The organism is Pseudoalteromonas sp. SG44-5 (assembly GCF_014164175.1).
Taxonomy (GTDB): Bacteria; Pseudomonadota; Gammaproteobacteria; order Enterobacterales; family Alteromonadaceae; genus Pseudoalteromonas; species Pseudoalteromonas nigrifaciens.
Window position 1 is genome coordinate 1 of sequence record NZ_JACJES010000007.1, and the last position, 57,671, is coordinate 57,671.

The window sequence follows — 57,671 nt, forward strand, 5'->3', positions numbered from 1 at the left end:
ATAGGCCAGCTATTGACGCGTAAATTCGCCTTGTTTTCACTGAAAACCTCTGGCTAGAGAAAATAAAATTAAATATAACGATGATTCAATATGTTAGTAAATCTCTTAACCAGAGTTCAGGTTAACTATTATGATTTACATACGTCGGCAACTGCATTTGCAAAGTATTCAATATTTGCATCACTCACGCCCGCTACGTTTACACGACTTGAGCCAACAATATAAATGCCGTACTCTTTTTGTAGGCGAGTAATTTGCTCTTTATTAATTCCTAAGAAAGAAAACATACCGTGCTGACGCTCAATAAACGAGAAGTCTTGCGCTATGTCTTTAGTCGCTAGTGTTTCTTTAATTTGTGTACGTAAACCATTTATACGGCTACGCATTTCATCAAGCTCTTGATGCCACATTTGCGTAAGCTCAGTGCTGCTTAAAATTGTATTTACAATGTCAGCACCATGCGCTGGCGGCATTGAATAAATACTACGTACAACACTAAGTAATACTGAGTTTGAAATATCAGCAGTTGCGCTGTCTTTTGCAATTAGTGAACACGCACCAATACGTTCGCGGTAAAGACCAAAGTTTTTAGAACATGAAGAACAAATAATTAACTCTTCAACTGCGTCAGCTAAAATACGTAAACCACGTGCATCTTCTTCTAGTGAAGAGCCAAAACCTTGGTATGCAATATCAACAAGCGGCGTAAAGCCCACTTCTTTTGCAAGCTCAGCAACTACCTTCCACTGTGCTTCGTTTAAATCCATACCACTTGGGTTATGACAACACGCATGTAGTAAAACCACATCGCCTTTAGGCACTTGCTTAAGTGTGTTGATCATCTCATCAAATAATAAGTCTTTATTTTCGTAATCGTAATAAGGGTATTCTTTTACTGTTAAGCCCGCTGCTTCAAATAAGCTAATATGATTAGCCCATGTTGGCGTAGTTACCCACACTGTTGCTTTTGGATTACAACGCATAATAAATTCAGCAGCAACACGTAATGCCCCAGTACCACCTGGCGCTTGCGCCGTACGTACACGGTTAGCTAGTAATGTTTTGTGCTCACCTAATAGTAAGCTTTCCATTTTTTGACAGTAATCTAAATTACCCGCTAAACCAATATAAGATTTGCTGGTTTCATTTTCTAAACGAAACGCTTCTGCTTTTTTTACCGCTTTAAGTACCGGTGTATTGCCTAGCTCATCTTTATAGACACCCACACCTAAATCAATTTTATTAGGGTTAGTATCTTGCTTATAGGCCGCCATAAGGCCAAGAATAGGATCTGTGGGTAATGGTTTTAATACTGAGAACATTGACTATCTCTTATCATTATTTAGGGGGTTGGTGTGAGCTTAAGCTTATCATAAAAACACGCTAGGTTGACTAGTGTTATTGGTACAAAAAAGTGAGGAATTTTAATACAGCATGCCATTAATACAGTTAATACCTTGTGCATGCAAAAAATCATTATTAAAAACCTCAACATAGTCTATTTTTGTTATTTAAACTAAAAATTGAGGAATTTTAATACAGCATGCAATTAGGACTGCGAGTACTTTTTCATCAAAAAAATCATTATGAAACGCCTCAGCATCAATAATTCCTACGCATTCACCACTCCTATTAAATAAAGGTAAGCACACCTCAGACTTAACCTTTGGGTCGCAAGTATAATACTCCCCTCCTTGGCTTAAGTATTGCTCAACATTATTAATAATACGGCCCGTTTTAGAGAGCGCAACTTGCACGTTGTTACTGCCCGCGGCAAAATCGGCTGTAAGCGGAAAAAGCGGCCTACTTGGCGCGCCATGATAAGCTAACTTTAAAAGCTGTTTACCCTGTGCAGTATCGTGAGTTTGATAAATACCATACCAATCAACCCCAGTTTGCTGCTGTATGTAGTTTACAATAGCCTGTAAGTTAGCAAGCTTAGTGTGCGTTTGCTCATTGTTAGTTACGTAAGCAGTTAACTTAAACGGTTCATCTTGCAGATAACCAAATAAACTACATGCTCCGCCCTCACCTAACTGTGGAATTTGATAATGCCAGCGAACTTCAGGCAAGCTAGTGCTTACAAGTGCTTGCTCAAGCGCTGTTAGCTCTGCTGAAATTAAACGGGTGTCTGCACTGAGTTGTGCTTGTTGTAAATAGGAATTAATCATTTGGCCATCCATACTTCTATAGTGTGCAAATATTAGCATGGATTTTTTTACAGTGCTAGCTCAACTTATAACACATTTCAACTTGGTTCCCACTGCTGTTATAAGTCACTCTCTGTGCTATTTCGTCAAGCAGTGACAGCCCGCGACCAAACTCAGCTGCGTCATTAAATAGGGTATCTTGCTGGTGAGTGTACCCGCAGCCGCTGTCGCAAATAATAAAGTATAAGTTCAAGCTATCAGGGCAGTAACTTACCTCTATAGAGAGTTTTGCATTACTAAGTTCTGCAAGTTTTTTTGCGCGCAATTCATAATATTTAAAAAAGCCATCATCTTGAGTTTTTAATTGTGAGTCTAATTTAAGTACACCATGATCAAGCGCATTATTGTATGCCTCCGATAGGAGTAAAAATATATTCGCTCTATGTGCTTTTAAGCCACTAATACTGCTGAGCATATTTACTAAATCATAAACCGGATCGGTGTTTTTTATTTGCTTCGAATCTAAACTCAATGACATATTAAACGCTAATTTAGAAAATGCCTCTCTGGGTTCCGGCTTTACACTTAGTGGTAAACAATTGAGTAACACTATGCTTATATCGTCTTGTTGTTTAGTACCATCAGCAAACTGACTTACGCTATTAACGATGTTTTCGCTGCTGATCATCGGGTTCATTTTTAAGGTTTCGATAAAGCGTTGTTCACTAAAAAAAACACCTTGTTTATTCGGTGTTTCAATTATGCCATCGGTTGCAAGTACAAGCCGTGTTTGCTCATTTACTTCAAAGTGAATAACCTCATGTTCAAACTCTTGATTGTTTAATATACCCAATGCCATATGTTGCGATTCTAGCGTTTTTTTAAGGTTACCTTGCTTATCTATTAAGTAAGTATCGGGAAGCCCGCCTAGCCATGCCGATATACTTTTACCAGATACACTTAGCTCTATAATAGTTGCAGCGCAAAACATATGTCCGGGCAGTAAATTGTATAATAATAAGTTTAATTCGCGGGCAATGTCGTGTAACGCCATACCTTTTTTAACCATAGTGTAAAACACACGCGATGCTGGTAAAGCGCCTATTGCCGCCGCTAAACCATGACCGGTAAAATCACCCAACATGCAATATAAATTACCTATAGGACTTTGCGCGACTAAAAACATATCGCCGTTAAACATGGTGGCAGGCGATAAATTAAAATCGAGGTGGGTTTTAAATTGATCTTGATTTTCGAGGGAGTTATTAAAAATATGCTCAATAATTTCATACTCTCGCTCACGCTGATTTTGATGCTCCTCAAGTAATATTTTTTGCTGGTTAGCCTTTTTACTTAATTCACGGGTCCTGCAGTGGGCTTTAATTTTGGCGTGTAAAATTACTTTTTCGAACGGCTTTTGAATAAAGTCATCACCGCCAACCGCTAAACAACGCTCAAAGCTGGCGTGATCATCCAGTGCCGTAATAAAAATAATAGGTAAATGAATATCGTTAAAGCGTTGTTTTATTATTTTTGCCGTTTCAAAGCCATCCATAATAGGCATTACTACATCAAGTAGCACAATATCAATTGGGGTTTGCGCGAGTATCTTTAGAGCGGCAACACCATTATACGCCAAAGAAACTGTATAGCCTTCTTGTGTTAATAGCCTTTGCAGTAATATTCGGTTAAGGGCTTGATCATCAACAACTAAAATATGCATCATTAGTTAATATCAAACTTCTTATCAAACCGAGATATTTGTAATATTTTTTTTAATTGTGGTTGGCAGTTGCTGATCTCAAATTTATTGACCTGTGTATCTATGCTTTTTTGCATATTTAGCAGCATACCTAATGCTGAGCTGTCCATGTAATCGGTTTCCCTTAGGTCGATAATTACTTTAGTAATGCTTTTGTCTATTTGCGCATACGCTTGGCGAAAAGATTGCACTAAATTAAAGTCAAACTTACCCTTTATATGTATTGTTAACGTAGCTGCATCGGCCGATATACTTTTAGTTAAACTCATATTATGTCCTATTAATATTCTTTGAATCAAATATAACTGTTTAAAACTAATTAGCAAAAATAAAAACATCAATACACAAATTTGCTATTATTTACGCCATTGTTTGATTCAATTTTTGTATAGGGTAATGATGAGCGATAGTCACTTAGTATATTCAACACAAACGGGGCGAATAGAGCAACCAAAACCAGAGAAAGAAGTTGCAGGTAAACTATTTAAAGACGGGTTTGTGCGTATTGAGCGCCAAACAAAAGGACGCAAAGGCAAAGGCGTTATGCTGGTAGTTGGAGTCGATCCTAAAGAGCATGATTTAAAAAAATTAGCTAAAACACTTAAAAGTAAAATGGGCCAAGGCGGCGCAGTAAAAGACGGTCTTATTGAAGTACAAGGTGATGATCGCGATAAACTAAAAGCTATTTTAGAAAGCTTAACCTTTAAAGTAAAAATTGCGGGTGGTTAAACCCGCAATTTAATTTTATTTTTCGTCCTTCGCCATTTGCTCCAATCGTTCAAAAAGCATGGGTAAATCGCGCTCTGCAATTGGCGGGCTAAAGTAATACCCTTGCACTATAAAGCAATTGTTATTTTTCAAAAACTCTACTTGCTCAACGGTTTCTACCCCTTCGGCAACCACATCGAGTTTTAGCTTTTGCGCCATGGCTATAATTGCCGCTGTTATTGCCATATCATTATTATCATCTGGAATATCTTTTATAAATGAGCGATCAATTTTAAGAATATCCACCGGAAAACGTTTCAAGTAACTTAATGAAGAGTAACCAGTACCAAAGTCATCTATAGAAATAGAAACCCCGAGTCCCTTTAATTCATGTAGTTGTGCTATAGCAGCTTCTACATTGCCCATCAGCATACTTTCGGTTAATTCTAAATGTAGGCTTTTAGCCGACACCTGTGTACTGGCTATTATTTTTTTCAGTGTAGGTAATAAGCTGGCATCTTTAAACTGTCTGGCCGATAAGTTAATCGCAATATTACTCGCTCTACCTTGGCGCTCTAACTTAACTGCAAAATTACATGCTTGGTGTAATACCCACTCTCCCAGTTCAACAATTAAACCGGTAGCTTCTGCAATAGGTATAAATTTAGTGGGTGCAATCGCCCCTTCTGTTGGATGAAACCAGCGTAACAATGCTTCGTAACCCACTATAAGCTGAGTGCGGCTATCAATCTGCGGCTGATAATAAACCGTGAGTTGTTTATCTTTTATCGCTTGGCGTAGCTCGTTTTCAATAAACAAGCGTTCATTTGCAGCAGTATTGAGCTCTTGGCTATAAAAATGAAAGGTGTTACGCCCTTTTGCTTTTGCTTCATACATGGCTAAGTCGGCATGCTTTAACAGTTGGTCTTCTTCTTGGCTGTCGTATGGGGCCATAGTAATGCCTATACTGGCACTAATAATAACTTCGTTACTGCCAAGTTGAATAGGCTCATTAAGGGTTTTTTGAATCGTATTTGCCACTTGAGTTGCATGCTCTTGATGCTCAATGCCACTGAGTAATATAGCAAACTCATCACCGCCTAAACGCGCAATAGTATCCTCTGCTCTTAGGCGTTGCTTTAATCTATTTGCAACTTCAACGAGTAATTGATCGCCTGAATTATGGCCTAAGGTATCGTTAATACGTTTAAATTCATCTAAATCAAAATAAAACAATGCAAAGGCATAATGCCCGCGTTCAGCGAGCGCCATCGATTTACGCAGCTGCATTCTAAAAAATGTTCGATTAGCAAGTCCTGTTAAAGTATCAAAATAAGCAAGCTGTTCCATTTTACGCTGGCTTTCTTTAACAAACGAAATATCCTGCGCAGAGGCTACGTAACTGGTAATTGTTCCGTCATCTTCGCGAATAGGTGAAATACTTAAAGAAACCCAAATAGGCGCTTTATTATTGCTTTCAATTAAGGTGTCGCCACGCCAACAATTACGACTGCGTAAATCAACATCTATATCATCAATTAATATAGCCATTTCGCTTGCAATAATGCTTAATAAAGGCGCTCGATTAAAATGTTCCTCTGAAAAGCTGGTCATTTCAAGCATTTTAGGGTTTACGTATTCAATGACAAAGTTTTTATCGGTGATCACCACACCAGTACCAGAAAACGCCACGGCTTTGGATAGTCGCCTGGCTGCTTTTTCTGCAATTTCTTTTTCAATAATACGCTGGTTAAGCCCATCTATTAGCTTTCTAATTTCAATGGTCATGTCTTTAAATGAGCCGTTGAGAGTGCCTATTTCATCTTTGTTTTCTTTTGGAAATTCTATTTGTAACTGGCCTTGACCAAAGTTTGTAACGGCATAAACCAAAGAATGTATACGCCTAAGTACTAGCTGATAAAGTGCTTGATGTAAGAGTAAGGCGACTAAAATGGCATAGAGTATAAATAGCCCAAAAAACTTCATCTTTAAATCTGCTAATGCTGAGAATGTTGAAGAACGTTTTTTATATACCCCTACATACCAATCTAAGCCATCTATTTTATGAATATTAATAATATGCGCTTCATTATTTAATTTGAATGAGTCGGCATATTCAGACCGTTGCATTTTAATCGCATCATCTACAATTACTTGTAATGTGGGATCAATAAAGTCCTCAGGGAGTAGTTTTTTACCTGCTTTACCATATTGTGCATAACTTGATTGGGTTAAATTGGGGTGCGCTAATAACTGCCCTTGGCTGTCAAATACCACTAACTGTTTTTCTTTTCCGCCAATTGGCAATTGCGATATTAATGTTTTTAGCGCGATGTCACTGCCAGTAACACCTAAAAACTCACCCTCTTTATAAATAGGAACCGTTAAGCTAATAGCCCATTTATGCCATATAGTATCGTAATAAACTTTAGACCAAACAGGCCTATGTTGAGGATTAGTAAGCGCCTTAGCGTAATTAAAGCGCGTACTTTGTGTAAATGTATAATTAGCTGGCGCATTTAAAGCCTCGTTAGGCGGCGCTATGCGAATAAAGTTATCTTTAGTAATAAGGTAAAAATTAAAAAAATCTTGAGTTAGTGGTGGCGATATAATTTTCCAGAGCGTTTCAGAGTCTGATATTAATTGTTTATAAAAAGGTGTATAGCTAGTTTGTGGGATAAATGCAGCCGAAAGCCCATCAGTAGAGGCACTGCGTATCGTACCGTCATTATTTAATTGCAGTGTATTTACTTTATTACTTATTAACGATGACTGATCACTAAATAGCTGCTCACCCACAACTATATTTGCTTGCTGAGCAACTTTAATTTTAGTGTTTAGTAAGTTTTTGAATTGTTTTATAAGTAATTCGTTAGATTCTTTTAATACTTCATGCTCTTCAAAAACCAGTTGTTTTTCTTCAGATTTGAGCATTAACGCGGCCGCACACACTCCAGCAATTAAACATATTGCAGAAATCAACAATGACAACTTGACGCTAAGTGAGTTTATCCCGAAACGAGATGGGGGGCGTCGATACACCACAGGCTAACCTTTTTATTATTAATAATTATTATTATTTGAACCAGTAATTGAAATATACCAGATCCAAGATCATATTTATAAATTATTTGTAAACTATATAAAAAAAACAAAGGGAACAAGACAAATTTATGCAACAATCACGGCCTATTACAAGTAAATCCAACACAGTTAACCTTGAAAATAGCCACTAGTGATAGATTTATTTTTCAGAGCTTAAGTTATTTAACAAAAGCGCTGTTGACATTAACAGTAACTCTCCATACATTATCATCATGAACATTACTTACGCAGTTACTTTTTTTTCGTTTTTTAGCTTCTTTATATAGAAGAGGCTGAACTGTTTGTGAGATAAAATCAATCGAATAGCAAAGCCTCCCAACCGGGAGGCTTTTTTGTTTTTGCTGTATGAACAGCATACTTTTGGAATGAGGAAAGCCAAATGAGCAATGATGTACTAAATACACTTCGACACGATATAAATGAGATAGATTCTGATTTACTGGTTTTACTAGCCAAACGACGTCGTATTAGCCATGGTGTGGTGGAATATAAAATAGCGAACAATAAACCGATTCGTGATGAAGCCCGTGAATTAGCACTTCTAGAAAAGCTGATAGGTTATGGGAAATCGTTAGGGTTAGACGCCTATTACGTAAATAATGTTTTTCAAACTATTTTAGAAGACTCTGTATTGCATCAACAAGCTATGCTGCAAAAAAACCTTAACCCAGATGCGTTAAGCGAAACCCATCGTGTTACGTATTTAGGTGGGCAAGGCTCATACAGCCAGTTGGCCTGTCATAAATACTTTAGCCGTCGCCCAGGTAAGTTAGTTGAAATAGGCTGTAGCTCGTTTGACGAAATTACCGGTAAAGTAGAAAACGGCCAAGCCGATTTTGGTTTGCTGCCTATTGAAAACACCAGTTCAGGCAGTATCAACGAAGTATTTGATTTACTACAACATGCACAAGTGTCTATTGTTGGTGAAGTAACGCACAGTGTTGAACATTGTTTACTTGCCAACCCAGATACTGAGCTTAGCCAACTTACAAAAATATTTGCTCACCCGCAACCGTTTGCTCAATGTAGCCGCTTTTTACAAGGCCTTGGTGAGCTGCAACACGAAACCTGCGACTCAACTTCAAGTGCCCTGCAATCAGCACTAAATACGCCAAATAGTGCCGCTATTGGCTCTGCCCAAGCAGGTAAAAATGTAGGCCTAGAAGTGATTAAATCTAACTTAGCAAACCAAAGCGAAAACCACAGCCGCTTTATTGTTGTAGCGCGTAAGCCATTACAGGTATCAAAGCAAATACCCACTAAAACCAGTTTAATTATGGCCACTAAACAGCAGGCTGGTTCACTTGCCGATGCATTAATGATTTTTAAACAACATAAAATTAATTTGGTTAAGTTAGAGTCTCGCCCTATGCCGGGTAACCCATGGGAAGAAGTATTTTACGTCGACTTAGAAGCGAACCTTGCCGACAGCCAAGTAAAAAATGCATTAGAGGAGCTAAAAGAATACACTCAGTATGTACGTATTTTAGGCTGCTATCAAAGCGAAACGCTCCAAGCTGTGAGTGTAAATACGCAATAACGCGCAGCTTATAATGTAAAAAGGGCTTAATTAAGCCCTTTTTTGTTTTTCTGTTTTAATCTAGCACTTTTGCGTCATTCGCTTTATTTAACAGGCTGCGACTTTGGGTTAAAAAGTGCGCTGTCGAATCTGAAAAATAAGCTTTTGCATCAGCAAAGGCATCAATAAGCGCGGGCTTATCTCCTGCTTTTAACTTTTTAAGTGTGTCTGCAAAAGTCTGTTGATACTGCGCCAGTAAGCTCTCTACGTTATCAAATTGCGCTAACATAATATCTGAATATAACTCTGGCGATTGCGCAAATAAGCGCCCAACCATCATTAACTCTAATTGATAGATAGGTGATGAACAGCTACGTAACTCCGCTAATGTATGGCTTTGTTTTGCTAAAAACTGCCCATATACAAAGGTGGTTAAATGGCGCATTACCTGAATTATTTGCATTGCTTCGTCATGTTTTTTCGCATCAAGTTCAACTAGCTGGCAACCCCACACTTGCAACTGTGCTAACAAGCCCTGTGCAACATCGTGGTCACGCCCTTCACACACCACCACTGTTTGCTTAACCCAGTGCGAAATATCTGGGCCAAACATAGGATGCAGCCCTACAACTGGGCCGCTATGCGCTGCTTTTAGTGCTTTAATTGGCGCTTGCTTAACCGATGTTATATCTACCAATAAACAGCCTTCATCTAACTTAGGTAGTTCAGCAACTACAGTTTCTAACGCATTAATAGGTACGCTTAATAGTACTAATTTAGCGCCTTTTAAAATTGCTGCAGCGTTTACTTGATCTTGCTTATCAAGGGTTTTCACTTCGTAACCAGAGCGCTGAAATTGCTTAGCAAATAATTGCCCCATAGCACCTTGCCCACCCACAATAACAATGGGTGATAAATGCGGTGCAGCACATGCAAGTTTGGCTTGCTGATTCTGATACGCTTCGCGCATCATACGCCTAAGAATATCTTCAACTAACTCTGGGCTTACTCCCTGATTAATTGCTTCTTGGCGCCTTGCAGCTAATAAATCAGCTTCACGATCGGGTGCATGAAGTGGCGCACCAGTTTGCTGCTTTATTGCGCCAATTTTTTGAGTAAGCGAATTACGCCTTGCCAGCAGTGCCACCAACTGTGTATCACACTCATCAATACCCACTCTTAACTGGGCTAAATCATTTATATCCGCCACTTGCATACCACCTTAAAAAGCAAAAACGCCAACTTAAGTTTACATTAAAGTAAACTAATCAATACGATAAATACTAACAGGATCAATAGCCTGATAAAAGACTAAATAAGTAAAAGGTTAAATTGAAAAACAATACTTTGAGAAGCAACGAATACCTTTAAAGTAAATATTAATTATTTACCCTAAAAGCCGCAGTCAATAAAAGTAAATTAGCAAGCTAAAAAGCCTGCATTTGTTGCATAGTAGAGTTATCACGTTTATTCTTATATTATTCATATAGTAATTAAAATAAACAGGATCCATAAAATGGAAGAAGTTTTAGGAACAGATGTAGACGCTTCACAATTAATAGACCAAGCCATATCACTCGTTATGACTTACGCACCAAAATTTGTGCTCGCTATTATTACTTTACTGGTTGGCCTATGGCTGATCAACCGCTTTGTTAAGGTTTTAGATAACCGACTAGGCAAAAAAGATCCAACACTAAACAAGTTTTTATGTGGCTTAATTAGCGCTGTAGTGAAAATTATGCTGCTTATTTCGGTGGCCTCTATGGTAGGTATCGAAACCACCTCATTCATCGCGGTGATTGGTGCTGCAGGCCTGGCAATAGGTCTTGCACTGCAAGGCAGTCTAGCTAATTTTGCTGGCGGTGTGCTGTTGCTAATTTTTAAACCGTTCAAGGTTGGCGATACTATCGAAGCACAGGGCTTTATGGGCGCAGTCGTCGAAATTCAAATTTTATACACGGTAGTAGATACCTTCGATAACCGCCGCATTGTTATTCCAAACGGTAGCCTATCGAATGCGACACTAGTGAACGTAAGTATTTATGACAAACGCCGCTGTGATATGACCTTTGGAATTTCGTATAACGACGACATAGATACGGCAAAAGCTATCTTAAAACGCCTGTTTGAAGAAGACGAGCGCTCTTTAACAGATCCGGCACCACGTATTTGTGTTGCCAGCCTTGGCGATAACTCAGTTAATTTAATGTTTCGCGCTTGGGTTGCAACAGGTGACTTATGGCCTTACTACTGGGATATGCAAGAAAAAGTGAAAAAAGCGTTTGATAAAGAAGGTATTTCTATTCCTTTCCCACAACGCGATGTACATGTTCATAACGTTAAGTAATTTGTATTGTGCATAGGTTCAACTAGCCTAATAACTTAGTCGCGGTAAGGTCGTATAAAGCGCCCTTACCGCAATCCTTACTGCCCATCCAATACCCCTTCAAGTTATACCTAGTTACACATGGCTCCACTTTTTGAGCTATTTTCATCACCCTACTTCCTTAAATAACCTGAGCTCCGGATAATAAACTTATCTCAAGCAGCTATTTTCAGCGCTAACTGCGTTGAATTTTCTTGCAAGAGGCCAGCTATTGACGCGTAAATTCGCCTTGTTTTCACTGAAAACCTCTGGCTAGAGAAAATAAAATTAAATATAACTATGATTCAATACGTTAGTAAATCTCTTAACCAGAGTTCAAGGTTAAATACTATAATTCATCTGCCAAATTTTTATTTTCTGTGCTTTATTTGGCTTAGGTATATTTAGCTTAAGTTTTGCTTGAGCAAAGTTATGCTCATACTGGCGTTAATTGGGTTATTACGTATTCTGCGGGTAAGTTGAAAAGGTGTTTAAAACACATATTGATAAAAATTTATCGAGGTGCACTTTGTGTTTAGCAATAAAGGAAGCCTAACTATACTGGTGAATATTACGACAGTGAGACTCCTAGTCCGACAGCTGTGGTTTAAGCTTTAGTATTTAGCCTGAAATTTTATGTTATAGAAACCAAAACGGGTTGCAACCCGAAGGATGCAACCCGTTTTTTTGCGTTGATAAACAGCGCGTATTAGTTAAGTTTTTCTCTAATACGTGCAGATTTACCAGAACGCTCACGTAGATAGTAAAGCTTAGCACGACGAACTGCACCGCGACGCTTAACTGTTACGCTATCAATAAGAGGGCTGTGCGTTTGGAATACACGCTCAACGCCTTCACCGTTCGAAATTTTACGAACTGTGAATGCTGAGTGAAGACCACGATTACGCTTAGCGATTACAACACCTTCAAAGGCCTGTAGACGCTCTTTAGCACCTTCTTTTACTTTTACCTGTACAACTACTGTATCACCAGCGCCGAATGCAGGTACGTCTGTTTTAAGCTGCTCATCTTCAAGCGCTTTAATAATATTTTGGTTTACTTTTGCCATTATGTTTCTCACTTTCCTAGGTGTAACTGTCTTCTAGCCACAAGCTTTTTGGTACTCTTGCTGAAATTTCGCGAGTAATACCGCTTGCTCCTCAGTCAGAGCTAGGTTATGCAACAAGTCAGGACGGCGTAGCCAAGTTCTGCCTAATGACTGCATAAGCCGCCATTTTGCTATCTCTTGGTGGTTTCCGCTGAGCAATACAGCAGGCACCTGTTTGTCGTCCAATGTTTCTGGCCGTGTATAGTGAGGACAATCTAACAAGCCATCCGAAAATGAGTCTTGTTCTGCTGATTGGTTATGACCTAATACGCCAGGCACTAATCGCGCTACTGCGTCAATTAATGTCATGGCTGGTAATTCACCACCACTCAAAATAAAATCACCAATTGACCATTCTTCGTCAACGTATGACTCTATTATTCTCTCATCTATACCTTCATAGCGACCGGCAATCAAAATCAGTTTTTTAGAGCTTGCGAGTTCGCTAGCTCCTTGCTGATCTAGTTTGCGCCCTTGTGGGGACATATAAATTACTTTAGCACCATCACCTGCAGCTTTTTTAGCCTCGGCAATCGCTTTTTTTAATGGCTCAACCATCATTAACATACCTGGTCCGCCCCCGTAAGGACGATCGTCCACGGTTCTATGCTTATCTAAAGCGTAGTCTCGCGGATTCCAGCAGTTAAAATCAATTAAGCCACTTTTTACTGCGCGACCGGTAACACCCTGGTCTGTAATAGCGTCAAACATGTCAGGAAAAAGGCTTATCACCCCTACCCATAATGAACTCGTTTGCGTCATTAAAACCCTGGATCCCAGTCTACGGTAATTTCTCTTGCGTCGTGTTTAACTTCGATAATAACTGTATCAGTTAAAAACGGAATTAAACGCTCTGCTTGACCAAATGCGTCTTTACTGTTTGCTTTAACAACCAGTACGTCATTTGACCCTGTCTCCATTAGGTCATCAACAATGCCTAAATCGTAACCTTTATCAGTTACAACCGACATGCCAATGAGATCTCGCCAATAGAACTCACCTTGCGGGAGTTCTGGTAATTGCGCTGAATCCATTGAGATTTCTGCGTGGGTATAAGCCACTGCTTCGTCTCGATCGTTTACTTGCGCAAATTTAGCGATAAAGCCTTTGTTGTGGCGACGCCAGTCGACCACTTCTAAGGTCTGCCATTTACCTTGCTGCCCTATCAACCACGGGCTGAAATCGAAGATCCCTGCGGGATCATCAGTAAATGAATGTACCTTAAGCCAGCCCTTTATACCATACGGGGCACCGAGCTTTCCTACGACAATTATTGATGAGGTGTTCTCTTGACTCATGGTTACACTTACGCCTATTAAGCCGCTTTACGAGCGTCTTTTACTAACTTAGCTACGCGATCTGAAAGAGACGCGCCCTGACCTACCCAGTGTTCAACACGTGGTAAATCTAAACGAATTTTTTCTTCTTGACCTGCAGCAATTGGGTTAAAAAAGCCTACTTTCTCGATGAAGCGACCGTCACGCGAGAAACGGCTATCCGCAACCACAATTTGATAGAAAGGGCGTTTTTTAGCGCCACCACGTTGCAAACGAATAGTTACCATACCGTCCTCTATAAAGATTGACTGTTTTCATTAATAAGATTTACTCCCCAGAATGGGGAGCTGGGGAATTGTACGAGTTTTTAGCAACAATGCAAGTAAGAAGTGATGCTAAAAGCCAGATTAGTAGGTTAAAGCGTGATCCCAACTTTAAATTAGCGTTAATAACGTTTAGCACGCATAATTTATTCAACAAAAAAGGAGCTATTTGCTCCTTTTTATATATTTTACATCGTTACGTTTAAGCTAACGCTAAACTCAACTTTAAAATTTAGGGCCACCGCCACCCATCATTCCCGGCGGTAACATACCTTTCATGCCGCGCATCATTTTGGTCATGCCGCCTTTGCCTTTCATTTTTTTCATCATTTTTTGCATTTGGGTAAACTGTTTTAGCAGTTTATTAATTTCTTGTACTTGCGTACCAGAACCTGCTGCAATGCGTTTTTTACGTGACCCTTTAATGATTTCTGGGCGGGCGCGCTCTTTTTTTGTCATTGAGCTAATAATGGCTTCCATTTGAATGAAGGTTTTATCGCCCATTTGGCCTTTAACAGCATCGGGTAAGTTAGACATACCTGGCAATTTATCTAGCATCGACATCATGCCGCCCATGTTTTTCATTTGCTTAAGTTGATCCGCAAAGTCATCAAGGGTAAAACCAGCGCCTTTAAATACTTTTTCAGCGACTCTGGCAGCTTGCTCTTTATCTACTTTCATTTCGACTTCTTCGATCAATGAAAGTACATCACCCATGCCTAGAATACGTGACGCTATGCGGTCAGGGTGGAAAGGCTCAAGTGCATCAATGCGCTCACCCACACCCATAAATTTAATTGGCTTGCCAGTGATGTGACGAATAGATAAAGCAGCACCACCACGCGCATCACCATCGGTTTTTGTTAATATAACACCGGTAAGTGGCAGGGCTTCGTCAAATGCTTTAGCTGTATTTGCCGCATCTTGACCTGTCATTGCATCTACAACAAACAAGGTTTCGATTGGGTTAATTGCTTTGTGAAGATTTTTAATCTCATCCATCATGTCGCTATCAACATGCAGTCGACCTGCAGTATCGACTAATACCACATCAATAAATTTCTTTTTCGCATGAGAAATAGCTGCGGTTGCTATATCAACCGGCTTTTGCGAAATATCACTTGGGAAAAAATCAACACCAACTTCAGCAGCGAGCGTTTCTAGTTGCTTAATTGCTGCAGGACGGTATACATCGGCACTTACTACAAGTACTGATTTTTTCTTGCGCTCTTTTAAAAACTTAGCCAGTTTAGCAACACTGGTGGTTTTACCAGCACCTTGCAAACCCGCCATCATAACAACAGCAGGGGGTTGTGCATTTAGGCTTAGCTCTTCGTTGGCTTCACCCATGGCTTTTTCGAGTTCTTCACGTACTATTTTTACAAATACTTGGCCTGGGCTTAAGCTTTTTGTAACTTCAACACCTACCGCACGCTCTTTAACTTGTTTTACAAAATCGCGAACAACGGGCAACGCCACATCGGCTTCTAAAAATGCCATGCGCACTTCACGAAGAGTGTCTTTAATATTCTCTTCTGTTAGGCGGCCACGGCCACTAATGTTTTTTAAGGTTTTACCTAATCGTTCTTGGAGATTCTCAAACATATTACGGTTCCGATAAGACGTTTATACCAACCCAATTAAAGCGCCTTTAACTCTGTGCGCTGTATTAATAGAATTAATATTATTAAATTTCAATTAAAAGCAGTATACCGTAAATGGTGTCTTACAATACAGTGTTCAAGTGCAGCTTGTTGAGTTTCTTTTTTTAAGGTCTATGCATTTGCTTTGCTATAAAATACAATGGCTATATAACAATCATTAATTATTTGACTCAAATTAAGTGGCCCAAGCACAATGCTGATTATTAGCTTAACTATTATTGCCAGTTTATTTTATGTGTTAGCAACGTCTTACGTGCTCTCACGGTTGTTTCATCAACAAGGCCCTAGCCAAAAGCTAACTATTATATTGAGTACTGTGGCTATTTTGGCGCACATGCTGTTGTTAGTAAATTCGGTTTTTAGAGCAGACGGACAAGATTTAAGTATTGTCAATGTGGCGCTTTTAACCTGCTGGGTTATTGTGATTTCTGTCACTACGGTATCGTTAAAGTTTCCGGCGACCTTATTATTGCCGGTCGTGTACGGCTTTGCTGCACTACTAACTATGGCAAGCTTGTTTATACCACACCATATTTTACTGCAAAGTATTGATGTTGATGTGGGCTTAGTAACCCATATTTCGTTATCATTACTCGCTTACTGTATTTTAATTATTGCTACTTTATATGGCGTACAATTTTACTTTATTGATAAGCGCTTAAAGCGTAAAGATTTAGCTATTGTACACAGCCATTTACCACCACTAATGGTGGTTGAACGCCAACTGTATCAATTGGTTAACTTAGGTACTATATTACTCACTTTGGCACTATTGTCGGGATTTGTATTTCTCGATGGTATGTTCGCTACTCAATTTATCCATAAAACGATATTATCGCTTGTTGCATGGTGTATTTTTGCTGTGATTGCGCTTGGCCATATGAAAAAAGGCTGGCGTGGTAAACCTGTGGTTATTGCTATTATGGTTGCTGCTTTTATTCTTACACTGGCTTATTTTGGCAGTCGTTTTATACAAGAAGTTATTCTAAATAAATTTTAACTTGACTCTACTAACTCACTCTAGCCTAATACACGCTAGTTTATAATAAAAGGATCCATCGTTGGACGCCATATCGACCAGTACCTTGTTTATCATTTTAGGTTTTTTGGTACTTTTTTCTGCTTATTTTTCTGGCTCAGAAACCGGAATTATGTCAATCAATCGTATACGCCTGCGACATCTCACCAAAGAGAATCATCGCGCTGCTAAACGTGTCAGTAAATTACTTAGTCGTCCGGATAGGCTCATTGGTTTAATTTTAATCGGCAATAATTTAGTTAATATTGCCGCTGCACAAGTTGCTACTATTATTGGTATTCGTTTATACGGTGATTTAGGTATTGCTGTGGCAACAGGTGCGTTAACCTTAGTAGTGCTTATTTTTGCAGAAATAACCCCAAAAACACTTGCTGCTCTCTACCCTGAAAAAGTTGCCTTCCCAAGTTCTGTTGTGCTTAAAGGATTACTAAAAATCCTTTTCCCATTTGTCGTTGTTATTAACTGGCTAACCAACGGCATATTGCGGTTATTTGGTATTAGTGCGGCACAAATAGATGAGCACAGCATGAGTAAAGAAGAGCTAAAATCAGTACTTAATGAGTCTGGTGCACTTATTCCTGCGCGTCACCAAAGCATGTTGACCTCAATTTTAGATTTAGAACAAGTAACCGTTGAAGATATTATGATCCCACGTAACGAAATTGTGGCCATAGATATTAACGATGAATGGAAACTTATTAGCCGCCAACTGACTCATGCACAACATACGCGTGTATTGTTATATAGAGATAACATAGATGACGCGGTGGGGTTTATTCATTCGCGTGATGCGCTTAGGTTACTTACAAAAGAGCAATTTGATAAACCATCGTTGCTACGCGCTGTACGTGAAATTTATTTCATACCTGAAGGCACATCACTAAATACGCAGCTATTAAAGTTTCAGCAATCTAAAGAGCGTATTGGCTTGGTGGTAGATGAGTATGGCGACATTCAAGGTTTAGTTACCCTAGAGGATATACTTGAGGAAGTGGTAGGCGATTTTACCACCACCCAAACTCGTACGCCAAGCGAAGAAGTAACCACACAAACCGATGGCTCGTGCATTGTAGATGGCGGTGCTAACGTGCGCGACTTAAATAAAGAAATGGGCTGGGAGTTTCCACTCGACGGGCCTAAAACACTCAGCGGCTTAATAGTTGAGTATTTAGAAAACATTCCTGATGCCAATTTAAGTTTGCGTATTGCCGGCTACCCTATTGAAGTACTTGAAGTAAAAGAAAACATGATAAAGCTGGTTAAAATACAGCCGAAAAAACGTAAAAAATAAACTAAAAAAGGAGCCAATTGGCTCCTTTTTTGTAGGCTAAATAAATACAACAGATGTTATTAGCCAAAAAACAAACGCTCTAACCACCCTTTATTTAAATCTGCTTCACAACGCTTTAACTGCGCACCATAACGGCTCGCACGGTGTTTTACTTTATTAGCCACACCCATTAACCATTTTTTCTTTTTGTAAGTACCGCGTTTGTAACCGCCCCACCCTTCGTGATAATTAAGATACTGACCGTAGGCATCCCATTTAGATACGCCGTTTATTTTATGGGTTTTATAAGCAAACCAGCCCATAAAGTCGATAGCATCATCAAAGTCGTCTCTATCGGCGCCACTATTCTTACTTTCACGAATATAATCAGACCAGGTCATCGTTTTTGCTTGTGAGTAGCCATAAGCAGAGCTTGCTCTACCGGTAGGAATAATCCATAAGAAATACTGCATTGGTGGAGCTGCGTCATGTTTAAACGAGCTTTCTTGGTACATCATGCTCATAAGTACGTGCTTGGGAGCGCCCCATTTTTCTTGAGCATCTTTGGCACCAAAGTACCAACTTCTTTTTTCTTCAAAAATTTTACAAATATCATCAGGCTGCTTTGGTGGAGCGGTGGCACAACCGGCTAAACTAAACGCTAATGATAAAACAACTACATTTTTTTTCATTTGGTTTATCTCGCTGAACTTTTGCAAAAATCAGTAGTCTGATTTTAACAATGCAGCAGAGCAGCATTGTTTCTTCCCTAAAATAATTACGCAGCTACCTTGAGCTGCGTTTTTTTTGCTTAAAACTAACTATTTATTTAGGATCAAAATAAGCATTTAAAAATGCGGTAAATGATACTGAGTCACTTTGCTCAATAGCACGCTGAGCGTCGTTAGAGCGTGTAACTTGCTCCTCTAACCATTGCTTTGAAAACACTTGATAGTCTGCAGTTTGATGGCTTTGCTTATACTTTTCAGCAATTGCTAGCGCATAATGGCCGTTATCTAGCCCTGAAGCTTCTAACTCAGCTACATAACGCCCAGAATATGTAAGTCCTGGGTTATTAATCCAAGTTGCCATGCGCTCAATAGTACTTGAATAATAACTAACGCCGTAGGCAGTATCCATGTATTTTGCCACTTCACTTAATTGCGAAAATATATCTTCACCCCAAGATTGAAGGGTACGCGGTTGATTAAAGTAATTAAGTTCAAGGCCTTTTTCTCGCCCTTTATTTACTACTGTATCAAGATTTTCTGTGCTGCGTGTTTGCTCTTCCCAATCCATTGCCGGTGAGCTTTTTAATAAACAATACGTTAAAAACACATCTAAAAAGTGGAACTGCTCTATATCTATGCCCACTTCACTAAATGGATTAACATCTAATGCGCGAATTTCGACATATTCAATACCGGCTCTAAGTAGTGCATCTGTTGGTGTTTCACCGTTTTTAGCATTACGTTTAGGGCGAATTGGCGAATAAAATTCGTTTTCTATTTGCAGAATATTCTTATTTAACTGTTTTGGATTTTCGCTGGTGTAATCGTCAAGGTTGCCGTAAATATCTGAAGGTGTGTTAATTGATTTTTTCAAACCAGCTACATATTCATCTAACGAGTTATACATTACACGCAGTGATGATTGTGCGCTATTGGTGTAACCTAAGTTACCTAAGCGCAGCGCAGTGCCTACTTCTAAATACAGGGTGCCTTTACCTAGCTTTTTAAATGGTAAATCGGTTTTTCTACCCTGTAAAAACGAACTACATAACGCAGGTGATGCACCAAATAAATAACTGATCAGCCATAATTCACGTTTAAAATTACGAATAAGCGCTAAGTAACCATCAGATATAAAATTCTCTAAACTAAGGTCGCTATTTTTTAGCGTATGTAATGACTGCCACAATGAATCTGGAAACGAAATATTAAAATGCACACCAGCAATAGCTTGCATCATACTGCCGTAACGGTTTTTTAACCCTTCACGGTAAAGCGTTTTCATTTGCCCTACATTTGAACTGCCAAATTGCGCAATAACTATGTCGTCTTGATGTTCAATAAAGCACGGCATACTAATAGGCCAAAGTAATTCGTCACCCATTTTTTCTAGGGTAAACTTTTGTAAGTCTTTTAATTGCTGCAGCGTTTGTGTGGACGATTCACTAACTGGGGTAATAAATTCAAGTAACGACTCTGAAAAATCGGTCGTAATTTGGCCATTGGTAAGCGCACTGCCCACCCCTTCTGGGTGTTTTTGTGCAGAGATAACGCCATCACTTTTAATTCTTAGTGACTCACGCTCAATACCACGTTTTATTCCGTTAATTGCATGTTTATGCTGCGTTACTGAAAGAGCGTCAAGCGCGTTTGTTAGATCATGTGTTGCCAAAAAATACTTCCTCGAGCCAAGTGGCTTAATCATAAGGTTATGGGGTCTAATTACCTATACTCAAGATAAATACTAAGAAAAAATACTATTTATAGTTCTATTGTATCTGCTTTGCTTTAAACACGCTTTATTTAACGCCATAAACGATAATCTTGCCATTGCTATACAAAATATACAATTGCTTTGCACTATTATTTATCTTATCAAAACAAAAACTAACCGTACTAAAGTAAATAATTAGCTAACTATTAGCCGTATTAGTCCCATACTGGTATGTTATATATAGCTTATATAACTTTAATCTTGATTTAGATCATAAATACAGGCAATAAATAAACTGAGTGACCTTCATAATGGGATTACCCTACTACCGCTTTATATAAGCAAGTATAATAGTAAGTATTACAAAGGATGATTAAAGAATAATATGCGTCGTAATCAAAGCTTAATAAATGAAGAAGTGACCTTCGAAGAACAACAAGAACTGGTATCAACAACTGATTTGCGCGGAGTGATCACTTACGCTAATCAAGCATTTTGTACTATAGCCGGGTATGATATAGCAGAACTTACTGGTAAAAATCATAGTATAGTGCGCCACCCTGACATGCCAAAAGCTGCATTTAAAGAAATGTGGGAAACATTAAAGCAAGGCCACTCTTGGCGCGGCGCAGTTAAAAACCGTTGTAAAGATGGCCGCTATTACTGGGTTGATGCATTTGTAACTCCTATTTTTGAGCACAGCCAGTTAATTGGTTATCAATCTGTAAGAACCAAATTAAGCCCACAGTTAAAACGCCGTGCAGAACTATTTTACAGTAAAGTAAATGCTAAAAAGTCATTCTTTAATTGGCGCGAACGCACAAGTTTAAGACAAAGCTTAAGTGTATTTGCTTTATTATGTTGGTTAGTTGCAACTGCTGTATGGGCTTCATTTGCTATTGCACTAATTAGCTTAGTGGTTTGCTTAGTTATACTTGCTTTAAATTATGATGAGCTAATAACAACGCCAAGAATATTAAAGCAGCAAAAACAACAGGCCGATTCTATATCTCGTTATATATATAGTGGCCGACACCCTCACAGTATTAGTGATTACAGAGAGCAAATGCTAAGCGCTAAATTACGCACTGTACTGGGGCGTATGAAAGACTCTACCTTAAGCTTTAATGATATTGCTTTAAATTTAGATCAACAGTCAACGCTCACAGAGCAAGGCATTTCATCGCAAGGCTCGCAGCTTGAGCAAATAGCATCTGCAATGGCGCAAATGAGTTCGACTATAGGTGAAATATCAAGTAACACCTGCACCACTGCCGATAAAGTAAGTGTTACTTATCAAAGTTGCTCCGATATAAAAGTACACATTGCCGATAATAATGCCATGGTTTCTGATTTAGCCGTTCAGGTAGAGCAAGCAGCAACAACCGCTAACAGCCTAGCTTCAGAAGCCGATAAAATTGGCCAAGTAATGAGTGAAATTGAAGGTATTGCCGAGCAAACTAACTTACTTGCGCTAAATGCTGCCATAGAAGCTGCAAGAGCAGGTGAGCATGGCCGTGGTTTTGCTGTAGTTGCCGATGAAGTAAGAGCGCTTTCATCAAGAACACAAAATGCCACTGCGCAAATTCACAGCTCAATAAAGGAAATTCAAGACACCTTGTTTAGCTGGTCAAAAATAATGCAAAACACGAAGCAACAAGCCGACAGTTGTGTAAATACTACAACGCAAACACAGCAAGAGCTTGATAGCATTTTCACTCAAATTAGCGAAATAGCGCAACTCGCTACTGGTATTTCGGCTGCTGCAGAAGAACAACAAGTAGTGAGCCACGACATAGGTACTAATGTAGAGCAGATTAAAAACTTAGGTGATGATAATTTAAACTTAAGTTTTAATGTTGCCAGGGGCGCTGCTGAGTTAGTTGAAGGCTCAAGAAAGATCAACGACTTACTGCTTACTTTTAAAATTTAATTGTCAGCACAAATAAAAAAGCCGCTATGTTAGCGGCTTTTTCGTTTTTACTTTATAACGCTTAACGGCTTGAAAACACTAAACCGTCGTCATTTGCATCAATTACAACAACACTGCCTGGCATATAATCACCATTGAGTAATTTTTGTGCTAATGGATTTTCAATCGTTTGTTGAATAGCTCGTTTTAACGGACGCGCACCATAAACCGGATCAAAACCACTTGCGGCAATACGATCTAAAGCAGCGTCGCTTATTTCGAGTAAATAACCCATTTGCGTTAAACGCTCTCGTAATTTGCTCAACTGAATGTCAGCAATCTCTTTAATGTGCTCGTTAGCCAGTGGGTGGAAAACAACGGTTTCATCAATACGGTTAATAAACTCAGGTCTAAACTCATTGATTAATACATTCATTACTTTTTCTTTCAAAGTAACGTAATCGTTATTACCCGCTTGCTCTTGAATTATATCTGAGCCTAAGTTTGAGGTCATGATGATAACGGTATTTTTAAAATCAACCGTGCGTCCTTGACCGTCGGTTAAACGTCCATCATCTAAAACCTGTAGCAAAATATTAAACACATCTGGGTGTGCTTTTTCTATTTCGTCCAATAAAATAACTGAGTAAGGTTTACGACGCACGGCTTCGGTTAAATACCCGCCCTCTTCGTAGCCAACATACCCAGGAGGCGCACCAACTAAACGTGCTACTGAATGTTTTTCCATAAACTCAGACATATCAATACGCACCATGGCACTTTCGGTGTCGAACATATAGCCGGCGAGTGCTTTGGTTAATTCTGTTTTACCGACCCCGGTTGGGCCTAAAAACAAAAACGAGCCAATCGGGCGATTAGGATCGGCAAGCCCTGCACGTGAGCGGCGAATAGCATTAGCTACCGCTACAACGGCTTCATCTTGTCCGATTACTTTTTCATGTAGCTTTTCTTCCATCTGCAATAGTTTTTCTCGCTCACCTTGTAGCATCCGCGATACTGGAATACCGGTCCAACGTGAGAGTATTTCGGCTATTTCATCTTCGCCCACTTGATTTTTTAGCAAGGTCATTTCTTGCATTTCTGCTTGCGATGCTAAATCAAGTTTACGCTCAAGCTCTGGTATGCGGCCATATTGTAGCTCCGACATACGCTGTAAATCGCTGGCTCTTCGAGCTACATCTAAATCAAGTCGTGCTTGTTCTAGCTCAGCTTTAATAACTTGAGTACCTTGTAAAGATGCTTTTTCGGCAGTCCATATTTCATCAAGCTCATTGTACTCTCCTTCAAGCTCGGTGATCAGCTCTTGCATTTCAGTACGGCGTTTTAAACTTGCTTCGTCTTTTTCTTTGGCGAGTGCGTTATCTTCAAGTTTTAATTGAATAATACGGCGCTCTAACTTATCTAATGACTCTGGTTTTGAATCTATTTGTAAACGAATAGAAGAGCCCGCTTCATCTATTAGGTCAATTGCTTTATCGGGTAATTGACGGTCACTAATATAACGATGCGATAATTGCGCAGCAGCAACGATAGCAGGATCGGTAATTTCAACAGAGTGATGCAGCTCGTAGCGCTCTTTTAGGCCTCGTAATATAGCAATAGTATCCTCAACCGAAGGCTCCTCTACTAATACCTTTTGAAAGCGACGCTCAAGGGCGGCGTCTTTTTCAATGTATTTACGATATTCATCAAGAGTGGTGGCACCTACGCAATGTAATTCGCCACGGGCAAGTGCCGGTTTTAGCATATTGCCTGCATCCATTGCGCCATCACTTTTACCTGCGCCTACAATTGTGTGTATTTCATCAATAAATAAAATCACTTGGCCTTCTTCTTTAGCCAGTTCATTTAATACTGATTTTAATCGCTCTTCAAATTCGCCGCGGTATTTAGCACCGGCCACCAGCGCGCCTAAATCAAGCGAAAGTACCCGCTTGTTTTTTAATCCCTCTGGTACTTCACCATTAATAATACGCTGTGCTAAACCTTCGGCAATCGCAGTTTTACCTACACCGGGTTCACCTATTAATACTGGGTTGTTTTTAGTTCGGCGTTGTAAAACTTGAATTGTTCGGCGAATTTCATCATCTCGACCAATAACCGGATCAAGCTTACCTTGCTCTGCACGTTCGGTTAAATCTATGGTGTATTTTTCAAGTGCTTGGCGTGTTTCTTCGGCATTTGGATCATCAACCTTTTGCCCACCACGCACTGCATTAATGGCCGTTTCTATTTTGTCGGAGGTGATATTTAAGGTTTTAAAAATATTACCCAGCGGGCCTTTATCGTCGCAAGCAGCTAATACAAACAGTTCGCTAGAAATATATTTATCTTTACGCTTTTGCGCATACTTATCGCATAAGTTGATCAAGGATATAGTGTTGTTCGATAGCTGCACATCGCCGCCTACGCCTTCCACTTTAAATAGTTTTTCTATTTCTTGGGAAAGCTTAGTATTAAGCTCGTCAGCACTAACACCTGCTTGTGCTAATAACGCGCGCACGCTAGAACCGCTTTGCTTTAACAAAGCATACATTAAGTGTACCGGCTCAATAAATTGATGATCGCGGCCAAGGGCTAAAGATTGCGCATCAGAAAGCGCAGACTGAAATTTACTGGTAAATCTATCTAAACGCATTGGGGTTACCTATTATTAAATTCATTGCTTAAATAATGGGTATGTTAGGGGGGTTGTTCAAGGTGTTGCAGAAAATATAATCATTATATTGATAAATTAGTTGCGCCAGATCAAACTTGCCATGCGTCCGGTTTGGCCGTCGCGTCGGTACGAAAAAAACTGTTCAGTTTGAGAAACCGTACAGTGCTCACCACCGGTAATATTTATAATCCCTAATTGACGCAATTGAATACGTGCAAGGTGATAAATATCGGCAAGGTACTTTTGGTTTGCACACGCTTTAAACGCTTTGGCAAACAAAGGGTTTTGGGCATTAAACAATGCAAACACCTCGCTACCTACCTCAAATTTATCAGCCCCTATTGCGGGACCTAACCAGGCACTTATTTCACTTTTTTTGGCATTAAAGCAGCTTAGCGTATTTTTAATTACACCTTGCTCTAATCCACGCCAACCAGCATGTATGGCAGCTACTTCTTTTCCATCTTTACTGGCAAGTAAAATGGGCAAGCAATCGGCGGTCATTATTGCCAAAGGCTGAGCAACGAGTTGTGTATATAGTGCATCTCCTTGATGGTGAGCGTTAAATTTAAATTGCCCATCAACAATGAGTACATCGCCACTATGAACTTGATCTATCCATACAGCACTATTTGGCAAATGCTTATCCAACAAAGCACGATTTTTTAATACCTGTTGTTTATTATCACCAACATGCAGCCCTAAATTTAAACTCTTAAACGGCGCTTCTGAAACACCGCCTACACGTGTGGTACTTAATGTACTCACACCTGTTATAGGGACTTGCCATGCTGCTGATAAAAACTGCATTATCTATCTATGTCAGGATTAGCTTTTGTGTCTTCACGCAGTGCCAGTGTCATAGCAACCATGTCATCTGGAATAGGTGCTTGCCATGTCATCATTTCACCCGTAATTGGGTGCGCAATACTTAATTTAACCGCATGTAATGCTTGGCGTTTAAAACTACGCAGCAATTCAAATAACTCAGGCGTTGCCCCTTTAGGTGGACGCGGACGGCCGCCATAAGACTGATCGCCAATAAGCGGATGATTTAAATAAGCCATATGCACACGTATTTGGTGAGTACGACCGGTTTCAAGGCGTAAACGTAAACGTGTATGAGCACGAAACTTTTCAGCAACACGGTAATGCGTAATGGCTGGCTTACCCTGTTCATGTACATCCATATGCGTACGTTGCGTTGCATGGCGGCCAATAGGCTTTTCAACCATACCACCAGCGGTCATTGTGCCATTGCAAAGCGCTTCGTATTCACGCGTGAAATTTTCACGTTTTTGCAGTGCGGTTACTAAATGCGTTTGTGCCGGAATAGTTTTAGCTACCACCATAAGGCCTGTAGTATCTTTATCTAATCGGTGCACAATACCCGCGCGAGGTACATTAATAATTTCTGGGTGGTAATGTAGCAATGCATTTAGCACTGTGCCATCTGGATTACCTGCACCAGGATGAACTACCAAGCCCATAGGTTTATTAATTACCAAAATATCATCATCTTCATAAACAATGTCTAATTTGATATCTTGCGCTATGTATTCACGAGGTGCTTCAATGGTTGTTTCAACATTAAGTACTTCACCACCAAGCAGTTTAGTGCGCGGTGTGTTGAATATTTCGCCATCAACGGTGATTTTATCATCCAAAATCCACGTTTTTATCCTTGATCGTGAATAATCAGGGAACAATTGTGCTAATACTTGGTCTAGACGTTTACCACCTAAATCGGTTGGAACGTCGGCTTGAAGAGAAATTTGCTCTGACATTAGTAATTTTACCCAATTTACCAGTGCAAGCTTTGCTCGACTGGGTTAGAATCGCTTTTAATAAAAGCATAATATAATACGCATAGTTTACTCGGTTTTACCGACTTGGCCTAGCCGTAGACAACGAAGGTAACAAATAAAATGATAAATAAAATAGGGAAACGTGCATTCGCCATTGTTTTTTCAGTTTCAGTGCTTAGTTTAGGTGCTTGTTCGTCGGCTCCTGACCAAGAAGACATTCAACGTGTACCTAATAAATCGGCTCACGCTTTGTATGAAGATGCCAAGCAAACTTTAGATTCTGGTTTATATGCACGCGCAATTGAACTTTTAAGTGCTATTGACTCTCGCTACCCGTTTGGCCCATTTTCTAAACAAGTACAAATGGATTTAGTCTATGCGCATTACCAATCGGGTAATACCGAGCAAGCACTAGCAACAATCGACCGTTTTATTCGCTTAAATCCAAATCATAAAGATTTAGACTACATGTATTACATGCGTGGATTAGTTAACATTAAAGCCGATAAAAACGCATTCCAAGAATATTTTGGTGTTGATAGAGCTGACCGCGATGCTAACCGTACACGTGTGGCCTTTACCGATTTATCAACCTTGGTTAAGCGTTTCCCACAAAGTGACTACGCCCCAGAGGCAAAACGTCGTTTAGTGTGGTTGTTAAACCGTATGGCAAGGTATGAGCTAAAAGTGGCCAATTACTATTATGAACGTGAAGCCTACTTAGCAGCTGCTAACCGCGGTAAGTTTGTAGTAGAACATTACTCTCAAAGCAGCTACTTAAACTCTGCACTTGAAATGATGGAAAAAAGCTACGATAAGCTAGGCTTAAGTGAGCTTAGCGAAGACGCTAAACAAACACGAATTTTTAACAGCAGAAATAAATAATTAATTAAAAAGGCGCTTACTAACTTGAGTAAGCGCCTTTTTAGCGTACTTGTTGTAATAAAGCTTAAATAGCTTCTTCATCTTCCTCTGCAGTACGAATACGCACAACACGCTCAACTTCAGTGACAAATATTTTACCATCACCAATTTTTCCTGTTTGTGCCGTTTTAATTATTACCTCAATTGCACGGTCAACATCATCATCGCCCAGTACAATATCTAATTTAACTTTAGGTAAAAAATCAACCATGTATTCCGCACCACGATACAACTCGGTATGGCCTTTTTGACGCCCAAACCCTTTAACTTCAGTTACTGTCATACCTGTAATGCCTACTTCTGATAGGGCTTCACGCACATCATCAAGCTTAAAAGGTTTAATGATTGCTTCTATTTTTTTCATATTAATTACTTTTTAAAGCTACAGTTGCCTCGATTTTAGACAATCACAAGGCTCATAGCAAACAAAGTGACTGTATTACGGTGATAAAACAATCTGTCATGCTATGATTATGCTAATAAAAATAGCTATACTAAAACAATAAGTAACCTACGGGATCAATATGAAAAAAACACAATACGGATTCACTTTACTAGAGCTGATGGTGACTGTGGCTATTGTAGGCATTATTGCCACCATTGCATTGTGGAACAGTAGCGACATGCTAGAGGAAAACCGCGCCGAGAACTTTCTATTAGAACTAAAACGTAATATTAGTTATGCACGCGCGCAAGCGGCAAGCACCGATGAAATAGTCGTTGTATGTCCTGCTTCTAGCGCTAATGTTGCAAGCAATCAGCCAACTTTAACTTGTCAAAGTCAATGGGGAGCGACGAGTAGTGTTATTTTATTTGTCGATGCTGATCGTGATGGCAACTACAAAAAAGATAATGATAGCCTATTGCGTGTAATGGAGGCCGTTTCTAGAAATGATAAAGTGGAATATAGCGGTAAAGTTAACAGCCTTCGTTTTAACACCAGTGGCCGCATTACCACAAGCCCTGGGGATTTTATATATTGCCCTAATAGCGATAACGAGAATAATAAAGCATTAACTGTATCTCAATCGGGCACTGCCTTTTACGTTGGAGACACCAACCTTAAGTGCAGTTAAAAACAAGCTCCATATTGTTATTTTTTGATTATTTACTAAACTAAAATAATCACCTCTCCATTTAAGGCTTCAGGGATGAAGTTAATAACATATTCAACTAAGCATAATGGTATAACCTTACTTGAGCTAATGGTAACAATTGCTATTGTGGCTATTATTAGCCAGCTTTCTATGTGGTTTTTTCCTGATTTTCTGGCACTAAACCGTGCTGATAATCAAGTAAACTTATTACATCGCAATATAAACTATGCTCGCCTTTACGCCATAGAAAACAGTACATACGTTACTTTATGCGCGTTAAAAAACAATGAATGTCAAGAAGGTGATTGGGAGGAGCAAATATCGTTATTTATCGATAACGATAAATCTACTTCTCTTAATAACGATGAGCTAATGCTAAGCACCTTTGAACACACCCATGAGTTTGATAGCTTAGAGTACCCCCGAGAGGCACTTACTTTTAGGCCCGATGGCTCATTAAACGGTTTTCAAAATGGGACTTTTATATATTGCCCTAATAGCGATAAAGCCAATCTGGAAGGATTGGCTTTATCTGTAAGTCAAACTGGTAGAATTCGTATTAAATCAACTGATAAATGCCAGAAGAAATAGCTACCTTCCCCAACAGTAATCTACATCGCCACTGCCAGTTTTTCCTTTAAGCCCAGTGTCGGTAATCCATATTTCTTTACAATTATTGTCCCCTTTCACCGAGCCTGCAATGGGCTTTGCTGTGATTGTAAAAGTATTTTTATCAACGACTTTAATCGTTAATTCAAAATGCCCATTCTCTGTTTTACTTTGAATCCCTAAATCACTCGCTAATTCTGTATATTCTCTGTTATCTACAAAGTACTGCTCTTGCTTATTAGCTGCATCTAATAATGCAGCAACTGCCTCTGCACGCGAAGCACGCTTCACATACTCTGTATAATTAGGCAATGCAATTGCTGCAAGTATACCGACGATAGCAACTGCTATCATCAGCTCAATTAAGGTAAATCCATGTTGCTTTTTATTCATTTAAACACCCTTAATCATCTTAATTAGATTTGATTTCGTCGTTTTCTTCGCGCTTATAAATGTAAGTTTGCTGGGTTTTAAAACCAAAACCGACAGACTCCTTATTTACTAATTGTATTTTTCCGTCTACTACTTTTAACCCCGGCCCAATAACATCCACTGGTCTCATTGGGTTTTGAGCATCTTTACCTTTTATACCCGGGCCAATTAAATAAAATTGGCTTTCCTGTTTTACATCAACGGTCGGGTTATCGTCACATTTACCATCACCATTGCCATCAGCACACGATGGTCCTTCACCAAAGTACAGTTGCGGGGTATCGGGTACGTCATAACTGGTCAAAAATTTCAGCTCGTCGTATACCTTAGTACCATAAAGTAAGTGAAACGCATACAGTGAGCCTCCACCACCACTAAGTGAACACTGGTTTACTGTTGCTGTATCTGAAGCCGGAGTAAACGAGGTAAAATAAGCCACTCCACCCACAACTGTAGCTGCGGCAAGTGATTTTTCACCGGTTGCTAATTCATACCGCCAACCTTTAACTTTAGCTAAATCAGCCTCTAGTTCAATAAACCCATCTACATCGTCTAATAAATTACCAAATGGGTCGCTATTCATCAGCATTAAATCAGATGCCTTGATTGTTGCTGGTGCCCCTGTTTTAAATGACTTAGTCACTGTATTTTCATCTCGAATCATAAATAACTGATCTTGCTCATTAGTATCAGTCGGTTTAGAGCGATTACCACTACCTATAACTATGGCATCGTAAGGCGTATCTAAGCGCGTGGTAACTACTTCCCCTTTTTTGACGGTAGTTTGAGTCACTTTACTAAACATAGTGCGCGCAACTAATGGCTTGTAAAAAAAGCGCCTATCTTGAGTGGCACTTGTACTACCTAGCTCAGCTAATTTAAAATGACTGAACTCACTAGTATCACTGCCCGGCATATCAATCCGCCAAATATTACCACCTGTATCTGACGCATAAATTCTATCTATATAGCCGTCATAATCAGAGTCGAGTGTGGTTAAATCGGCTGCAATACTGTGCTTGCCTGTAAAGCCATTTTCACCGGGTGTTAATGCCCAAACTTTTTTACCTGTTTTAGCTTCAACAATATAAATACCGCGGCCAGTCTTATCCTCACTACGAATAGCAGCATCTTTATTTGTATCGTAACCAGCACCAAATACAAGCAGAGGCTTATCGCCAAATGCTTTTATGTAGGCTATTTGTGGTTTAGACCAACTTTGAGCAAGTTCAGTAAAGTCACCTTTCCCGCCTTCAATTGGTTTATCCCAGAGTTTTTTCGGAGCATTTGGTGCTGTAATATCTAGTGCATAGTAGTTTTTACCACCACGGCGCATTCCTGCAAAAGCCCATACTTCATCGCCTTTGCTTGCATCTATAATGCCGTCATTTAATCCTTCACCGTTTAAACTTTTATTACTAAAATAAACACTGATTGCTCCATCCATGCCATAAACTTTAGTTTCAGCCTGGTTTTCACGCAGTGGTTTAATAATCTTGTATAATGCAGAGGGAATAAACGCCCAACTCTCACTCACTGTATTTCCTGCGTCTTTAAACATATGTAAAAAGCCAGCATTGGTGCCAATAAGCAAACGAACGTCATCATTACCGTAATCAATTGCTACAGGTTTAGAGTGCAGCGGATCGCCAAAAATATCTTGTCGTTGGTCTTGCTTTGAGCCGTCTCTGTCCTCATCATCAACATCAACCCCAATCGCCCATTTTATGTCATCACTTGCTAAGCTAAGTGTATTATCCGGAGTCGTATTAAGAATATCACTTACCACTGTAGGGCTAAATTTAACAAGCGCTCCTTGGTTCTCGGTATATAGGTTACGGCTTTGGGTATCTAAAGTAGTTAAATGTAAATTAACCCCACCCTGCGCTACTGCATTACCATCAGCAGGCTGATTACTTGGCAGCCAGAACGTTTTTGCATCTTTGCTAATTAAGCCATTATCATCCAGCGCTCCCTTAGCCTTTGAATCAACTATTTGATCACCCGAAACTTTCAACTTTTTTAAATTACCACGCCAGCGCGCACCGGTTTCGGGATAAAACATCGCAAAGTAAATCGCATCGCGGCTACGGGTTTGATCTACGTTGTTACTCGCTACAGAAGGCGATGAAAAGCTGTCGTTCACTTCTCGAATGCGCGAAATTGTATTTTTAAGTGCATCAGACAACTGCGCAGCAGTATTTGCATGCAAATATTGACCACCGCCATAGTCAGCAGTTTCAGTAAGTAAATTTTTACCCGAATTACTCATACCTGTACCAAAGCCAATAGGAAATACACGGCCTATATCAAGTACATTCTTAGTGTTTTTATATAAATCGACTTCCACATCATCAGTACCATGAATTATTTTAGCTAGGGCTGCTAAATAACTATTACTAACAATAGGTGGGTTTTCAGAAAAATAGTCGCGATGAAGATAGTAAATATCATTATTTCTGTTGGAGTCATTACTTGGGTCTCCATCAGTCATTAATATAATATTAATACTGTTATCACATCTAAGTGGCTCCCCCGTAACAGGGACAAACGGCGAATTATAATACCCAGAGGATTCGGCTGTTTTGTCTCGGTCATTTGTATTATTACCGTAATATACTTTTTGGCCTGTTATGTATAAATAAGCTTCCCATAATGTTTCAGTCAAAGGCGTTGCACCGTTTGCAGGTAACTCTTCTATTTTCTCTAGCAAGGATTTTTTGTCGGCCCCTACTCTTGCTAAAACATAACCACCGTTATCCCCATTAAAGCGCATTAAGCCAAATTCAATATCTTCGTTATCATTTACTAATTGTTTAATCGCATTTTGTGCAACTTTCAATCTGCTATCACTGCATGTTGCTTCATAATTATAGTAAGAAGATCTCTTATAGCATTGCTCATTTCGATTGTAGCTGTTTTTACTTTGAAAACAGTCAACTTCGTAATAGCGATTACCACTTCTCATATAGCAAGCGTCACCATCACTCACATCCCAAGCCATACTGCCAGAAGTATCAAAAATCATCATGACTCGAGGCTTTTCTTTTGTTTCAACATTATGATTTACATAAAGCTCAATATCTTCAGCGCTTGCTGACATACTAATAGTTAAAACTATTAGTGAGGCTATGACTGCATTAAACTTCATTTTAAATCCCCTTACCTGTGCTAGCCATTTCTTGGGCTACACCAGTAACTATGGTTAGTTGATGCTTACTTTTTGAGCCATATTCTATAGTGGTAGCTACTTGCACCATATTGCAGGATACTCCTGCGGTAAAATTAAATCGGCGCGGGCATTCTAAATTGAGCGCCCCTTTATTTAAGTTAATCATTTTACTTTGCATGTCATTATGCTTAGCTATTACCATGCCACTCTCATCGCCTGATGCAATGCTGGTTACTTCGTCTGGGGTTAAAAAAAACTGATTGCCTGCCCCCTTATTTGCTTCACCCGAAATCATCCGCTGCACTTCGCCAATCAACTCATTTTCAGCAACTTCACGCTCTTGAGCTGCATTGGTGATTTTAATATCTATAGTGCTACTACTCATTAATGTTACAGCGATGCCTGTTACAGCTATTACCATTATCAATGCTGTAATAAGCACTACACCCCGCTGTTTATTCGGTATATTTTTTAAATGCGCCATAAGTTAGCCCCCACATTATTTAAACGAATAGTGGTAGTAAATACCGTACGTCTGTAATTATCGGTAAATGTTAGCTCTCGTTTATCGCTATCTTCACCCAGTATATATTTTTGATTTTTAATTTTAACTCCAGGATCGGGTTGCAATGCTCTAATCAATAAAAATAATTGTACGGTTAAAATGCCTTTTCGATTTTCCCAATCAGTGGAAGTCATGTCGTTAATGCTGCGGTAAGTATCTACTCGGCTATCATTGGTAGTGTCTAAACCAAATACAAAACGCATGTTTTCAACCCCTTCCATAATAGTCTCTGCTCTTACCTCGTCCGCTACTAAACGCTCTCTCATTAACGCTGGTACAGTCAAGCTTTGATTATTTACTGTATATGTTTGCTCAGTAATATAATAAGTATGATGGCTATAAGGCCATACTGTCGCATTTGTATTTAATGTACTTTGATCAACAACTCCGCGTACAAATTGTGCTTGCTCTTGTTCGGCAATAAAGTAGTTTTGATTTATTTGTGTTTCATTAGTCCCTGCCTCTACCGTAAGCTGATTTCCTTGCAAAAATTTAAGCTGAAGAATATCGGTTTTTTTTATCGGGTTATTAATGCAATTCAGTTCTTTTGTACCATCAGCCGTTTTAGCATATATAGTTCTAAAATTACTGCTGCTGGCTAAATCTGGAAAGCTGCCGTTATTTAAGCCTTCAAAACAATCGTTTGTTGGAGCTGGTAAAGTTGATGTGTTTCCAGCTGTAAATGAATCTTCATAATAGGTTCCCCAAAAACCAATTTGCTCAATATCGCGCTGCATTATATTAATTGCTAAGCGCCCTGACTCTTGTAGTTCGCCTATGGTCATGGTGTCTTTAGTAGTTACTTTCATACCAATATAAGTAAACATAACGCCACCGAGTACTAACCCACCTATAAATAGCGAAATCATTACTTCTATGAGCGTAAAACCTGTTTGTTTCATGCTAGCTCCTCACATAAATATAGCTAGTTAATACCACTAATCGACGCTTTTTATCTGCAGTACCACAGCTAACATCTCCTGTTGCATCACTTGCTTTAAACTCTTGACGACCTTGCCAGGAGATTACTACCTCTAAATTAAATGCTTTACCGCCAGTGCCGGCCACTCCTGCCGGGTTTATACACACAGTCGCATCATCTAATGAGCCGGTATTTTCACGAGCACGAATGGCGCGTTTCCACTGTTCAATATCGAGTAACGCTATTTGCGCCGCAGTGCATGAACCGGAAAAACACGTAGTTGACGACGCTATTGGCGTTTCACTGGTTAATGTTTGTTTATAATGAGTAGCTAACTGAGGACTGTCGTTGGCTCGAATGCGCTGAATAATGTCGTTACCTAAAGCCACAGCGGCGGCGCGCTGCATAGAGTCAAAACTGGCTTGTTTGGCTTTTGCTTGCAGTGCAACGGCGCCTAACAAACCAAAGCTGAGGATGATAAAAGCAATAAGTACTTCTATTAAAGTGAAGCCTTTGCGTCGCTTAATTGGGTGTGAATGCATAATAAAACCAAATAAATATTATCTAATTATAAGTGTATGCAAATAAAATATAGATTCAAGAACTACTAAGACTAACGGTTGATTTTGTTGATAAACGGTTAATAAACACTGTTTTTGCCAAAATAGCTTTATAGTAAATGAGTTAACACAAGGTAGATTTAACTGTTTTTAGCTCGCGGCGACTAACCGCTAACAGCTCTTGGCAATTTTGTAGTTCAATAGCATGGCTACCGCTACTTAGTGAGTGCAGAGCAACCACCTTATTTTTATTTACTAACGTATTGCGGTGTACTCTTAAAACATGTGTGGGATAAAGGGTTTCTAATTGTTTTAAACTTTGCTCTATAAGCGCACTGCCCCCTTTAAATACCATTTTTGTATATTTTTCTTCAGCAGCAAAATAATAAATATACTCCATTTCTATACTTTTTAATGTGCCCGCGAGCTGATACGTAATTTTTGTTGTTTGTTGTTTTTGTATATGTACTTTATTTAAGCGCCCAAGTTGTTCAACTACTTTTTGTAATGATTGCGCCGATACAGGTTTTACTAAATAACCCGCCGCATTTAATTGCAATGCGTCTAGCGCGTGCTCAGGGTGGGCGGTAATAAATACTATGGCGGGTGGAACTGCAAGTTTGTTAAGCTCACTTGCTACCTCCAAGCCATTAATACCCGGCATATCAACATCTAAAAACACTAAGTCAGGCTGGTTTACTTTACTTAACGCAAGTGCTTCTGTGCCATTGCTCGCTTCATTTTGTACAACTATATTTTGAGCCGCCAATAAACGTACTAAACGCGCTCTAGCTAAGGGTTCATCATCAACAATAATTACATTCATAATTGACTCTCAATATGTTTAGGGATCACTACTTTCACTCTAAATACGCCATTTTTATTAGCAATAGTGAGCTGCGCTTTACCCTTGTAATAAATATTAAGTCGTTGGCGAATATTTTCCAGCGCCATGCCGTTACTTGGCCGAGTATTTGTGGTTGCCACGGCTATTGGGTTAGTGACTATAATAGTTAAATAGCCACTTGTAACATGCAGCTCAACTTTAATGACAGCGCCTGTTTCGCTAGGCTCTACGCCATGGCACACGGCATTTTCAATTAAAGGCTGCAAAGTTAAACAGGGAATATTAAGCGCGGGAAGCTCATTGGGTATTTGCCAATCGAGCTTTAAGCGGTTACCAAAACGCCATGCTTCTAGTGCAACATATTGCTTGCTAAGGGTTATTTCGTCCTCTAATGGCACACTTTGCCCTGAGCGCATTGCCGCTTGAGATAAGGCAGCTAAGGCTAAAATAGCCTGCTCAGCTGCGGTTGCATCATGATGGGTAAGCTCTGCAGCGGTATTTAAACTGTTATATAAAAAGTGTGGGCGAATACGTGCTTGTAATGCATCAAGCTCTGCGCGGGCAAGCGCTTTAGTTTGCTGCTCTTTTTCAAAATAAATTAATAAAAACTGGACGAATAAAGCAGTCAGTAAAGCCACTATAATACAATTACGAAGTATGAAATAAATTAGGCTATTTGTATCATCTATATCAAAAGCAAAATGAGAAAATAAAATACTAAAAATGCATGTAGATAATAAAAAAAAGACAAAAAACAAACTTAACTGAAAAGTTTGAGTACGTTTTTGTAAAAAAAATCTACAGAAGTATAAAGAAGAGGTACTGACTAACACTATTAAGTGTAAAAATAAGCTTATTATTCCAAGACGAAGCCAAATATCATCTTCTACATTGGGTGCAAAAGCCAGAACAATAGCAACAACTTGCGATACAACTAACGAGGCAAGTACGCCTCGTTCATTAAAAAGAGCCGAAAAAAGCAACCCATCCACTTGTGGCGATTTGCTCATAACGGCTCCCTTTTAAGCTAATTAATTAGATATATATTTAATTCAGATTAGCGCAGCTCAATAGGAACAGCAAATACAATGTTCTCTTCTTCGCCAGGATTTTCAGTAACTTGATTGCCACCAAGTTCTTTTAAGCGGGTTATAACCTGTTGCACTAACACTTCAGGTGCTGATGCTCCTGCGGTTACCCCAACAGCATTAATACCAGTAAACCATGACTCTTGCACGTTTGTGGCATCGTCAATTAAATAAGCTTTAGTGCCCATTTTATCGGCAAGTTCACGCAAACGATTTGAGTTCGAGCTGTTTTTAGCGCCAACCACTAACAATACGTCTACTTTATCGGCTAAGTCGCGAACGGCATCTTGACGATTTTGCGTTGCATAACAAATATCATCTTTGCGCGGCCCATCAATAGCAGGGAACTTAGCGCGCAGCGCATCAATTACATCAGCAGTATCATCTACCGAGAGCGTTGTTTGACTGCAGTAAAATAAGTTGTCAGCATTTTTTACATTCAACTTAGCTACGTCTTCTACAGTTTCTACCAGGTAAATACCGCCCTCGTCATTGCCATACTGCCCCATGGTGCCCTCAACTTCTGGGTGTCCTTGGTGGCCAATTAAAATACACTCTATGCCTTTGCGGCTCGCACGGGTTACTTCCATATGTACTTTAGTAACCAGTGGGCAGGTCGCATCAAATATTTTTAAGTCACGACGCTTTGCTTCGGTGCGTACCGCTTGCGATACGCCATGCGCACTAAATATAACTATGCTGTCGTCAGGTATCTGATCAAGCTCTTCGACAAATACCGCACCGCGGCTTTTTAAGCCGTCAACCACATAGCGGTTATGCACCACTTCGTGGCGTACGTAAATTGGCTTTTCAAAAATATCTAAAGCGCGCTCAACAATACTAATAGCGCGATCAACCCCTGCGCAAAAGCCTCGTGGGTTGGCTAGTAATATTTCCATTAACCTTGCACCTCAATAATATCTACTTCAAAGGTTAAACGCTGACCCGCTAACGGATGATTAAAATCAATCGTTACCGACTCGCCTTGCACTTCGCGCACTAACCCCGGAAGCTCGGTACCGTCAGGCTGAGTAAACGCTATTATAGCGCCTACTTTAGCTGGGGTTTCTGGGCCAAATTTACTGCGATCAACATAGTAAATGTTATCTGGATTTGGCTGACCAAATGCATCTTCTGGTTCTAGCTCAAAGGTTTTGCTCTCACCTGCGTTTAAGCCTAATAAGCACTTTTCAAAGTTAGCTGTTAAGCTACCATCGCCCATAGTTAATTTAGCAGGCTTGTTATGCACTTTGGTTGAGTCGGCAGCAGAGCCATCTTCTAACTTAATAGAAAAATGAAAAATAACCTGTGAGTTTTCACCAATTACAGCTTGGCTCATGCTTTATGCTCCTTCGGACTTTCGCCTGTAAAGGCGTCAAATAATAATAATGCTGCACCAATGCAAATAGCGCAATCTGCAACATTAAATACCGGAAAATGTGAGTTTTCATAAAATACGTGTATAAAGTCAATTACATAACCGTATGCAATACGGTCGTATAAGTTACCAATTGCACCGGCAAGTACCAATGAATAGGCAGCGCATAATACTTTATTAGTTGCTGGCAGGCGCTTTAACCACCACACAAGCAATCCACTAATAGCAATTGCAATAGCACTTAAAAACCAACGTTGCCAACCACCCGCATCACTTAAAAAACTATAAGCTGCACCGTAGTTATGTACATAAGTAATACTAAAAACAGGCAGTAAATTAATCGACTCTTGATAAGCCATACTACTTACAACAAGTGTTTTACTAGCAAAGTCTACTACTAACAGCAGTAGACTTAACCATAGCCACACTAAACCACTTTTTTGGGCTAGTTTGCTCACTAATTAACTCCTAAGCGAATTGACGTTGCTCGCCTTCACCGTCAACATTGCTTACACAGCGACCACAAATTTCAGGGTGAGCAGGCTCAACACCTACATCAGCGCTATAATGCCAACAACGCTCACACTTTTGTGCGTCGGTTGCAGCAACACTAATATAAAGACCATCAATTTCGGTAGTTTGTGTATCTGCCGGCTGGCTATCAACTTCGGTTACGTTTACTGCAGATGTTAAAAATACAAAACGCAGCTCGTCGCCAAGTGCTAATAATTTAGCTGCGAGCGCTTTGCCTGTATATAAATTAACAGTTGCTTGGAGCGTTGCACCAATCACTTCTTCTTTACGTGCAGCTTCTAATAGGCGGTTTACTTCATCGCGCACTGTTAGAATTTCTAACCAATCATCGTTACTAAATTGGCTGTTAGTAGGAGCTTGTAAGCCTTCGTACCAGGTTGATGTAAATACGTAGTCACTACGCTCACCCGGTAATGCTTCCCAAATTTCTTGAGCAGTAAAGCTCATAATTGGTGCCATCCAACGCGTCATTGCTTCAGCAATATGGTACAGCGCTGTTTGACAAGAACGACGTGCGTGGCTGTCACTCTTAGCTGTGTATTGGCGGTCTTTAATTACGTCTAAATAGAACGAGCCAAGCTCACCGGTACAAAAGTTCATTAGCTTTTGCGTTACTAACAGCATTTGGTAGCTATCGTAGGCAGCTAAAATTTCTGTTTGTAATTGTGCTGCACGGCCAACAATCCACTTATCAAGCTCAACCATATCATTAACAGCTACTTGATCTGTTTTTGGATCAAAGCCATTTAGGTTAGCTAATAAGTAACGACTAGTGTTACGAATTCGGCGGTAACGATCTGCTGAGCGGTTAAATATTTCATCCGATACCGTCATTTCTGCGGTGTAATCGGTAGAGGCAACCCACAAGCGTAAAATATCGGCGCCTAGTTTATTCATCACATTTTGTGGTGAAATAACATTACCTAACGACTTAGACATTTTACGACCGTTTTCATCAACGGTAAAACCATGAGTAAGTACTTGGCGGTATGGTGCATGGCCGTTAATAGCGACCGATGTCATCATAGACGACATAAACCAACCACGATGCTGATCAGAACCTTCAAGGTATAAATCGGCAGGACCAGTTAAGTCTTCACGCGCATCAACAACACACGCATGCGATACGCCCGAGTCAAACCATACATCGAGAGTGTCTTGCACTTTCATGTATTGCTTAGCATCTTCTTCACCTAACAGTGTCGCTGGGTCTAAATCGTACCATGCTTGAATACCTGACTTTTCAACCAATTGGGCTGCTTGTTCAATTAACTCTTGCGTATTTGGATGAATAGCACCGGTGTCTTTATCAGCAAACAATGCAATTGGTACACCCCAAGTACGTTGGCGTGATATACACCAATCTGGACGGCCCTCAACCATGTTTGCAATGCGGCTTTCGCCCCACTCTGGTAACCACTGCGTGTTTTTAATTTCGTTTAATGAATCTTGACGCAAATTAGCCTGATCCATACTAATAAACCACTGTGGTGTAGCACGGAAAATAATTGGCGTTTTATGACGCCAGCAATGTGGGTAACTATGCGTAATAGCATGGTGATGCATTAATGCGCCATGCTCTTTAAGCACTTCAACAATGCTCGCGTTAGCTTTAAACACATGCTGACCGGCAAATAACTCAGTGCCTGGTAAGTACACACCATTTGCGCCAACCGGGTTAGCCACTTCTAGTTTGTATTCAAGTCCAGCCACGAAATCTTCTTGACCATGCCCTGGAGCAGTATGTACAACACCCGTACCTGAGTCAGTCGTAACATGTTCAGCTACAATTACAGGAACACTAAAGTCGTAAAAAGGGTGTGCTACTTGTAAATTTTCAAGCGCCGCGCCTTTAACGTAACCTAATACATGAAAGTTATTAAAACCAAAACGGTCCATGGCATCTTTAACGAGCTCAGAGCCTAAAATTAAGCGTTGCTGCTTACCTTCGTCATCAACTTGTACTAGTGCATATTCTAATTCTGCATGTACTGCTACTGCGCGGTTAGCAGGCAGCGTCCACGGAGTGGTAGTCCAAATAACAGTACCAACTTTACCTGTACCTTTATGACCATCAGCTAAATCAAACGCACTTACTACTGCGTCTTGGTCGTTAAAAATAAAGCGTACGTCTATTGCTGGTGATTGCTTATCTTGGTATTCAACTTCGGCTTCGGCTAAAGCAGAACCACAATCTGTACACCAATGCACAGGCTTAGCGCCTTTATGTAAATGGCCTTTTTCAATAATACGACCAAGTACACGAATAGCATTCGCTTCAAAGTCAAAGTTCATGGTTAAGTAAGGCTTATCCCAATCGGCAAATACACCTAAACGTTTAAAGTCGACCTTTTGACCTTCAACTTGCTTTTTAGCGTATGCACGGCACTTTTCGCGAAACTCGCTCGCGGTTACTTTAACGCCTGGCTTGCCAACTTTTTTCTCAACCATTAACTCTATTGGTAAACCATGACAATCCCAACCAGGTACTAATGGCGAGTCAAAGTCAGATAAGGTTTTAGACTTAACAATAATATCTTTTAATATTTTATTTACTGAATGGCCTAAATGGATATCGCCGTTTGCATACGGAGGTCCATCATGCAAAATAAAGGTTTTTTTACCTTTTTTAGCACTGCGAATTTGACCATATAGGTCGTCTTCATACCATGCTTTTAGCATTTTTGGTTCACGTTGTGCCAAATTGCCACGCATTGGAAACGGTGTTTCCGGTAAGTTCAAAGTATGTTTATAGTCGCTCATTAATCCTACATTCCGTATCTATCGGCTACCTAATTTAAACCAAAACACTGCTTAGCGGCGGCAACGTCAGTTGCTATTTGCGCCGTTAATTGTGTTAATGTCTCGAATTTTTTCTCATCGCGGAGTTTTTTAATCAACTCCACATGCATAAATTGTCCATAAATGTCTTGTGCAAAATCAAAAAGATGAACTTCTAATAAGGCACGAGTTCCATTAAAGGTGGGCTTATTGCCTATATTAGCAACCCCATAAACTTGTTTCCCTGCTATGGTTGCTTGCACAGCAAACACCCCATTTACCGGGCAAACTTGACGTTTAAGCGCTATATTTGCGGTTCTAAAACCCAGCTCTCGGCCACGTTTCCAACCATGTATAACACGCCCTGAAATGGCATAGTTGTGACCAAGCATTACCTTTGCAGTGCTTAAATCACCAGCGGCAAGCGCTTCACGAATTAAAGTACTGCTTACTCTAGCATTTAATTGGCGAAAACTCGCGGTGCTTTTAACATCCATGCTCGCTTGTTTGCCCATACTTACTAGTAAGTCAAAATTACCTTGTCGCTGCTTGCCAAATCTAAAATCATCACCAACCGTTAATGCTTTAACGCCTAGCTTTTTAATTAAAATATCACTAACAAATTGCTCTGCATGCATATTTGCAAATTGCTGATTAAAGCTAATACAAATAACTCGTTCAATACCTAACTCGCTGAGCAATAGCAGTTTATCTCGTAAGCGAGTTAAACGCGCTGGCGCATTACTTTTAGCAAAAAACTCTTGTGGTTGAGGCTCAAACAACATTACCGTACTAGGTAAATTATTTGCTTTAGCATCAATAAGTAAGCCTTTTAATACTTCAGCATGACCTAAGTGAACACCATCAAAATTACCAATAGTAAGCACACAACCAAAATGTTGTGAGCGAATATTGTGTATACCTCTAATTAACTCCATGCCACCCAATGCCTTTTTAAGCGAGTTATTAATTCACAACTCAAAATTGAATGAAGTTGCAGAGTTGCCGATTATAATCTTTTTTTTAGTTCGATTCAGTAATTGCTACACTTTTTATCGTATTTAGTCGCACACCCATCAAAAATAACAGCGTAAAGTAACTTAACCCTGCAATTGCTAGCAACACTAGGAGTAAAATAACCTGTTCGCTAAAGTGCCAAGTCGTCCAACTATACTGCTCGCTGGTAAACCAAACCAGTAACCCCATAACAATACTTGCAACAAAGCATTTAAGGGTAAAATATAAGCTCATTGACGAAAACTGGTACACATTTTCTTTTTTAAGCTGCCTGTAAAGCAAAAATGCATTACAACTTGCCGACATTGAAGTGGCTAAGGCCAATCCTAAATAGCCAATAAAAGGCGCAAGCATTATATTAAACACCATATTAAGTACCAAGGTAATAATACCAATGCGCACTGGGGTTTTAGTATCTTGGCGGGCGTAAAATCCAGGGGCTAATACCTTTATTAGCATAAAGCTGACTAAACCAACCGAATAAGCCATTACCCCTAAGCTCACCGCTTTAACATGATCAATCCCCGCTTCTTTAAATGCACCATGATCAAACAACACAGTAATAATAAGTGGGCTAATAATCATTAACCCTATCATAGCAGGCAGGCCCAAAAATATTACAAAACGCACCCCCCAATCTAAGGTATGCTGAAAATCACTGCTTTTTTTACTACTGTGTAATTTTGACAGTGCCGGTAAAATAACCGTTGCTATACCAATACCAAATAATCCCAGCGGAAACTCTATTAAACGGTCTGAGTAATACAACCAAGCAATTGAGCCGGTCATGAGTAATGAAGCAATAACGGTATCGAGCAATAAGTTTATTTGGCTAATAGAGACCCCAAACAAAGCAGGCAGCATTAATTTACGTACTTTTTTTACATTTTCGTCTTGCCAAGCCCAGCGCGGGCGCGCCAACATTTTTGCCCGATATAAAAAAGGTAACTGAAACAGTAACTGCACCACACCACCAATAAATACACCGATAGCTAATGCATATGCACCCACCGAAAATTGGTCATGTAAAAAAATAGCACACGCAATAATAGATATATTTAATAACACTGGAGTAAACGCAGCCACAGCAAAGCGGTTATATACATTCATAACCGCCCCACTTAGCGCCACAAGGCTTACAAAAAACAAATACGGAAATGTCAGCTTTAATAATGCACTGGCAAGTTCAAACTTTTCGCCATCAGGGCCACCTTGCCACCAATCTATAAACCAACCTGTGCCAAATAGTGCAGCAATAACCGGAGACGCAACCACACCTACAATTGTCACTATTAATAAAATAGTGCCTAAGGTTCCTGCTGCTTGCGCAACAAAAAGTTTAACCTTATCGTCGCCTTGCTGCTCTTTTATTTCGCTTAATACAGGTACAAATGCTTGAGCAAACGCACCTTCTGCAAATAAACGACGTAAAAAGTTAGGAATTCGATTAGCAAACAAAAAAACATCGGCCGCAGCACCGGCTCCCAGGAGGTTTGCAACAACCGCATCGCGAACTAACCCTAAAATACGCGATATCATTGTCATACAACTAACAATCATACCGGAGCGAAATAAACCTTTTGACACCGCAAACCCACACTAAAAATCATTAAGATAAGTAATTATGCCATAGTCTTTTTTATAAATCGCTTTAAAGCACTAGGCTGAATCCTCATGCTTTGTTACAATGTCGATATTAACTGCTAGAGCGGCAAATTGATGTTCGTTATAAGGAGCAGTTTTTCTTGGATTGTCAAAATTAAATTGACATTCATGATAAAAACAGGCATATTCCACGGCCTTTAATTTAAGCTTTATTTAAGATTGTTAGGAGCAAACCTTGGCTAACATCAAGTCTGCAAAAAAACGCGCTATTACAAGCGAAAAAAACCGTCAGCACAACGCAAGTCGTCGTTCAATGATGCGTACTTACTTCAAAAAAGTAATCGTAGCTATTGAAGCTGGTGATAAAGAAGCTGCACAGCAAGCTTTTTCTGTTGCTACACCTATCCTAGACCGTTACGCAACTAAGGGTCTAATTCACAAAAACAAAGCTGCTCGTCATAAGAGCCGCATAGCTGCTAAAATTAAAGCACTATAATTTGTTTTTGCAAGAATATAAAAACCGGCCTTGGCCGGTTTTTTTTTGCTTTATATTTAATATTTACAGCATTAAACAGGTATGTAGCCAATTCACACAGCACCATCATCACATATTCTTATTTAGGGCAGTTGCGCTTAAATAAGCGCTTTTAATAAAATGGCGCGTAAGTTATTAAACCCCTTCTAGCTCGGGATAAAACTTTTTCAGCATAGCTGCTATTTTTTTAGGAGAGAAAGGCTTTACCACAAAACCTTTAGCCCCTTTATCAATTGCATCTTTTACATTTTCAACCCCTGAGTGCGCCGACACCATAACCACGTTTGTTTCTGGGTTCAGTTGATTAATTTGCTCAATTAACTCTTTACCATCGCCATCAGGTAACTCTATATCTAAAAAAATCATGTTATAATTTGCAGCACGACACTCATTAATACATTGTGCGGCAGTTGATGCTTCTTTTACGTTTTCTATGCCTAAATGCATCAATGTTTGGCTTAAAAAGCTGCGCACAGTACTAACGTCATCAACGATTAAAATTGCAAGCTGCGTGTTCATATTTGATCCTTATAGGCTAAAAGCAATGTTTGCAAATGCTATCATTTGCTTTAAATACAGTTATTTATTATAGAGAACTACACCAAAAAGGCCAGATTTGCTTTATGTCTACAAATACAAAAAAACAATCATTACTAGGTAAAGCACCTAGAAGTACAAAAACAACAAAAAACAAACAAAACCGCAGTACGGCTACAAAGCCTAATAATATTAAACAAAGTGCTAATACAAGCGCTAACAATAAAGCAGCGCAAAAGTCTAAAAGCAGCTTGCTGGCCACGCTTGGACTATTACTATTTATAATAATTATAATCCCTAAGCCTACACTGCTTAGTTATCATAAATTAGGTATGGTGAGTAATAGCATTTATTGGCCTGGGGTATTTGGTTACGGCGCAACGCTCCTCGATTCAAACTTACAGCCACAGCTAGACAGTAAGCGTAAGGCACTTTATTTATGTACTGATACGGTTAACTCAAAAAGCTGTCAAAAATATAAAGTAATTGCCGATAATGGAATTATTGCGGCAATAAAAGCTTACTTTTAGCATTAAAAAAACTAATCTGAAAATTTAAAATTACTTGGTTGAAAGGTGTGCAAAAGATCAACATAATGGCGCTCCTTTTTTCAACAAATGAACTATTGAAACTACCATGCTGAACGAGCTAGATTGGCTTTTAAACACGATATTACTTGCACTAGGTTTAGGTGCATTCTTTATTAACCAACTCACATTACTGCGTATTGCCGCGGTTAGTGCCTGTGGTTTGCTATTTTTATCATTTAGCTTAGATCTTATGTCGTCGAGTATTGTTTCGAATATGAGTTTGGTGTTAATCAATACATTTTATTTGTTTAAAGTTTATACTTTTGGGCAATTTACTGTAACCCAAAATTAAGCACTTCTCCTTAGAATATTTTATAGCCCAGCTTAGCTGGGCTTTTTTTTGCCTAATATTTAACAACCAAGCTGATTGCAGCTACTGCTAACTCATTACGATAGTTAACTGCAACTGAATTAACGCCGTATAGTTACTACTTTACAACTAAAAAAGAGCCTAGTTGGCTCTTTTTCTGCTTAGCATCTCTATATTTTGTGCCTTAGCTTAATATAGGCGGCCTTTTATCTGCCCACGGAGCGGCTTGCTCTAATTGCGCGGCCAGCGTAAGCAACTGCGCCTCACTGCCATACGCACCGGCAAACTGCACACCAATTGGCAAGCCATTCTTATTCCAATGCAGTGGCACCGACATTGCTGGTAAACCTGTCATATTAAATAACGCTGCAATGGGTGATGCTTTTAATACCTGTTGCACAAATGAGTCGTAGGGTTGATTTAAACTAAGTTCACCAATTTTTGGTGGTGGCGCTGTGGTCACTGGCGTCAAAATAAAGTCGTAGTCGTTAAAAAACACGTCAAAAGCTTGCCCGCCTTGATCAAAGGCACTGCGGGCGGCTAGCATTTGCTGAGCTGTAAATTCTTTAGCCCGCTGCAGGTGTCCCCAAACAATGGCTTCAAATTCGTTTTCGCGTGCTGCACGCCCTAGTTTTAATTCTCTAGCTTGTACCGCATTAAGCATACCGCTTGAAGTGGCTATGCCCATGCCGTTAAACATTTGCTCAAGTGGCAAGGTTGGCTGTGCTACTTCAACAATATGGCCTAAACTAGTCAGTAATTTAACGGTTTTATCTAAGGCGTCGCTACAATCTTGATGCACAGGGTAACCAAACGGATGGCTTTGCATTAATGCTATTTTAAGAGGCTTTGGTTTGGCGTTAACCGCAGCTAACATATTATCGTTGGGCAGGGTAACACGCGACCCTGGCTCTGCCCCTTGTGTTAGCTGCAGCAGCAATGCACTGTCGCGCACACTGCGGGTAAGCGCATGATGAACCGATAACCCCATTGAGCTTTCTAAGTTAGTGGGGCCAGATGCCACCCGGCCACGGCTTGGTTTGAGCCCAAATAGTCCACAATGCGATGCAGGTATACGAATAGAGCCGCCACCATCGCTACCATGAGCTGCGGGTAAAACTCTCGCGGCAACCGCCACTGCAGAGCCTGCCGAGGAGCCACCACTGCTATAGCGGGTATCCCACGGGTTAAGCGTGTCGCCATGTAAGCTCGACTCACCTGTAGGCGTTTGACCAAACTCAGGACTGGTAAGCTTAGCCATAATATTTAGTCCCGCTGCTTGATAGCGATTAACTAAGGTTGAATTTTCAGCCACACGGTTATCTTTAAAAAAACGACAACCATTAGTGGTAATAGTACCGGCCATAGTTACGCCTAAATCTTTAAGCGCAAACGGCACTCCCAACAGCGGCGCGCTGGCCATTTTAGCTGTTCGCTGGGCTGTGCTTAATTGGTTTAACTTTTGTGCTTGCTCACGCGCTTGCTCAAAATGATTAACGGCTATCATATTAAGCGCAGCATTTGCTTCAAACCTTGCAATTGCACTGTCGGTTAATTCTAATGAGCTAATATCGCCTTGGCGTAATAAATCCGCCATGGTCGACATATCCCAACTGTCGTAGTCACCAAGCGGCTGTTTAGGAGTGTTTACTGTTGCAGCCGCCGATGCTTGACTTGCAAGTGATAAACCTAGCATAGACGCACCACCAATTGCGCCGCACGCCTGTATAAGTCGTCGTCTATCTAAATCTATCTTAGTCATTATTTACTACCCCATACCTTTTGTGGTGCCACAGCTTGGGCATTTAATTGATCAATCACGCCGGCAATTTCATTTACATTTAAGCGTGCGCCTTTATCAATAGTAGGCCCAGTGCGCCAGCCATCACATAATGAGATACGCCCGCCTTGCGTTTCAAATATTTGCCCTGTTACGGCAGATGATGCCTCACTGCCTAACCAAACAACCAGCGGCGCTACATTTTCCGGTGCCCAAGCATCAAAGCTATCATCTTCTGGCTTTTTCACTAGATCAGGCATTGCTGATTCGGTCATTGCGGTGCGTGCTGCCGGTGCCAATGCATTAGCAGTAATACTGTAACGCGCCAATTCCGACGCTTGTACTAAAGTAAGCGTAGCAACACCGCCTTTTGCCGCAGAATAGTTTGCTTGCCCTACCGAGCCTTGTAAGCCTGCGCCCGAGCTGGTGTTTATAATACGTGCAGCTACTGGGTTACCTGCTTTTGACTGATCGCGCCAGCGACGGCTTAAAATATTGGCTAAACAAAAGTGCCCTTTAAGGTGCACCCGCATTACCATATCCCAGGCGTCTTCATCTGAATTAACAAACATACCATCGCGCAGTACGCCGGCATTGTTAACTAGCACATGCACTTCGCCAAAAGCGGCAATGGCATCATCTACTATCTGCTGCGCCGTAGCCGTGGTAGTAATATCGCTGCTATTAGCAATCGCTTTACCGCCGGCAGTAATAATTTCATCAACCACTGCTTTTGCAGCATCAAGACGAATGTCGTTCACTACCACATTGGCGCCTTCTGCGGCAAAGGCAAGTGCATAAGCACGGCCTAATCCACCGCCACTTCCGGTAATAATAACTGTACGCTGTTGGCAAATACCCATACCTTTCTCCTTAATTATAATCGTTCAATGATAGTGACATTGGCTAAACCGCCGCCTTCGCACATTGTTTGTAGGCCATAACGCCCGCCTGTACGCTCTAATTCATGTAATAATCCGGTCATTAAGCGCACGCCGGTAGCGCCAAGGGGGTGGCCCAGTGCAATGGCACCACCATTAACATTAGTTTTTTCATGGCTGTAACCGGTTTCTTTTAGCCATGCCATTACTACAGAGGCAAACGCTTCATTAATTTCTACTAAATCAATATCATCAAGCGTAAGATTCGCTTTTTTTAATGCCGCGATAGTAGCTGGAATAGGTGCTCTAAGGTGCCAAATAGGATCATCTCCCAGCACACTAACATGATGAATACGCGCTCTTGGGGTCAGGTTATATTTTTTTAATGCGCGCTCAGACACAATAAGCATTGCTGCTGATGCATCGCACACTGAGCTCGAAACCGCTGCGGTAATACTTGGGTAAGTAGGGTCAACCGGCTCAAGTTCTGCCATTTTAGCCAAACTACTTTCTCTAGGAGTTTCATCAAATGTTAATCCTTCAATCGCCACTATTTCGCGATCAAAGCGTCCCTCTGCTGCGGCTGCTAATGCACGGCGATGACTTTCTAGCGCAAACACTTCCATATCGGCGCGGCTTATACCCCAATGTTCAGCAATGCGCTGAGCGGCATAAAACTGATTTACCGGCGCATCGCCAAAGCGGGCATGCCACAATTTACTCTCTGCAAATGGCGTACTAAAGCCAAGTGGTTGCCCGGCAAGCATTGCTGACGAAATAGGAATTTGCGTCATTGTTTGCACGCCCCCTACCGCTATCACATCTTGCGTGCCGCTCATAATCGCTTGCGCAGCAAAATGCACGGCTTGTTGCGATGAGCCACATTGTCTATCAACCGTTGTACCCGGTACATTCATTGCTAGTCCCGCCGCTAACCAACTGGTGCGGGCAATGTTTCCTGCTTGCGAGCCTATCGTGTCTACACAGCCAAAAATCACATCATCGTAATCTTCTGCTGGTATGTTATTGCGCTCAACCAAAGGTTTTAATACTGCTGCACCTAAGTCTATGGCATGCACATGGGCAAGGCCCCCTTTGCGTCTGCCTGTAGGTGTACGCAGTGCGTCTACAATATATGCATGGGTCATAGTATCGCCTCAAAAGTTTTAGAAGGAGCCAAATCGACATCAGAGTTAAGTACATAATCTTGCACTCGTGCACGATGAAAAATACTGTCACCCCAGGTGTTGTTTAATGCCCAACTGCGTTTCATAAACATTTGCAGGTCTACTTCCCAGGTATAACCCATAGCACCGTGGATTTGAATCCCGTGGCGCGCTGCAAGTGCGGCTGCTTCGCTGCAAAAATTACGCGCTTGTGAAACATGCACGTCAGTTAAAGGGTGGTTATTTTCTAGTGAACACGCCGCGCGATACAGTACTGGTTTTGCAATTTCAATTTTTCCTGCTACATCGGCCAAATGGTGCTTAACAGCCTGAAAGCTACCAATTGCTTTGCCAAACTGTTTACGCTGTACACTATAATCAACGGTTAAATCGAGCATGCGCTGCGCTAAACCGAGTAATTGCCCAGCAACCGAGAGCGCCCCGCGATTAAGCGTGTCATTCCATATTTTTTTGCCCGCCTCGCCCTGTGCAATACAGGTTTCGGCTGTTGGCTGCCAAGTTACTTGCGATAAGCGGCGCGACGAATCAATACTTAAATTAACGACGTTATCCACTTGCTCACACGGTACTAAATGCACTTCATCAGCGTGTTGCATAAGTAGCACCTGCGCTAAATGTGCATCCGATACCAGCTCACTGCATTGATGGCCAATAGCTAAGCGCAGCTCGCCATCACAAATTTTAGCTAAGTAATCAGCTTTACAAGCCACGCTATCATCAAGGGCTGAAAATACGCCACTGCCTACATAAGCCGTATCGGCAAGCGAATCAGGAATAGCGTAATAACCTAGCTCTTGGGTCATTAATGACCACGCTATATCGCCCATTCCCAAACCACCAAACTGCTCTGGCACCGATAGCGCAGTAAGCCCTTGCTCTGCCATTTTATTTCTTAATTCGGGAGAGCGACCCGCGTCGGTTTCCCATATTTCGCGTAGTGTTTCTGGTGCTGCTTCAGTCATTAAAAAACGGCTGATAGCTTCACGAAACATTAATTGGTCTTCAGTAAAGGTAAAATCCATAGTTTCACTCGCTATCTAGGTAGGCCAAGCATACGCTCAGCAACAATATTTCGTTGAATTTCATTGGCACCCGCATAAATTGGCCCAGCTTGAGAGAATAAAAAGCCGTTTAACCAATAACCATGCTCCTCGGCAAGTGCTGCCGATGAGAGTAACTCACCACAAGTACCCAAAATATCCATCGCCGTTTGATGAATGAGCAAATCTAGCTCTGACCAAAACACTTTATTTAGGCTCGATTCAGCGCCAATTTTATCGCCATGACTAATACGTCCTACAGTGTTGTAAGCCGACAACGCATAGGCTTCTGCATCAGCCCAACATTTAGCCACCGCAGCACCAATGGCTGGATCGCGATCGGCAGCCGCTTTGTTATCCCGGTACAGTTGTACTAGTTTGCGCACAGGTTGCTGAAAACGCGCCGGTGAGCGCAGCAACAAACCCCGCTCAAAACCTGCCGTTGCCATTGCCACATGCCAGCCTTTGCCTTCTTCGCCTATGCGGTGTTCAACCGGTACTTTGACGTTATCAAAGAATATTTCTGCAAAGGCATCTTCGCCATCCAGCGCTTTAATTGGGCGAATAGTTACGCCCTGTGCATCCAGGGGTACCATTAAAAAAGACAAACCATGGTGGCGCTGCGATCCGGCTTCTGAGCGAAACAAGCCAAATGCCCAATCGGCATAAGTAGCACGGGTAGACCAGGTCTTTTGGCCATTCACAATGTAATGGTCGCCATTACGAATTGCTTTACTACTAATGTTGGCCATATCTGAGCCGGCATTAGGTTCAGACCAGGCTTGCGCCCACATGTCTTCACTTGATGCCATACGCGGTAAAAAGTGCGACTTTTGCTGCTCTGTACCAAATTCAAGTAAAGTAGAGCCAAGTAATAGCTGGCCATTTTGATTTACTCGCCCTGGTGCACCTGCGCCGTAGTATTCTTCTTCAAAAATAAGCCAGTCAATTAAGTTACACCCGCGGCCGCCATATTCTTTAGGCCACATAACCATTGAAAAACCCGCTTTATGTAGCTTGCGCTCCCATTGGCGGTGCAGCTCAAAGCCTGCTTTGGTGTCGTAAGTGGGCAGTTTTTCTGCAGGTACATTTTCTGCAAGCCACTGACGCACTTCCATACGGAAATTTTGTTGCTCTGTTGTATAAGTTAGTTTCATAGTCGGCCTCAAAAATTCGCTTCGCGTTTGTCTACAAACGCGCGGCGGGTTTCAGCAGAATCTGGGCTGGTATAAGCTTGCAGCGTAAACCCTTGCTCCCAACGGTATTTAGCTTCTAGGTCACCGTCTTCAATACCATTTAGGCTTTCTTTAGCAATGCGGATCATATCGGAGCTTTTTGCGGCAATTTTGCTGGCAATTTCCAGCGCGGTATCGCGTAATTGCTCTTTAGGTACAATGCGTTCAATAAAGCCGTATCTATCGGCATCTTGTACCGAAATAGTTTCGCCAGTAAAAAACAAGTAACGTACTTTTTGCACCGGAAATAAGCGCTGTAAATGCGCGCCGCCGCCCATAGCGCCACGATCTACTTCTGGTAGCGCAAAAGTGGTACATTCTGACGCCACCACAATATCGGCCGCACCAGTAATACCAATACCGCCACCCAGCACATAGCCATGCAGCGCAACTATTACTGGTATTGGACACAAATGTACCGCTTTAAACGTTTCGTAATTACCGGCGTTAACGCTAACAATACGCTCTGGGTATTTATCTAACTCTTTAATATCAACACCGGCACAAAAACCACGCCCTTCTGAGCGAATAATTAATACCCGAGCAGCCAAATTTTGGCCAATACTGTTGATCAGATCGGCGAGCGCTTGCCATTCAGCACTGTCGAGTGCATTTACCGGTGCTTTATTTATAATTATTTCGGCGATACCGTTTTCGATATGGCTTTTAAATGCTGGGTTCATAGCTTAGGCCTCTTCTTCGACTGACCGGTTAGTCCGGCGGATTAACAATTGCTCAAGACAGGTGTCTGCCTCGGCGATAATTTCGTTTATTAGTGTCTCAACGCTAGGTAAGTTATTTATTACCGCCGCCACTTGGCCGCTGGGTAAAATACCTTCGTCGGGTTTACCTTCAACCATAGATTTTTGAATTAACACCGGTTGATTAGCCGACATTACCAATGTTGCTGCAGCTTTGGGATCTTCACGCAGGCCATTAAAAAACACTTTGAGCATATGCAGCGATGTCATGCCGGTTTCTTTTTGCCAATGGCGCGCACTTTTTAGTGCCAACCATAAGCGCTTAACACCACCCGAGCGCTCTAAATTATCAATAAATGGCGTGTTGATCATCCGGTGACGCAGGCCATCTACCGCGGTAGAAATGCGAATGTCAGCACTGTCTTTAGTATCAAGATAACGCTGCTGGGTGACTTTTGGCGTGGGTGCATCGCAGGTCAGCAAAAAGCGCGTGCCCATTGCCATACCTGCAGCGCCTGCGCCTAATACTGAGGCCAAACCACGCCCGCACGAAAAGCCCCCTGCGGCAATTACTGGTACCGACACCGCATTTAACACTTGCGGTAACAAAATAGTGCTCGGTACGCTGCCAGTATGACCGCCCCCTTCACTGCCTTGAATGGTGATCATATCGGCGCCCATGGCAACCGCTTTTACTGCATGCTTTACTGCGCCTACGGTGGGAATGCACAGCACACCTGCCGCTTTGAGTCGCTCAATAGTGGCTTTATCGGGGCCGCGTCCGTAGCTCACCGCACGCAATTTGTAACTAATAGCTAAATCAAGACATTGCTGCGCGTTTTCTTGAAACATATGAAAATTAAGACCAAAATTACTGGTCCCTGTGGCAGCAATTACTTTTTTTATGGCACTTTCCACTTCTTCAGTGTTCATCGTCGCGCCAGCTAAAAAACCAAAACCGCCCGCACGCGTTGTTGCTATTACTAAGTTTGCATCAGAGACCCAGCCCATCGCCGTTTGAATAATCGGATAACGACAGCCCAGTGCCTCTGTTAACGGCGTATTCCAGCGGCCATCGGCATTATTGTGCTCTGTGCTCATATTTATTTTTCCTTGGCTGCTGATTTATTGGCTTGAGCCATCGCTTTCGCGTCAAAGCCACCTAAGCGGTCACCCGATATTGTTTCGTTATGCGCATGCGCAAAATGATGCAAACCAAACGCCATATCCATGGTTGAACGTTTACCCATTAAATCTTCGGCGTTATTAATTACTTGCTTAGTTAATTGCAAACCCAGTCGTGGCATTTGTGCAATCTGATTAGCTAAAGTAAAGGTCGTCTCTTCTAAATTATCCCTTGGCACTACGCGATTCACCATGCCCATTTGATAAGCACGGTCTGCCGACATACGATCGCCGGTAAATAAAAACTCTTTGGCAATACGTGGATTAAGCTCGTGCACATGCGCAAAATACTCAACCCCAGGAATACCCATGCGCACGACCGGATCAGAGAAAAATGCTTTGTCATCGGCAATAATTAAATCACATACCCACGCCAGCATTAAGCCACCAGCCACACAGGCACCTTGTACCATAGCAATCGTTGGCTTAGGCAAATCGCGCCAGCGACGGCACATTCCTAAATACACTTCGTGCTCGCGAGCATATAAAAACTCACCGCCGGGCTTATTAGCGTGATCGTAAAAAAGGTTAGTACGATCAAAGCTTTTATCAACATCGCGCCCAGGGGTGCCAATGTCATGACCAGCAGAAAAGTGCTTGCCGTTACCGGCAAGTACAATTACTTTTACTTCGTCGTCGTTACACGCAAGCTGAAAAGCCTTATCTAGCGCGTAGGTCATTTGCGAGTTTTGCGCGTTGTTATATTCAGGACGATCCATGGTAATAACCGCCACTTGAGCGCGCACTTCGTATAACACTACGTCATCTATTGTTTGAACTTCACTCATTACGACTCCTCTGGGCGTACACCCGGTGGGTTGTCTTTTAGCTGTTTAGCTCTAATATTGTGCGGATCCAATTTAGCAATTAATGCTAACTGCTCAGCTGTAGGTGCTGGTGTGGTTGGAGTGTTTGCCTCAACGTGAATTTCAAAGCCTGTTTTTTCAATTACTTCTTGTACACTCACACCAGGGTGAACGCTCACTAAGCGCAATTGATGCTCTGGACCTTGCCAATCCATCACACAAATATCGGTGATCACTAAACGAATATCGACATCCGATAGCTGATAACCTTTTGGCAAACGTGCTGGGTTGTAACCAATTGAGCACACCACATCACATTCTTGCTCTACAAATACGCGTTTACTGTGGCTTGGCACAAAAAACGAGTTAGCATGGCTAATTGAGTTACCCGGTAAACCACGTACGCCTAACATTTGTATTTTAGGTTTATCGTAGTCGCCCCCTAGGGCTGAAATATTACTTTGCCCGTACTTATCAATTTGCGTTGGCCCTATCATGGCGTGGCGTTTACGGCTCCACACATTGTCAAAAATGCGTGAAAAACCCATCCATGTTTCGTTACGCTGTACAAAATCATCGCCACGTGCGCCAATCGGATTTGGCTCACTCAGTAAGTAGGCTTCTGAGTCTGTCATCATTAAATCTGGGTTGTTAGTACTCATAGAAATACTCGCCGCTAAACGCGGAATAACCCCAATGCCGGTGGCAAGCACTTCACCATCGTTATCAAATGCGGTTGCTGCGGCACAAATCATTAATTCTGCCAAGCTGTATTGAGTTGCTGTCATTTTAATGTCCTGCCTTAGTAACTTGTGTTAGGGATTTGACGGATCGCATCGATGCCGCCTAATTTAGCTTGGTACTCTTGCTCTGATTTATTATTAATAAACTCATCAAAGTAAGCACTAAAGCCGCCTTCTTTTGCGTATTTGTTATATTGCAGCAAATGTTTATTATCAATGCCGTAAAATGGCGGACAACTGCTTGGATGCGCGCCCCCAGGTACTTCACTTACGGCCGTTGTTAAGCTGCGTTCCCAAAATACTTTATCTGCCGCTGTGCGATCATAAAAATGATCGCTGCTAACCAGCTTGTCGCAGGTGACATAGCTTTTATTTGCTGCGCGTACAAACCAATCGTCTAGGTAATGATCTGGACCTGAAATCTGGCACACACCACGCTCATCAGCATGATCAACATGTACCAGTGCAGCGTCGAGTTTAAGCGCTGGCATTGCCACCCATTCTTTATCGTCATAGGGGCTATCAATCACTTGAATATCTGGGTTGTGGGTAAGTACATCTGTACCTAAACCAACTTGAGTTGGAATATAAGGACAGCCCCACGCCGCAGCACGAAGGCCAAGTAACAACATACCTTCGTCAATTTCCATTAGCTCAAGCTCGCCATGTTCACGGGCTTTACGAAAAAAAGGTTCTAGTGGAATAAAGTCTAGCGATACAAACGCAAAGATTAATTTTTTTACTTTGCCAGCTGCGCATAACATACCCACATCGGCGCCGCCATACGCCACAATCGTAAGATCTTTAAGATCCGATTTTATAATTTCGCGAATAAGCGCCATAGGTTTACGGCGCGGGCCCCAACCACCTATGCCAATTGTCATGCCATCACTTAGCTCAGCCACCATTTGCGCTGTTGTTTTTACTTTATTCATTATTTTTCTCCTACTGAGAAATCGTGGCCCCACAGGCTCACTCGGCTAAATTCAAAAGCGCAATGCTCTTCCCAGTTTTCAACTTGTAAACCACCAAAGCCATACTCTAAATCGAAGCCTGATGGTGTTTTCATATAGAATGAGGTCATTTTGTCGTTAAGGTGCTGACCTAAAGTGGCCGACAGTTGTACTTGATGTTGTTGTTGTCTGTCGTGAGCGCGGCCTACTTCTGTCATGTTTTCAACTTCGACCATGGCATGCACGCAACCGCTTGGTACCGGAAACTCACAAATAGCTAAACTGTGGTGACGTGCGTTGCCACAATGCATAAAGTAAATGCGAATTGGATCGGCCTCTGGTGCAGGTTTAAAATTAAATAAATCTGATAATTCAAACCCTAATACGTCGGTTAAAAACGCAAAGGTTTCATCAAAATTTGGCGCAGGTAGTACGGTGTGGCCTAGGCCCATATCGCCGGTAATAAAAGCGGGTACACCTTGAGGAGAAGTAAACGGTTGGCAGTCTGAAACATGACCC

54 protein-coding genes (1 of these 54 running past the window's edge) are annotated in these 57,671 nt (G+C 41.0%); 12 read left to right on the plus strand and 42 right to left on the minus strand.

Annotated elements, in window-relative coordinates; genetic code table 11:
- Positions 1-128: 128 nt before the first annotated feature.
- From H5079_RS09475 to H5079_RS09490, 4 genes are all read right to left on the minus strand, one after another.
- Complete coding sequence (locus H5079_RS09475) at positions 129-1,322, minus strand: amino acid aminotransferase (RefSeq protein ID WP_011327645.1); 1,194 nt, start codon at positions 1,320-1,322, stop codon at positions 129-131.
- Between the two features lie 189 nt (positions 1,323-1,511).
- Positions 1,512-2,171, minus strand: a complete 660-nt coding sequence (locus H5079_RS09480; RefSeq protein ID WP_011327644.1) for a GAF domain-containing protein — start codon at positions 2,169-2,171, stop codon at positions 1,512-1,514.
- Between the two features lie 55 nt (positions 2,172-2,226).
- Positions 2,227-3,876, minus strand: coding sequence for a fused response regulator/phosphatase (locus H5079_RS09485; protein WP_182683957.1), 1,650 nt, complete (start codon positions 3,874-3,876; stop codon positions 2,227-2,229).
- Positions 3,876-4,181 carry an STAS domain-containing protein gene (locus tag H5079_RS09490; RefSeq protein WP_011327642.1) on the minus strand — a complete coding sequence of 102 codons (306 nt, stop codon included), beginning with the start codon at positions 4,179-4,181 and terminating at the stop codon, positions 3,876-3,878. Before H5079_RS09490 ends, H5079_RS09485 begins: the two co-directional genes overlap by 1 nt.
- A 130-nt stretch (positions 4,182-4,311) precedes the next feature.
- Between H5079_RS09490 and H5079_RS09495 the strand changes: the two genes are divergently transcribed.
- Positions 4,312-4,641: a translation initiation factor gene (locus H5079_RS09495; RefSeq protein ID WP_011327641.1), complete on the plus strand. Its 330-nt coding sequence runs from the start codon at positions 4,312-4,314 to the stop codon at positions 4,639-4,641.
- Positions 4,642-4,656: 15 nt separating this feature from the next.
- Here H5079_RS09495 and H5079_RS09500 read toward each other — a convergent pair whose 3' ends face one another.
- Positions 4,657-7,665 (minus strand): EAL domain-containing protein, encoded by a 3,009-nt coding sequence (locus H5079_RS09500; RefSeq protein ID WP_182683958.1) that lies wholly within the window; start codon positions 7,663-7,665, stop codon positions 4,657-4,659.
- A gap of 439 nt (positions 7,666-8,104) precedes the next feature.
- Between H5079_RS09500 and H5079_RS09505 the strand changes: the two genes are divergently transcribed.
- Positions 8,105-9,265, plus strand: a complete 1,161-nt coding sequence (locus tag H5079_RS09505) for a chorismate mutase (RefSeq protein ID WP_086997942.1) — start codon at positions 8,105-8,107, stop codon at positions 9,263-9,265.
- Between the two features lie 55 nt (positions 9,266-9,320).
- Here H5079_RS09505 and tyrA read toward each other — a convergent pair whose 3' ends face one another.
- Positions 9,321-10,454 carry a bifunctional chorismate mutase/prephenate dehydrogenase gene (gene tyrA / locus H5079_RS09510; RefSeq protein WP_041454671.1) on the minus strand — a complete coding sequence of 378 codons (1,134 nt, stop codon included), beginning with the start codon at positions 10,452-10,454 and terminating at the stop codon, positions 9,321-9,323.
- A 306-nt stretch (positions 10,455-10,760) separates the two neighbouring features.
- Here tyrA and H5079_RS09515 point away from each other — a divergent pair, with 306 nt between their 5' ends.
- On the plus strand, positions 10,761-11,594 hold the full coding sequence (locus H5079_RS09515; protein WP_086995304.1) for a mechanosensitive ion channel family protein: 834 nt from the start codon (positions 10,761-10,763) through the stop codon (positions 11,592-11,594).
- 727 nt (positions 11,595-12,321) lie between these two features.
- On the opposite strand, the gene rplS is transcribed toward H5079_RS09515, so the two are convergent.
- From rplS to ffh, 5 genes are all read right to left on the minus strand, one after another.
- The gene (gene rplS, locus H5079_RS09520) at positions 12,322-12,681 is read right to left on the minus strand and encodes a 50S ribosomal protein L19 (RefSeq protein WP_011327636.1); all 360 of its coding nucleotides are present in this window, start codon (positions 12,679-12,681) and stop codon (positions 12,322-12,324) included.
- Positions 12,682-12,714: 33 nt separating this feature from the next.
- Entirely contained in the window at positions 12,715-13,482 is a 768-nt protein-coding gene (gene trmD / locus H5079_RS09525) for a tRNA (guanosine(37)-N1)-methyltransferase TrmD (protein ID WP_011327635.1), read from the minus strand.
- Positions 13,482-14,018, minus strand: a complete 537-nt coding sequence (gene rimM / locus H5079_RS09530; RefSeq protein WP_011327634.1) for a ribosome maturation factor RimM — start codon at positions 14,016-14,018, stop codon at positions 13,482-13,484. Before rimM ends, trmD begins: the two co-directional genes overlap by 1 nt.
- 17 nt (positions 14,019-14,035) lie before the next feature.
- Entirely contained in the window at positions 14,036-14,284 is a 249-nt protein-coding gene (gene rpsP / locus H5079_RS09535) for a 30S ribosomal protein S16 (RefSeq protein WP_011327633.1), read from the minus strand.
- Between the two features lie 261 nt (positions 14,285-14,545).
- Positions 14,546-15,925, minus strand: a complete 1,380-nt coding sequence (gene ffh / locus H5079_RS09540; RefSeq protein ID WP_011327632.1) for a signal recognition particle protein — start codon at positions 15,923-15,925, stop codon at positions 14,546-14,548.
- A 252-nt stretch (positions 15,926-16,177) separates the two neighbouring features.
- Between ffh and H5079_RS09545 the strand changes: the two genes are divergently transcribed.
- A complete protein-coding gene (locus H5079_RS09545) occupies positions 16,178-16,984 on the plus strand; it encodes an inner membrane protein YpjD (protein ID WP_011327630.1) in 807 nt (268 codons plus the stop codon).
- 61 nt (positions 16,985-17,045) lie between these two features.
- Positions 17,046-18,314, plus strand: coding sequence for an HlyC/CorC family transporter (locus H5079_RS09550; protein ID WP_140391177.1), 1,269 nt, complete (start codon positions 17,046-17,048; stop codon positions 18,312-18,314).
- Between the two features lie 59 nt (positions 18,315-18,373).
- On the opposite strand, the gene H5079_RS09555 is transcribed toward H5079_RS09550, so the two are convergent.
- Positions 18,374-18,985, minus strand: a complete 612-nt coding sequence (locus tag H5079_RS09555) for a hypothetical protein (RefSeq protein ID WP_182683959.1) — start codon at positions 18,983-18,985, stop codon at positions 18,374-18,376.
- A gap of 133 nt (positions 18,986-19,118) precedes the next feature.
- Complete coding sequence (gene gshA / locus H5079_RS09560) at positions 19,119-20,696, minus strand: glutamate--cysteine ligase (RefSeq protein ID WP_182683960.1); 1,578 nt, start codon at positions 20,694-20,696, stop codon at positions 19,119-19,121.
- A gap of 427 nt (positions 20,697-21,123) precedes the next feature.
- Between gshA and H5079_RS09565 the strand changes: the two genes are divergently transcribed.
- The gene (locus H5079_RS09565) at positions 21,124-22,671 is read left to right on the plus strand and encodes a PAS domain-containing methyl-accepting chemotaxis protein (RefSeq protein ID WP_179807233.1); all 1,548 of its coding nucleotides are present in this window, start codon (positions 21,124-21,126) and stop codon (positions 22,669-22,671) included.
- 61 nt (positions 22,672-22,732) lie between these two features.
- On the opposite strand, the gene clpB is transcribed toward H5079_RS09565, so the two are convergent.
- The 3 genes from clpB to rluD form a co-directional block, all read right to left on the minus strand.
- Positions 22,733-25,309, minus strand: a complete 2,577-nt coding sequence (gene clpB, locus H5079_RS09570; protein ID WP_182678524.1) for an ATP-dependent chaperone ClpB — start codon at positions 25,307-25,309, stop codon at positions 22,733-22,735.
- 96 nt (positions 25,310-25,405) lie between these two features.
- Positions 25,406-26,140 carry a peptidoglycan editing factor PgeF gene (pgeF, locus tag H5079_RS09575; RefSeq protein WP_182683961.1) on the minus strand — a complete coding sequence of 245 codons (735 nt, stop codon included), beginning with the start codon at positions 26,138-26,140 and terminating at the stop codon, positions 25,406-25,408.
- Positions 26,140-27,117: a 23S rRNA pseudouridine(1911/1915/1917) synthase RluD gene (gene rluD / locus H5079_RS09580; protein WP_011327623.1), complete on the minus strand. Its 978-nt coding sequence runs from the start codon at positions 27,115-27,117 to the stop codon at positions 26,140-26,142. The genes pgeF and rluD overlap by 1 nt, the downstream gene beginning before the upstream one ends.
- A 141-nt stretch (positions 27,118-27,258) precedes the next feature.
- On the opposite strand from rluD, the gene H5079_RS09585 reads away from it, so the two are divergent.
- Positions 27,259-28,023, plus strand: a complete 765-nt coding sequence (locus H5079_RS09585; RefSeq protein ID WP_182678528.1) for an outer membrane protein assembly factor BamD — start codon at positions 27,259-27,261, stop codon at positions 28,021-28,023.
- A gap of 64 nt (positions 28,024-28,087) precedes the next feature.
- Here H5079_RS09585 and glnB read toward each other — a convergent pair whose 3' ends face one another.
- Positions 28,088-28,426, minus strand: coding sequence for a nitrogen regulatory protein P-II (gene glnB / locus H5079_RS09590; RefSeq protein WP_011327621.1), 339 nt, complete (start codon positions 28,424-28,426; stop codon positions 28,088-28,090).
- A gap of 160 nt (positions 28,427-28,586) precedes the next feature.
- On the opposite strand from glnB, the gene H5079_RS09595 reads away from it, so the two are divergent.
- On the plus strand, positions 28,587-29,138 hold the full coding sequence (locus H5079_RS09595; RefSeq protein ID WP_182683962.1) for a GspH/FimT family pseudopilin: 552 nt from the start codon (positions 28,587-28,589) through the stop codon (positions 29,136-29,138).
- A gap of 75 nt (positions 29,139-29,213) precedes the next feature.
- The gene (locus H5079_RS09600) at positions 29,214-29,750 is read left to right on the plus strand and encodes a GspH/FimT family pseudopilin (RefSeq protein WP_011327619.1); all 537 of its coding nucleotides are present in this window, start codon (positions 29,214-29,216) and stop codon (positions 29,748-29,750) included.
- Here the strand turns inward: H5079_RS09600 and H5079_RS09605 are convergent, their stop codons facing one another.
- From H5079_RS09605 to murJ, 13 genes are all read right to left on the minus strand, one after another.
- Entirely contained in the window at positions 29,751-30,161 is a 411-nt protein-coding gene (locus tag H5079_RS09605; protein ID WP_011327618.1) for a type IV pilin protein, read from the minus strand.
- A gap of 19 nt (positions 30,162-30,180) precedes the next feature.
- Entirely contained in the window at positions 30,181-33,351 is a 3,171-nt protein-coding gene (locus tag H5079_RS09610; protein ID WP_182683963.1) for a pilus assembly protein, read from the minus strand.
- A 1-nt stretch (position 33,352) separates the two neighbouring features.
- Positions 33,353-33,856 (minus strand): pilus assembly protein PilX, encoded by a 504-nt coding sequence (locus tag H5079_RS09615; protein ID WP_086993274.1) that lies wholly within the window; start codon positions 33,854-33,856, stop codon positions 33,353-33,355.
- Complete coding sequence (locus tag H5079_RS09620; RefSeq protein WP_011327615.1) at positions 33,844-34,839, minus strand: PilW family protein; 996 nt, start codon at positions 34,837-34,839, stop codon at positions 33,844-33,846. The genes H5079_RS09615 and H5079_RS09620 overlap by 13 nt, the downstream gene beginning before the upstream one ends.
- 1 nt (position 34,840) lies before the next feature.
- Positions 34,841-35,401 carry a type IV pilus modification protein PilV gene (gene pilV / locus H5079_RS09625; protein ID WP_182683964.1) on the minus strand — a complete coding sequence of 187 codons (561 nt, stop codon included), beginning with the start codon at positions 35,399-35,401 and terminating at the stop codon, positions 34,841-34,843.
- 142 nt (positions 35,402-35,543) lie between these two features.
- Entirely contained in the window at positions 35,544-36,245 is a 702-nt protein-coding gene (locus H5079_RS09630) for a LytTR family DNA-binding domain-containing protein (RefSeq protein WP_182683965.1), read from the minus strand.
- Positions 36,242-37,276 (minus strand): sensor histidine kinase, encoded by a 1,035-nt coding sequence (locus tag H5079_RS09635; protein ID WP_179807243.1) that lies wholly within the window; start codon positions 37,274-37,276, stop codon positions 36,242-36,244. The genes H5079_RS09630 and H5079_RS09635 overlap by 4 nt, the downstream gene beginning before the upstream one ends.
- A gap of 47 nt (positions 37,277-37,323) precedes the next feature.
- Positions 37,324-38,253 carry a 4-hydroxy-3-methylbut-2-enyl diphosphate reductase gene (gene ispH / locus H5079_RS09640; RefSeq protein ID WP_086997376.1) on the minus strand — a complete coding sequence of 310 codons (930 nt, stop codon included), beginning with the start codon at positions 38,251-38,253 and terminating at the stop codon, positions 37,324-37,326.
- Positions 38,253-38,693: an FKBP-type peptidyl-prolyl cis-trans isomerase gene (gene fkpB / locus H5079_RS09645; protein WP_011327610.1), complete on the minus strand. Its 441-nt coding sequence runs from the start codon at positions 38,691-38,693 to the stop codon at positions 38,253-38,255. Before fkpB ends, ispH begins: the two co-directional genes overlap by 1 nt.
- Entirely contained in the window at positions 38,690-39,190 is a 501-nt protein-coding gene (gene lspA / locus H5079_RS09650; RefSeq protein ID WP_058372872.1) for a signal peptidase II, read from the minus strand. The genes fkpB and lspA overlap by 4 nt, the downstream gene beginning before the upstream one ends.
- Positions 39,191-39,200: 10 nt before the next feature.
- Entirely contained in the window at positions 39,201-42,029 is a 2,829-nt protein-coding gene (ileS, locus tag H5079_RS09655) for an isoleucine--tRNA ligase (protein ID WP_182683966.1), read from the minus strand.
- A 29-nt stretch (positions 42,030-42,058) separates the two neighbouring features.
- A complete protein-coding gene (gene ribF / locus H5079_RS09660) occupies positions 42,059-42,985 on the minus strand; it encodes a bifunctional riboflavin kinase/FAD synthetase (RefSeq protein ID WP_011327607.1) in 927 nt (308 codons plus the stop codon).
- An 85-nt stretch (positions 42,986-43,070) separates the two neighbouring features.
- On the minus strand, positions 43,071-44,609 hold the full coding sequence (gene murJ / locus H5079_RS09665) for a murein biosynthesis integral membrane protein MurJ (protein WP_404936206.1): 1,539 nt from the start codon (positions 44,607-44,609) through the stop codon (positions 43,071-43,073).
- 295 nt (positions 44,610-44,904) lie between these two features.
- On the opposite strand from murJ, the gene rpsT reads away from it, so the two are divergent.
- Positions 44,905-45,165 carry a 30S ribosomal protein S20 gene (rpsT, locus tag H5079_RS09670; protein ID WP_002958225.1) on the plus strand — a complete coding sequence of 87 codons (261 nt, stop codon included), beginning with the start codon at positions 44,905-44,907 and terminating at the stop codon, positions 45,163-45,165.
- A 174-nt stretch (positions 45,166-45,339) separates the two neighbouring features.
- Here the strand turns inward: rpsT and H5079_RS09675 are convergent, their stop codons facing one another.
- Complete coding sequence (locus H5079_RS09675) at positions 45,340-45,723, minus strand: response regulator (RefSeq protein WP_011327605.1); 384 nt, start codon at positions 45,721-45,723, stop codon at positions 45,340-45,342.
- 104 nt (positions 45,724-45,827) lie between these two features.
- On the opposite strand from H5079_RS09675, the gene H5079_RS09680 reads away from it, so the two are divergent.
- Positions 45,828-46,271: a hypothetical protein gene (locus H5079_RS09680; protein ID WP_182683967.1), complete on the plus strand. Its 444-nt coding sequence runs from the start codon at positions 45,828-45,830 to the stop codon at positions 46,269-46,271.
- A 106-nt stretch (positions 46,272-46,377) separates the two neighbouring features.
- A complete protein-coding gene (locus H5079_RS09685) occupies positions 46,378-46,623 on the plus strand; it encodes a hypothetical protein (RefSeq protein WP_011327603.1) in 246 nt (81 codons plus the stop codon).
- 202 nt (positions 46,624-46,825) lie between these two features.
- On the opposite strand, the gene H5079_RS09690 is transcribed toward H5079_RS09685, so the two are convergent.
- The 11 genes in view from H5079_RS09690 to H5079_RS09740 are tightly spaced (at most 14 nt apart) and all read right to left on the minus strand, a layout consistent with a single transcriptional unit that may run on beyond the window.
- A complete protein-coding gene (locus H5079_RS09690; protein ID WP_182683968.1) occupies positions 46,826-48,403 on the minus strand; it encodes an amidase in 1,578 nt (525 codons plus the stop codon).
- On the minus strand, positions 48,403-49,284 hold the full coding sequence (locus H5079_RS09695) for an SDR family oxidoreductase (RefSeq protein WP_182683969.1): 882 nt from the start codon (positions 49,282-49,284) through the stop codon (positions 48,403-48,405). The genes H5079_RS09690 and H5079_RS09695 overlap by 1 nt, the downstream gene beginning before the upstream one ends.
- A gap of 14 nt (positions 49,285-49,298) precedes the next feature.
- The gene (locus tag H5079_RS09700; RefSeq protein ID WP_011327600.1) at positions 49,299-50,450 is read right to left on the minus strand and encodes an acetyl-CoA C-acetyltransferase; all 1,152 of its coding nucleotides are present in this window, start codon (positions 50,448-50,450) and stop codon (positions 49,299-49,301) included.
- Positions 50,447-51,511 (minus strand): acyl-CoA dehydrogenase family protein, encoded by a 1,065-nt coding sequence (locus tag H5079_RS09705; protein WP_182683970.1) that lies wholly within the window; start codon positions 51,509-51,511, stop codon positions 50,447-50,449. Before H5079_RS09705 ends, H5079_RS09700 begins: the two co-directional genes overlap by 4 nt.
- An 11-nt stretch (positions 51,512-51,522) precedes the next feature.
- Positions 51,523-52,686 carry an acyl-CoA dehydrogenase family protein gene (locus H5079_RS09710; protein WP_011327598.1) on the minus strand — a complete coding sequence of 388 codons (1,164 nt, stop codon included), beginning with the start codon at positions 52,684-52,686 and terminating at the stop codon, positions 51,523-51,525.
- Positions 52,687-52,694: 8 nt separating this feature from the next.
- Positions 52,695-53,447 carry an enoyl-CoA hydratase family protein gene (locus H5079_RS09715; RefSeq protein WP_089367916.1) on the minus strand — a complete coding sequence of 251 codons (753 nt, stop codon included), beginning with the start codon at positions 53,445-53,447 and terminating at the stop codon, positions 52,695-52,697.
- A 3-nt stretch (positions 53,448-53,450) separates the two neighbouring features.
- Complete coding sequence (locus tag H5079_RS09720; RefSeq protein WP_011327596.1) at positions 53,451-54,566, minus strand: nitronate monooxygenase family protein; 1,116 nt, start codon at positions 54,564-54,566, stop codon at positions 53,451-53,453.
- Between the two features lie 2 nt (positions 54,567-54,568).
- The gene (locus tag H5079_RS09725; RefSeq protein WP_011327595.1) at positions 54,569-55,438 is read right to left on the minus strand and encodes an enoyl-CoA hydratase; all 870 of its coding nucleotides are present in this window, start codon (positions 55,436-55,438) and stop codon (positions 54,569-54,571) included.
- A complete protein-coding gene (locus tag H5079_RS09730) occupies positions 55,438-56,244 on the minus strand; it encodes an acyl CoA--acetate/3-ketoacid CoA transferase subunit beta (RefSeq protein WP_011327594.1) in 807 nt (268 codons plus the stop codon). Before H5079_RS09730 ends, H5079_RS09725 begins: the two co-directional genes overlap by 1 nt.
- Before the next feature lie 14 nt (positions 56,245-56,258).
- Positions 56,259-57,134 (minus strand): CoA transferase subunit A, encoded by an 876-nt coding sequence (locus H5079_RS09735; RefSeq protein ID WP_011327593.1) that lies wholly within the window; start codon positions 57,132-57,134, stop codon positions 56,259-56,261.
- Positions 57,134-57,671 carry the 3' portion of a VOC family protein gene (locus H5079_RS09740; protein ID WP_011327592.1) on the minus strand. It continues 353 nt past the right edge of the window, so the window shows 538 of its 891 coding nt (coding positions 354-891); its start codon lies off the right edge, out of view — the gene reads right to left on this strand; its stop codon occupies positions 57,134-57,136. The genes H5079_RS09735 and H5079_RS09740 overlap by 1 nt, the downstream gene beginning before the upstream one ends.

Coding starts and splice junctions, on each gene's coding strand:
- H5079_RS09475 (WP_011327645.1), bottom strand. CDS start 1,322: ATGTTCTCAGTATTAAAACCATTACCCACAGATCCTATTCTTGGCCTT.
- H5079_RS09480 (WP_011327644.1), bottom strand. CDS start 2,171: ATGATTAATTCCTATTTACAACAAGCACAACTCAGTGCAGACACCCGT.
- H5079_RS09485 (WP_182683957.1), bottom strand. CDS start 3,876: ATGATGCATATTTTAGTTGTTGATGATCAAGCCCTTAACCGAATATTA.
- H5079_RS09490 (WP_011327642.1), bottom strand. CDS start 4,181: ATGAGTTTAACTAAAAGTATATCGGCCGATGCAGCTACGTTAACAATA.
- H5079_RS09495 (WP_011327641.1), top strand. CDS start 4,312: ATGAGCGATAGTCACTTAGTATATTCAACACAAACGGGGCGAATAGAG.
- H5079_RS09505 (WP_086997942.1), top strand. CDS start 8,105: ATGAGCAATGATGTACTAAATACACTTCGACACGATATAAATGAGATA.
- H5079_RS09515 (WP_086995304.1), top strand. CDS start 10,761: ATGGAAGAAGTTTTAGGAACAGATGTAGACGCTTCACAATTAATAGAC.
- rplS (WP_011327636.1), bottom strand. CDS start 12,681: ATGGCAAAAGTAAACCAAAATATTATTAAAGCGCTTGAAGATGAGCAG.
- trmD (WP_011327635.1), bottom strand. CDS start 13,482: ATGACGCAAACGAGTTCATTATGGGTAGGGGTGATAAGCCTTTTTCCT.
- rimM (WP_011327634.1), bottom strand. CDS start 14,018: ATGAGTCAAGAGAACACCTCATCAATAATTGTCGTAGGAAAGCTCGGT.
- rpsP (WP_011327633.1), bottom strand. CDS start 14,284: ATGGTAACTATTCGTTTGCAACGTGGTGGCGCTAAAAAACGCCCTTTC.
- ffh (WP_011327632.1), bottom strand. CDS start 15,925: ATGTTTGAGAATCTCCAAGAACGATTAGGTAAAACCTTAAAAAACATT.
- H5079_RS09545 (WP_011327630.1), top strand. CDS start 16,178: ATGCTGATTATTAGCTTAACTATTATTGCCAGTTTATTTTATGTGTTA.
- H5079_RS09555 (WP_182683959.1), bottom strand. CDS start 18,985: ATGAAAAAAAATGTAGTTGTTTTATCATTAGCGTTTAGTTTAGCCGGT.
- H5079_RS09565 (WP_179807233.1), top strand. CDS start 21,124: ATGCGTCGTAATCAAAGCTTAATAAATGAAGAAGTGACCTTCGAAGAA.
- clpB (WP_182678524.1), bottom strand. CDS start 25,309: ATGCGTTTAGATAGATTTACCAGTAAATTTCAGTCTGCGCTTTCTGAT.
- pgeF (WP_182683961.1), bottom strand. CDS start 26,140: ATGCAGTTTTTATCAGCAGCATGGCAAGTCCCTATAACAGGTGTGAGT.
- rluD (WP_011327623.1), bottom strand. CDS start 27,117: ATGTCAGAGCAAATTTCTCTTCAAGCCGACGTTCCAACCGATTTAGGT.
- H5079_RS09585 (WP_182678528.1), top strand. CDS start 27,259: ATGATAAATAAAATAGGGAAACGTGCATTCGCCATTGTTTTTTCAGTT.
- glnB (WP_011327621.1), bottom strand. CDS start 28,426: ATGAAAAAAATAGAAGCAATCATTAAACCTTTTAAGCTTGATGATGTG.
- H5079_RS09595 (WP_182683962.1), top strand. CDS start 28,587: ATGAAAAAAACACAATACGGATTCACTTTACTAGAGCTGATGGTGACT.
- H5079_RS09600 (WP_011327619.1), top strand. CDS start 29,214: ATGAAGTTAATAACATATTCAACTAAGCATAATGGTATAACCTTACTT.
- H5079_RS09605 (WP_011327618.1), bottom strand. CDS start 30,161: ATGAATAAAAAGCAACATGGATTTACCTTAATTGAGCTGATGATAGCA.
- H5079_RS09610 (WP_182683963.1), bottom strand. CDS start 33,351: ATGAAGTTTAATGCAGTCATAGCCTCACTAATAGTTTTAACTATTAGT.
- H5079_RS09615 (WP_086993274.1), bottom strand. CDS start 33,856: ATGGCGCATTTAAAAAATATACCGAATAAACAGCGGGGTGTAGTGCTT.
- H5079_RS09620 (WP_011327615.1), bottom strand. CDS start 34,839: ATGAAACAAACAGGTTTTACGCTCATAGAAGTAATGATTTCGCTATTT.
- pilV (WP_182683964.1), bottom strand. CDS start 35,401: ATGCATTCACACCCAATTAAGCGACGCAAAGGCTTCACTTTAATAGAA.
- H5079_RS09630 (WP_182683965.1), bottom strand. CDS start 36,245: ATGAATGTAATTATTGTTGATGATGAACCCTTAGCTAGAGCGCGTTTA.
- H5079_RS09635 (WP_179807243.1), bottom strand. CDS start 37,276: ATGAGCAAATCGCCACAAGTGGATGGGTTGCTTTTTTCGGCTCTTTTT.
- ispH (WP_086997376.1), bottom strand. CDS start 38,253: ATGGAAATATTACTAGCCAACCCACGAGGCTTTTGCGCAGGGGTTGAT.
- fkpB (WP_011327610.1), bottom strand. CDS start 38,693: ATGAGCCAAGCTGTAATTGGTGAAAACTCACAGGTTATTTTTCATTTT.
- ileS (WP_182683966.1), bottom strand. CDS start 42,029: ATGAGCGACTATAAACATACTTTGAACTTACCGGAAACACCGTTTCCA.
- ribF (WP_011327607.1), bottom strand. CDS start 42,985: ATGGAGTTAATTAGAGGTATACACAATATTCGCTCACAACATTTTGGT.
- murJ (WP_404936206.1), bottom strand. CDS start 44,609: ATGACAATGATATCGCGTATTTTAGGGTTAGTTCGCGATGCGGTTGTT.
- H5079_RS09675 (WP_011327605.1), bottom strand. CDS start 45,723: ATGAACACGCAGCTTGCAATTTTAATCGTTGATGACGTTAGTACTGTG.
- H5079_RS09680 (WP_182683967.1), top strand. CDS start 45,828: ATGTCTACAAATACAAAAAAACAATCATTACTAGGTAAAGCACCTAGA.
- H5079_RS09685 (WP_011327603.1), top strand. CDS start 46,378: ATGCTGAACGAGCTAGATTGGCTTTTAAACACGATATTACTTGCACTA.
- H5079_RS09690 (WP_182683968.1), bottom strand. CDS start 48,403: ATGACTAAGATAGATTTAGATAGACGACGACTTATACAGGCGTGCGGC.
- H5079_RS09695 (WP_182683969.1), bottom strand. CDS start 49,284: ATGGGTATTTGCCAACAGCGTACAGTTATTATTACCGGAAGTGGCGGT.
- H5079_RS09700 (WP_011327600.1), bottom strand. CDS start 50,450: ATGACCCATGCATATATTGTAGACGCACTGCGTACACCTACAGGCAGA.
- H5079_RS09705 (WP_182683970.1), bottom strand. CDS start 51,511: ATGGATTTTACCTTTACTGAAGACCAATTAATGTTTCGTGAAGCTATC.
- H5079_RS09710 (WP_011327598.1), bottom strand. CDS start 52,686: ATGAAACTAACTTATACAACAGAGCAACAAAATTTCCGTATGGAAGTG.
- H5079_RS09715 (WP_089367916.1), bottom strand. CDS start 53,447: ATGAACCCAGCATTTAAAAGCCATATCGAAAACGGTATCGCCGAAATA.
- H5079_RS09720 (WP_011327596.1), bottom strand. CDS start 54,566: ATGAGCACAGAGCACAATAATGCCGATGGCCGCTGGAATACGCCGTTA.
- H5079_RS09725 (WP_011327595.1), bottom strand. CDS start 55,438: ATGAGTGAAGTTCAAACAATAGATGACGTAGTGTTATACGAAGTGCGC.
- H5079_RS09730 (WP_011327594.1), bottom strand. CDS start 56,244: ATGACAGCAACTCAATACAGCTTGGCAGAATTAATGATTTGTGCCGCA.
- H5079_RS09735 (WP_011327593.1), bottom strand. CDS start 57,134: ATGAATAAAGTAAAAACAACAGCGCAAATGGTGGCTGAGCTAAGTGAT.